Genomic DNA, 45,108 nt, shown 5'->3' with positions numbered 1-45,108 from the left:
GGGAGTTAAGTTTAATAGAAAATTCGTTTTTATATTCAAACAACATTTTATCATAATTCTTTTGTAATCTGTTTTTTTCTTTTTCGGCGCGTTGGAGTTGTTCAGTTAAGGATTTTATTTTTATTTTATCAAATCCATCTTGGGGATTAAGTTCACTTATTTGTTTATTATAACCGTCGCATTCTTTTTGATATTCTAATATTATTTTTTGTCTATCTTTTTGTAATTCTAAACATAATTTCCAACTATTTTTTATTTTGTCAATTTCTTTTTTTTCTTCTTGAGAAAGATCATTTATTGTTAAAACTTCGTTTTCATTTTCTGATAAAATATAATTTTTTATTATATCAAATTTTTCTTTAGTTATTTTAATTTTAGATTTTGGTGTTTCTATTTCGCGTTTGGTTCTTGGTGGATTATTTATTTTTGGATTGTTATCTAATTCTTCATGATAATTTGATAAGGATTTTGGTTCTTGTTTGGTTTCGTAAAGACCTTCAAAAATTCCAATAATAAAAGAAATAACTAAAACGGTTATAATTAAAATAACGATCCAATGTTTTTTAAAAAAATTCATTATTTCATAGCCTTTCCGATAATAGTAGTAATTGATATTATCTTTGAAAATAATTAATTACTACTATTATACAACTTTATTTGATTAATATTAAAGAAAAAGTTTTTTTTATACTGGGATAGAAATTAATTCTGGGATTTTGTTTTGATTAGTTTGTTTGATTCTTTTTTGGACTTTTGCGTAGTTAGGGTTTTGAAGTTTTAGTTCTTCTTTGATGGTATTTATTTCTTCGTTTATGGGTTCTAATTTTATTTCTAGTTGTTCTTGTTGTATTATTTTTGGTTGTTCGTTTTTGATTTCGTCAGTTATTTGTTGTCTTTTGAGTTCTAATTCTTCGGTTATTTTTTCGTATTCGTTGATGACAGAATTTCTATCTTTATTAATATTTTCAATAATGTTTTCTGACTTTCTATGTTCTTGTGTTAAATTATCTTCACTATTACGAGCGTTATATTCTTCTAATTTCTTTTCTTGGTCTTTGTAGTCAGCGTCGAGTTTGGCTAGGTCGCGATCGATGTCTTTGGTATACATTTCTAAGGCTTCTTTGGTAATCATTGGGAGTGATTCTTTGTTTTCGTTCGATACTTCGTTGTACATATGCCATAAACGGTGTCCTTCGTGAAGAACTAAAGTAGTTTTAGTCATACCTTGTGAGAATTTACGTGTGAAAGTAAGTGATTTGCCTATGATTTTCATACCGTATTTGGCAGGGATTAAATCAGTTACTTTATCGAAGGCTTTGAACCCCATTTTACATGCATTACCAAAGGAAAAGGAGTTTTCTTTTTCGTAGGTTTCCATACGAACATGCATGGCTTTATATTTTTCTTTTAAAGATTGATATAATTCTCGTTCGGCCTCTATTTTTTCGATTTTTTTGTTGACTTGTTCGATGTTGTTTCGGATTTCATCACGGCGTTGTTCGACGGATTTTATTTGGTTGAATAAATATTTTTCATTATCATTAAACGTATCATAATTTTTTTGTAATCTATTTTTTTCTTTTTCGGCGCGCTGGAGTATTTCGTTTAGATGTTTTATTTTAATTTCTAATAATCCTATTTGACTTTTTATTTCAGTGATTTGTTTAACTAATGCTATCTTTTCATCATAAAGGATATCTAATTTAGTGCGTAATTTTTGTTTTTCAGTTAAATCAGTGGATTCCGCGATTTGTTTTTCTGTTAGTTTTATTTCTTTTTCTTTATTGGCTAATTCTACTTCTTTTTGTTGAAGTTGGCCTTTTAAGATAGTAATATTACCTGATGTATTTTTGATTTGTTCTTTGATTGCTTTAATTTTATCTTCGTTTTTATTTATTACTTCTTCTATTTTAGCTTTTTGTTCTTTAGTTAGTTCTTGAATTTTATAAAGTTCTTTTAATTCGGCCTCCACTTTGGTTAATTCTTGTTCCCAATTATCTTTTAATCCTTGGTAATTATTAATGACTTTATCGTACTTATCAATAGCTTTATCAATTTCTTGGACTAATTGACCTGCGTATTTACTGGATGGTTCTTTTGGTTTATGAAAGAAACATAAGCAAATGAAACCTAAAATACCGATAATAATTAAAAAATAAGTTAAATAACCTTTCCATGTTGTGGTGTGTTGTGTTGTTTGGTTGGTAGCAAGTTTGCTTTTTAAGAAAAGGAAAATGCCAAAGATAATGGTAGCCATTAAAATCCAAGTGAAATAAGATTTAAAGGTTAGATAAGTTTTAATTAAGTCTAAAGGTGTTTTCATAATTATTTACCTCCTTTCGCTTTAATTTCTTGTTCGATAGTGTTTAAAATGGTGTCATCTTGTGAGATTATCATTTTGTAAGCTTGTTTTAAATCTTCTTGATTGATTTCGTTTCTTCGTGTTTCTCCTTGGCCTCGGTTTTTGGCGAAGGTTGCTACTGTTGTTTTTAACAGGTTTTCTAGAGTACGATTGGCTTTTTTGAATTCTTGGTTAACTGGTAATCTTTCTAAAGCTTCGTTAATTACTTCATATAAATATTGTTTTGCTTCTTCACTGTAAGGGTTTTTACGTTTGTTGATTAAGAATTCTAAAAAGGCTTTTCTTTCTTCTTTATTGCCTGGTTTAACTTCGATGTTATAAGTGAATCTTGATTTGATAGCTTCATCGATTTGGGCGATATGGTTTGTAGCGCCAATGATGAAAATTGGTTTGTCTTTGTTGTTTTCGAATGATGTCATTTCGGTTTTGAATTGGTTAACGATATTTGCATCTTCAGATCCAGGTTTTAAAGTGTTTATAGCTGTAAAGATAGTTTCACACTCGTCTAAGAAGATAATAGCTCCTTTTCCTTTTTGAGCTTCTTCACGTGCTTTGGTGAATAATTCTGTTACCATTCTAGGGCCTATTCCGCAATATGTTTGTGAAAAAATAGCACTACTTACTTCAAAAAAAGGGAGATTAGTTTCTTTGGCTAAAGCTCTGGCTAAGGTTGTTTTCCCAGTACCAGGAACTCCATACATTAAAATGCCTAAGGGCGAATCAACCTCACCAATATTGGTATAGTTTTCTTTATTGTTAAGGTAATCAATAAAACCTTCGACTGCTTTTAATTCTTCTTTGAAACCGATTAATTGGTTAAAAGAGGGAAATTTTTGGTTGTTAGAAGGATGAAAGTTTGATTCTTCTTGATTATTTAATTGTTGTAAATTAGTGTTTGTTTCTTCTTGTGATTCTTTATTTGTATTGGTAATTTGGTTTTGAATTATATCTTTGTTTTGTTGTAGTTTGTCTTTCATTTCTTGGAGATTTTTATTTTGGATTTCTAATTTATGTTGTTGGGTTTTGAGGTTTCTTTCGATTTCTGTTAAAGTTTGATGATGAATCCAAACATAAGTACTTAAAAATAAGACCATAGATGTTATGATGATTATTATTAAATTAGTTGAATTTTTATTTGATTTGTTTTTGATAGTCATCTTAGTTCCTTTCTAACAAAAAAAAGACCAATTAATGATTGGTCTTTTGATGTTTTATTATGCTAAATTAGAGATTTTATTTTCGATTGTTTGACTTCCTCCGTCGAAGGCTTTTCCTTGGGAATCGACTAATTCGTAATCACAAATTAACTCTAATTGAGGGTTTTTATTAGTAATGATTTCTTTTTGTTCGATGCTAATTTGGATCTTAAGTGAACTGATGCCCTTATCATTTAATCTTATTTGTGGGCGTTTAGTATCATCGTAATCATTGTTATCCACTTTTAAACCAACATTTAAATATTTTTCAGGATTGGTAAAAGTTTGAAGTGTGTTATATTTAGTTGATATTTTCAAATATAAAGGAACATTAATATCCATTCCGTTGGAGTTTAGTGTCGCTTCGTGTTCGATCGTAATTAAGTGATTATATTTTTGTTCGTTTAAGTTTGGAATGGGAATTGGTAAAAGGGTTTTATCTTCATTATTGCCACCTGTTCGTTCAATAGTGAAAAAAGGAAGATTGTTCATTAATTGAATTTTTTCTTTTCTTTGTTTAGAAAAGTAATTAGTTAAAGCCAAAATGGATGCGGTAGTGAAAAAGATAGCGATAATAATTGTGATAATAGTTAATATTTTATTTTTGTTTTTTATGTTTTTATTCATATTATTTAGTTCCTCCTGGGATGAGAGATTTAATCAATTCAAGAGAATTATTAATTCCTGTTGTTAACCAGGGAATTTTATTATCGTAGTAAATAATAATGACTTGTAAAATAAAATGTAAAATGATCGTTATGTAAGCTATTTTTTTTAATAAATTGCGTTTTTTTATTGGGATAATAGTTATATTTTCTTGTTTGGGGTTAGTCATTGTTTTTATTTCTTGGTTTTGGTTTGTTTCGTGAGTATTGGGTTTTGTTTTTTTCTTAATGATTTTATTCATATTTAATTTCTCCTTTGTTGGTTGATATTGGTTTATTCTAATGTTAAATCTTTTACTTTATCTTTAATGGTTTTAGATAATTTGAAAGAGACAACGGTTTTCGCAGGGATTTTGAGTTTTTTGCCTGTTTGGGGATTTCTACCAGTGTAGGCTTTACGAGTTTTTAAAATTAATTTACCTATTTTAGAGGATAAAATTACTTCTTCGTTGGAAGTAATGGATTCTATTAGGGTATGTTCGAATGAATTATAAAATTCTTCTGTTTTTGAAATTGAGGTTTTATTAGCCTCAGCTATTTTTTTAATTAATTCTTTTTTAGTCATTTTTAAGTTTCTCCTTTTTGTTTGGTTTATTATTTTTTTTAGTTTGAGATTTTAATTTGCAGCGGTCTTTGAAGTAAGTCCCGCGGGCGATTTCAGTCATGGCGTCGCTCATATTATTTTTTATTCTCCTTTCTGGTTTTCTTTTGAAAAGTTAAGATGTTTAATATCAATGTTCTTTTATTTTAAAATGGTAAATTATCAGTTTGAGATTTATTATCTAAAAAGATGACTTTATGTACGATCACTTTGGTATTTGTTTTCTTTTGACCTTCGTTGTTGGTATATTTTTGGATAGATAATGTTCCTTTGAGATAAATTTTCGATCCTTTATGTAAGTATTTATGAAAATTTTCAGCTTGGGTTCTAAAAACTACACAAGGAATATATTGAACTTTGTCTTTGGTTTGGTTAACTGCTAATTGAAAATCTATTTTTGGAATTTGTTCGTTATTACTGTTAATGTATTGTTTTTCGAGGTCATGTGTAATTCGACCGATTAATTGAACGTTGTTTAACATAATGATATGCTCCTTTTTGAAGTTTTTCTAATTGGTTAAATTTTTGATTTTGACGAATTCTAAAACTAATTTAATTTTCTATTTTTTGGAATTTTACGTTTCGTTTATATCAAAAATTAATCTTTGAAACAGTTTAAAGACTTGTTGAGGTCAAAAATTTAAATTGATTTTTTAATAATTGGTGATAATAATTTCGTGTTTATTGTTTTTATTTGTCAAATTATGGGTAGTACTAGATTTGATACTTTGGAAGTAATAATTTTTAAATAATGCTCTAATTTTGGGAGTATCATAATTGGTGTATAACCATTTAGTTCCTCTTTTATCGGCTTTTTCGAGACAGTTGAATAATTTCACTTGTTCAGTAAAACCAAAAACTCCTTTGTAAAAAGATGATATAGTAATGTTTTTGCCGTTGTAATAAGGTGGATCGATAAACAAAAAATCAGCTTTCTTGGTGGTGGCAATTATTTTTTTGATAATCGACACATAATAAAACATGTTTATTTTTTTGAAAATGTTTTTGTAAGGTGATTAAATTATTTAAATTTAATAGGCTAGTTTTATATTTAGGCTTATAACCAAAAGTTGTATATAAGGATGTATTATCTTTGTATCTTAAAATGCCAAGAAAACAATATTTACTTAAAATAAAGAAAAGTGATGCTTTAGTTAATCTTTTTTTATTTTTTGTTAATGAAAGGTTATATTGGTTTAATAATGTTTTAAAAGCTTCTTTTTGTTGTTTTTGTTGCGATTCAGGGTATTGATAAATAAAGTTTTCAAAAGCTAATGTTTTATTATAAAAATCTTGAGGATTATATAAAATACTTTTCCATATTTGGATGAGTTGTGTGTCATTATCGTTTAAAATGGCTTTTTTAGGCATTAAGGATAAATATAAAGCGCCGCTTCCTAAAAAGGGTTCGTAATAAGTTTTAAATTTTTTAGGAATTAAAGGTAAAAGATGTGGTAATAATTTCTTTTTACAACCAACCCAATTAATGAATTTTTGCATTTTTGTTCTCTTTAAGCCATAAATAAAATAAAAAAAAGATATCCGATATAAGACTGATAAATGTATTAGCTTTAACACCTAATTGAAAATTAAAAGATAAAGTCATAATATTAGTGATAATAAAACCAATATAGGTGAAACTTAAGATAGTTAAAATAATTTTAGGATTCAATTTCATTTATATTCCCTTTCTTAATAAAAAAAAAGACCTGATTCGGGTCTTTTTATTTTTTTAATTTATTGATGGCGATGTTTTTAATATTTTCTACTTGTCTTAAGGTTAAATTTAGTATTTGGGTGATTTCTTGATTGGAATAACTCGGTTGATAAGTTTCATTAATATTTTCTAAAGGAACTCCAAAATTTAATCTAATGACGTTAAACTCCTTTTTATTTAGTTTAGTTTTTATTTTTTTTAAAAATAGTTCATGATTTACTTGTTTTAACCATAATTGATGAGGGTTAAGGATTTTATAATGCCATGTGTGTTTTTCTTCTTGAAAAGAAGTGTTATTGGTTTTATGAGTTTTTTGAGGAATGGAAGGTGAATGACTTTTTCTTATTAATTCGTTGATTTCTGATTTAATAGTTGGTGTCGCATAAGCGATAAAGTCATAACCTAAATCTACATAATTATCTAAAGCTTTGATCAATCCTAAAACCCCTTCTTGATATAAATCTTGTTTTTGAAGTACGCATGGATAATATTTAAATTTAGAAACTAGTTTTTTTACTAAGGGCAAATGTAAATCGATTAATTGATTACGAATTTCTAAATTCTTTTTCTTTTTTAAAAAATCTTTAAATAATTTTTCTCTTAACATTTAATTCCTTTCTAAAAATATTTTTAGAACAGATATGAAATTATTTTTTAGTCTTTGAAAAGAAAAAAAACTAACTTAATAGTTAGTCTTAAAGAATTTTTAAAAAATAAAAAGTGTCTAAACTTTTGGAACACTTCAATCCCCCCTGACAATTGGTGCGGATATAGATGATATTTATTGTCTGCCTCATCAATACCCATTTCTTTCATCAATTGAATTGTTTGTTTTTTAAATTCAGTTTTAGAATAATTTTTCTTGTCTCTTTTAGCTTTAATTTTGAAAACCTCTTCAATTTGTTTGCCAACCTTCATTAACGGATTTAAACTAGTCATAGGGTTTTGAAAAATCATAGTAATTTTTCGCCCTCTAATCTGATTGAAATCTTTATCCGTTATCTTGGTTAAATCCTGATTTTCATACAGGATTTCACCTTTTTTAACAATAGCGTTAGAAGGCAAAAGACCTGCGATAGCTTTAGAGGTGATAGATTTTCCGCTGCCTGATTCGCCACAAATGGCAAAAATTTCCCCTTTTTGAAGGGTAAAATTAACCCCTCTCAAAGCGTAAATCGTACCTTGAGAAGTTTTAAAATTAATTTGTAAATCGATTATTTTTAAAATATCGCTCAAATCGCAACTCCTAATTAATTTCTTTTTTATTAAACACAATTATCAAATGCGTCTCTCAAACTATTTCCTAATAAATTAAAAGCTATCATAATATATATTAAAAAAATAGTCGGATACACGGACAAATGAGGATTCAATTCGATATCGCGAAAACCACGATCTAATAATTCTCCGATACTAAGTCCATTAGGATATTTGATAATGCCTAAAAAACTATATGTTGCTTCGCTTAAAATAAAACTAGGAATAGCTAAAGCAAAAACAGTTATTAAAAGGCCAATAGTATTAGGGAAAATTTGTTGAAACATAATTTTTAAATCATTAGTGCCCAACATGCGAGAAGCTAAAACATATTCTTTATTTTTGTACCTTAAAAACTGAGTACGAGAAATATTATAAAACGGAATCCAGCCTTTTACTAAAAAAGTTATCATGATGGTAGTAAAAGAAACGCCCATTTTTAAAGTTAAAACGATAACTAAAGCTATAAAAGGGATTAAATTTAAAAAATCCACTATTCTGCCGATAAAAAGGTCTGTTTTTCCGCCATAATAACCGGAAAAAGAGCCGATTGAAATACCTATGATCAAATTAACCACAGAAAAGGCAAAAGCTAAAGCTAAAGAAGTTCTAGCTCCTTGACTAATTGCGCTAAATAAGTCTTCTCCTCGGTCCGTAGTTCCAAACCAAAAATACACATTTTGAGGTTTTTTATTGAAAAAACGTTCAAAAATTTTTAATTTAGATTTATATAAACCGTTAGAAGTTTTTTGAAAAGAAATAATACTGTTATTTGTTTCCGCTTGATGGAATTCTGTTTCTGTCAATAATTGGTCTTTTTGAGAAGATAAATATTGTTTATATAAATAAGCATCTACTTTGACAGCTTTTTTGCCTTTTTCGCGAGAATCTTTGGTTTTTTTAACAATGTTTTTATCAAAAGTTTCAATATTGGTTATTTCTTCCTCATAAACTTGAATAGTTTTTGTTCCATCCAAAATGCTTAATTTTTCAATTAATGGTATTTTGGGCGGTAATTTTTCAAAAAAAATTCTATGTTTAGATTGAATATCTTTCGGCATAGGGTCGGCTAAACCGCCAAATAAAGAAAATAAGAAAAGAAAGAAAAACATGGCTAAAGCAACTTTAGTGCTTTTTATCTTAAATAATTGTTTTAAAGAAGTGCGATAATAACCTTTTTTAGGTTCTTTATTTGTTTGGCTAACTTGTTTGCCAGATGAAGTATCAACAGAATCATTTTTAGCCCATTGGAACCCTTTTGGATCTAACTTCATATTTTTCCACCGCCTAATTGAATTCTTGGATCGAATAATGTATAAGAAATATCAGCCAAAATAACAGCTAAAACGCTAATTAAATTATAAAAAACTAAAGAAGCCATAATTAACGGCTGATCGTTTTCTTGGTAGGCTTCGATTAAAAGCCTACCACTACCATTAATGGAAAAAATCCTTTCAATGATAACACTACCAGTAATAATGCTGATTAATTCATAAAATAAAAACGGTGCAAAAGGGACTAAAGCGTTTTTCAAAGAATGCTTGTAAGTTGCTTCTGCAAAAGAAATTCCTTTAGTTCTAGCTAATAAAAAATAATTTTGATTAACTTGTTCGCTTAGTTCAGCTCTTATTTTTCTAATCCACATTGCCATGGTCGTTAAAGTAATAATTAAGATAGGTAAGAAATAAGACATTGCACCAAAGATGAACCCTTTAGTCGACCATTCTGAAGGCGTTGCCACTTGATAAGAAAAAAAATGCCAACGATAAACAAATAAATATTGTAATATAAAAGCGATAATTAAGGTAGGAAGAACGATGAATATAATAGTAAATAAATTAATTCCGTGATCAATCCAAGTATCTTTTTTCATAACAGCCAATATCGCCAACATGACGCCCAAAGGAACCGAAATTAAAGTAGGAATTAAATTCATTTTCAAAGTTGTAGGAATTTTTTCCTGAATAATTTCATTCACAGAACGATTCCTTTTGACAGAAAAACCAAAATCTCCTTTTAAAGCGTTTTTAGCCCAAAGATAAAAGGATTCTAATAACGGTTTATCGTAACCCTCTTGTTCGCAAATAGCTTTCCACGTTAAATCATCCATTTTGGGGGGTCTTATTGGTTTGACAACAGACATTTTAATCAATATAAAGCTTGAAAAAGTTACACTTAAAAAAGTGATGATCGCTAAGGCGAATCTTTTTAATAAATATTTTGTCATGAATTCCTTACCTTTTACAAATCTTGATAATCAGAATCAGAAGTTAAAAATTCATAAGAACTATCGCCCCAACCCCATAAAACATCATAATTAGGCCATAAGTTTTTTAAATTTTTACTTACATAAGCTCCTTTAGCTACGCTAATAGGAATCGCTGGAAGATTTTCTAAAAAGACTCTTTCTAGCGTTTGAACGATGTTGAAGATAGTTTCTTCTTTAGAAGAGGCATACTTGCCTGGATTCATTAAAGTTTTATTCCAATAATGCATAAATTCAGTAATAGTACCTTTCCACAGGTGTTTGCCATTTTCTTTTGTTAAACCTGGGATAGGAATATTATTAGTTGGCTTGCCTTCTTCTTTTTCTTCCTGGTTGAAACCGTTTACAAAATCGTTATACCAAACTGGTTTGTCTTGTTCTAATTCTTGTGTCATTTTAGTTAAATCAATAGAAATTTTGTGTTCAGAAAGACTTTCTATTCCCATGGTTTCGTGACACCATTTTTTATCAGCACCTAAAGAATTGAAATAATAACCAGTAATATTGCAACCTTGAACAGGACTAAATACTAATTCATAATCATACTTATCTGCCTGTAATTTACGGAGATAAGTTTCTCTTGTAATAGAACTTAGTTTAATATTTATTTTATCGCTACCGAAAGTGTTTTCAAAAACATTTTTCAAATAACGCGCTTTTTTGTCGGTTTCTTCACTAGTGTTACTATATATAAATTCCATTTCTAATTTAGGATCCTTTTGGTTATTGACTTTCCATTTGTCATAAGCACGATCAAAAGAAGTTTTTGCTTTTGCAGGATCAAAACCATAAGTATCCATTTGATCAGTTAATATTTTTTGGTTTTCTTTATGATTTGCGCTGGAATTATAAGGAATTTCGAACGGTTCATCGAAATAAACACAAGCTACATCGGGGACAAAAGAAAAGGAAGGATTGCTTAAAATATCTACTTGATTGACAAAATCTTGTCTATCTATAGCATAAAATAAAGCTTTTCTAAAATCTAAATCTTTTAAAATAGATGAAGCTGCTGTTGTTTTGGCATTTTTAAATTCATCTTTTCTATCTAAAACATTAATAGATAAAGATGTTTTATTATCTACAGGGAATTCTTTATAAGTCGGATCTTTGCTGTAACTAGAATAATAATTAGAATCAAGACCGAAAGTGTTTACTTTTCCGTCTTTAAACATAGAGTGTTGAATATCTTTTTTATCAACTATTGTCCAAGAAATCGCTTTATTATGATGTTTATTTTTGTTCCAATAATTGTAATTTTTATTGAAAACATATTTTTGATTTGGCGACCATTCTTTGATTACATAAGGCCCATAAGATTGAATTGGTTTTTTTGGCGTTCCATAAACATTATTTTTTCTTTCGGCTTTATTTTCAAAAGATTCTTCATAATATCTAGGAGGTACTAAAGTAATGGAATCCAAAGCACCCATAGCGTTATATAAAGCTTTTTCACTATTGTAAGTTAAAGTGAAGGAATAAGGATCATTTTCTACTTTTTTAAAACCAGTTACTTGGTTAAAATTAGTGATTTGCCCTTCGTAGTATCCTTTAGCATCTTTTAAATCCATTCCTTCGGCTTTAAAGACGTTTTCTGCGCGAGCATTTTTTTGCTTAGGATCAATATATTGTTTAAGTGTGTATTCTACTGTGCTAGCATCAATTGGTTCGCCGTTTTCAAAAGTTAAACCTTCTTTTAAAGTGAAAGTATAGGAATTTTCAAACACTTTTTTAGATCTTTCGGAATATTCGTTGCCTTCTAGATTTCGGTTATTAGCATCTTTTAATTGAGCGTGTTCTGGAAGTTTTTTGATTATTCCAGGAAGAGTCATCGGTTTTAAAACTTTAGTAGAAATTTTGTTTTCATCTCCAGGAACACATTCGCCTGGTTTATGTTTTTCTTTTCTGTGTTGCGAAAAATCTCCCGGATATGTAGCATATCCTTCTTTGATGGCTTTGTTCCAATCTATATCAGTTACAAAAAAGGAAGATTTCAAATAACATCCTAAATCGTTTACTGTGCCATCTAGAGAATTCATCATATTAATATGCGGAACATCTTGACGAAGAATGATTTTTTTTTGTCTGATCTTCACTATAGTTCACGTTTTTAGAATTTTTAGGTTCTAAATAAGCATGAAGAAGTGCGTCTTCTTCTAATTGGTTTTGACCTTTGTTATCTAATTTTCTTTGTTCTTGTTCTTCCGGAGTGCCATATTCATAAGGTTCTAAATGAGATTCGCCACCATAAGAATAGCGATACCAACCTTTAAAAACCCAATCATTATAAGTTGGTTTAGGCATTTGGTCTAATTGTTTTTTCACTTCTTTAGCGTCCAACCCTTTAGAAACCACCATAGGCAACAAACGTACACCTTTTTTGTCGTGGAAAACTAACATTTTACTGTTGGCGTCTAATTTAACCGGATATAAATTGGTTTTTTCTTCAACAACGTCTAAATAAGGGTTAAAATTTTTAACTCTTTTATCTTCTACTTGTTGAGAAACGTCTTTTTCTTTACTCCAGCGGTATTTATTACCTAAAGATTCATAAAGTTTTTTATTACTTTCATCATCAACAATTTTTTTACCTTTTTTGAACTTTTAAAATTTTAGCAACACTGCCATTTTCGTTATAAAAACTAACATTGACGTTCGTACTAGGTTTGAGGTATAAATACCAAAATAACAAACTTGTTAATAAAAAAGCCGCAACAGCTGAAGTGATTAAGACTGCTTTTTTATGCAATTTAAACCAATTTTTAAATTTTCCCATACTTACTCTTTCCTTTTTTCTCACGCTTTGTTGAATTTTTTTATTAATTATTTGATTTAAATAAAATAATTAATTATATTAATTTTACAACAAAAAAAAAAAACCAAGGCCATTTGAAATTTTTTTGACATAAGAGAGTAAAAATGCTTGAAAAAAACATAATTATCAGCCTGAAATATAATGAAAAAGAAAAAAACTCAAAATAGCTACTAAATTATTTAATACAGCCAATTATTGGTGTTTATGGTCTAAAATCTTATCTCCTAATGCCCTTTTTAAAAATCCAGTACTCTTTTTAAAAGTTTTTCCGAAAAGGGACAACATTCAAACTAATTCCGGCAACATTACCCACTAATTGTGATATGTTCGCGCATTCTTGATAAGTTCGGCAGGAAATTATTTTCATTCCAAGCACATCATAAAAAACTCTTGCATCATCATCGAAAGTGTGGTCGCCTTTATGTTTCTAAGTGTGAATATTATGTTTTCTATTATAATCTATTTCGTAATCTTCCGGGTTAAAAGTATGAACGTGTTTTCCAGTAAATAAAGTCAAAAAAGTGATAAAAAACATTAAAGTAGTTACAATTTTTTCTAAATTCGCTTATATTTTTATCATTAAAAAACCTTCTTTCATATTTATATTTTTTCTATATCAAAATATTGGAAATATTTTTTTATATTAAATAAAATATGATAGTCCATTTCATTCATCCCCCCCCTTAACCATACCCAAAGTATCCTGACAAAATCTTTCGTTGAATCGATATGATTATTTATATTATACTCCTTCTTTTTTCAAAAGCCAATGAATAAAAGGTTATTTTCTTTTAAAAAAAGATAATTCTGCAAGTTTCAACCGAACCTTTATTAACTATTTTTAACAAAAGACACCTTTTGATTTAAAATTTTGTTTATTTTAGTATAATAATAAGGTATAATAAAGTGAAATAATTATTTTCTTCGAAATATAAATATTATTTGACGAAGTAAGAACGTGATAATAGAGAATTAAATTTATTTTATATTAATTTTTTCATAAAATAAATATACTTATGTTTATATATATTTGTTTCTTTTGGATTTTGATTCTGATGCTTGTGTATTTTATTGAAATATATCATTTTAAAGCTGGTTTATTTAAGAATTAAAATTTTTAAATTTATTTAATTTTAATCAATGAAACAATATTTTTTATTATGAGTATTTTTTGTATAAATAAAAATTAATAGTAACATTGACTTTATTATTTAAATCTTAAATAGATAAATATTCTTACTTACATATTAATAAAGATAAATAAATTGATTATATATTTTTTGTTCAGTATAACATTAAAACCACCAGACATAAAGCAACATTAAGATTAATGGATATTTTATCAAAATTTTATCTTTTTTAATTAAAAAATATTTTTTTAATATAATGAAAGATAATTCTATACTCAACTAAAGTAGAGTATATTATATTTCTTAGGAAAATAAAATTTTTTTATTAAATAAAAAAATTATTATTAATAGAAATAGAGGAAAAAATAAATGAGTATATTATTCACAGATTTAAATTTATTGCCACAAACGGAAAAAGCTTTAGAAGAGTTAAATTTTTCAATTCCTACATCAGTTCAAGCTATGGCAATACCAGAAATGATACAAGGGCATGACATTATTGTTCAATCTCAAACCGGAACAGGGAAAACTTTCGCTTTCGGCATCCCTACCATTGAAAAAATAGATCCAAAATTAGCCAAAACACAATCTTTAATATTGTGCCCTACAAGAGAGTTAGCTTTACAAGTTTCTCAAGAAATTAAAAAATTATTAAAATTTCACAGAGAAATTAGAACAGCAGTAGTTTACGGTGGAGAATCTTACATTAAACAATTCCATCAACTTGATTTAAAGCCGCAAATCATTATCGCTACTCCAGGTAGAATGATCGATCTTTTAGATAGAAAAAAAGTTGATTTATCAGCAGTTAAAATTTTAACTCTTGATGAAGCTGATGAAATGTTAAAAATGGGTTTTCAAGATGCTTTAGAAACTATTTTAAGCCAAATTCCTAAAGAAAAACAAACAGCTTTATTTTCAGCTACTTTGCCTTTTTCCATTAAGAAAATAGCTTCTAAATACCAAAATAACCCTAAAGTATTAAAAGTTTTACAACAAAATATCGCTGTTAAATCGATTGAACAATTTTATTATATTGTTAAACATTTTGACAAAAGCAAACTTTTAGTTCGCCTTTTAGATCAAAAAAATCCTGAATCAGTAATTATTTTTGCTAATACAAAAAAAGATGTTGATAATATCCTATCTTACTTACAAGAAAGAGATTTTTTAGCTGACGCTATTCACGGCGATTTAAAACAAAACCAAAGACAACACGTAATGAATAATTTCCGTAAAAAAAATATTAAAATCTTGGTCGCTACCGATGTGGCAGCTAGAGGATTAGATATTGATGACATTAAAATGGTTATTAACTTTGATTTACCGCATGAAGACGAAGTATACGTACACAGAATCGGTAGAACTGGTAGAGCCGGTAAAAAAGGTGTTGCTTACAGTTTAATCAGCGTTCAACAAGTTTCTCAATTGAAAAAATTAGAAAATTATTTAAAAGAAAAAATAACTGCTGTTACTATCCCTTCAATAGAAGAAATTAAACAAGAACAAAATAAATTATTTGAAACTAAAATTGTTGAATTAATCGAACAAAATCCAGAAGAAAACAATAAAACAACAACCTTAACAGAAGCTTTATTAGAAAAATTCGATGACAAAACAATTATTAACAATTTATTAAGTCACTTAATGCCTAAGAGTAAAAAATATGAAGAAATAGCTGAACCAAAATCATTCGGCGGCTCTTCACGTTACCAAAACACTCGTAACAATTACAGAAATAACAACTTTAGCAGATTCAACAATTCTAACAGTTATGGTTCCGACAACAGAAGAGAAAATTACGGCAGAAGAAGCAATTCTAACTTCTCCAATAATAATAACAAATTTGGTAGATTTGGTGGTAGAGACCAAATGACTGAATTAACTATTAATTTAGGCAGAGAAGACGGAATTAATCCGCCAGTATTTTTAAAAATTTTAAGCGATAAATTTAACGTTTATGGCAAAAATATCGGAAACATCAAACATCTTTCTAATAAAACTGTTTTTGAAATTGCTGATCGTTTTGTTAAACAAGTTCAATCTAAAGACAATGTTTATTACGAAAAAAAACTTTTACAAATTCAATCTATATAATAATAAAATCTTTTCTAATTTACTAAAAGATTTGATTTTATCGCAACATTTAAACCAATTTGTTTTTTTATAACAAATTGGTTTTTTTATTTCATTAAGGGAGGATTTTTTTCGCTCTTTTGATTTATTTATCAAAAGAAGGTTAAAAAAAGATTTTTATCTAAAACAAAAAAAGACAAAACTTGGAATTGATCAAAAGTTTTGTCTTTTTATTATAGTGATTTTGTTTAGTTTTAATGTATTTTTTATTGTTGATATTTTTTGACTATTTTTTATTGACTAATAAATCATTCATATCTTTTTCGTAAATTTTTCTCTCTTTGTAAAGTTTGTTTACGACATTTAACAATTTATCGTTTGAAGTTAAAGTTTTTCTAATTATTTGTTCAGTTAAGTCTTGCCCCTTACCTTTTGTTTCGGAAGACGATATAGAACTTTCAAACAATTTTAAAGCTTCGTCATAAGAATGATTCACTATTTGTTGAATCAATTTGTGCGTTTCAGGCTCCATTTTAGAATTAAAAACCATTAAAGGTATTTTATTGCTAGAACTTAAAACATTAGAATCAGGTAACATTCCGTATTTCGTCACCATTTGAGATGCTAATGAATAAGCTTTTTTATAATCATCGCTAGCTCCTACGCTAAACTGTCCGTCTCCGTAAAAAAATTCTTCTGCAATTCTTCCTCCTAATGAGATTTGAATGCTTTTTTCTAAATCTTTTTTAGTAGGTAAATTACTCGCTTTATTAGGCAAAAACAAAGTATAACCACCAGCTTGTCCTCTAGGTTCAATCGTTACACGAACAACTTTATGGTCTAATTTATGAGCTAATATAGCATGCCCCATTTCATGGATGGCAACTCTTACTTTATCTTCGTCGTTTAATTCATTTGTAGAAATAGGACCTAAAAGAACTTCGTCCATTAAATTATATATTTCTTCATTAGTAACTTTTGAAGATGTAGTTTTTTTCTTTTCAAGTTCTTTAGCTTTTTTAGCTAGTGAATAAATTTGAGCCGCACTGAAACCGAATTGATGAATTGTTTTGGCAATTTCTTGAATTCTTTGATCTAGACTTTCTTTGTTTTCTTGGGAAAACATTTTCAAACCAGATCTTTTCAAACTACCTTCTAATAATTTTTCAGTAGTTTTTAAATTCGGCAAACCCATATATATGTGTTTGCCTAAGCGACCTTGTCTGGTTAAAGCATCGTCTAAAAGGTCAAATCTATTAGTCGCTCCAATAATAATGGCTTGTGGTTCATTTTTATTTTGATTAAAACCGTCTAAATTGGCTAATAAAGCGTTTAAAGTAGATTCATGTTCTGAATGGTTATTATCATCGCTTTTACTTCTTGCTCTACCGATGGTTTCTATTTCATCAATAAAAATAAAATAAGCATTCTTATTGTCTTTGATCGCTTTTTCTTTCGCCGTTTTAAAAAGATTTCTGATTCGAGAAGCTCCTACGCCAACGTATTTTTCGACAAAATCTGAACCAGTTGCGGAATAAACAGGACTTATACCTTTCAGCTCTCCTGCTAAAGTTTTTGCCAAAAAAGTCTTACCTGTCCCTGGCGGTCCATAAAGTATAACTCCTCTTTCTACTTCGCCTTTTTTAGGATTTTGAACATATTCCACTAATTTTTTTAATTCGTTTTTTTCGTTTGCATAACCATAAAAATCTTCAAATGTTTTATCATAAGTTTTGATCAATTTATCTTTAGCCCATGAATTTTCTTCTTTATTCGCCGCAGCATCATCGCCTGACATTGCTTTTGTTATTAAGTAAAAAACACCGATAATTAACAAAACATTCAATAAGATGCTAGTAATATTTTTGATAATGTTGAGCCAATCTTTCTTTTTATGAGGATTTTTGTTAGAATTGTTTTGATCAAAATGCAAAAACTCATCAAAATTGTTAAAATTTTGTGTCATAAATGTAATAAATTCCTTTTAAATTTTATTGTTTAACAAAAAAATTGTGTTACTGTTTTAATTTTTCTAAATATTAATTTCTTTTTGGAAACATTTTTTTTAATAAAGTCTAAAATATTTTAACAAAAAAATTTAATAATTTATGAATTAATAACAATATAATAACATATTTTAACCGATTATCAAACAATATCATTGAAGAAATTTATTTATTTTTATTTAAAAAAAGAGCCGTTATCTCTCAAAGAGAAACGGCCAGGAAAAATATTTTTTTACAATTAATAGCGACGTTTTTGATTTTTATTCGCAGAATTAATTAAAACATATAACATCATTAAAGTTAAAAGGATAATATAAAAATTATGTTTAATCCAAACATAAATTTCATAAGAATGAGTATTTTTAATACGATAATTTTTGATAAAATCATATATTTCTTGTTGAATTTTCTTTTCGGTAACATCTGGTTGTTGCGATTCTTTTTGCGCTACTAAAAAAGCCCCTTTAGAAATTAATTCGATAGTTTCGGTGTTAGGTTGTTCTTCTAAAATATGATCGATTAAAATGTATTTATGCACCGTTGCGGATACTTTTTCTTTTAACCTTTCTTCAAAATTATTTTCATATGTATTTATTTCTTGTTGCAAAAGATCCACTATTTCTTCTAAAGAAAAATTGGTAAAAAATAAATTTTTCTTAACTTTATTTTGCAAAAGCGTTATTAAAGAGTTTTTTTCATACTCCACTATCTCAATATGCAATTTAGGGTATATTGTTTGCCATATTTGATAAAAAAGTCTATCTATTAATAAAGCGGAATTGTCTTGAATATTTGCTTTGACTTCGTCTAAAGAAATATGGTTTTTTCTTTTCATTAAATTCACTAATTTGTCATAAACTTCTTTTTTTAAATCTATTTGGAAATGCTTGATCTGTTGAGAAGTGAAAAGCATATTATTTAATTTTAGTTCTTCAATAATGCGGTCTACTTGTTGTTCTAATATTTGTTTTTTGTTAACTTCTAAATAAGTTTTAGTTTCTGACAAGAGTGCGAATTGCAGTTTCTCTAAAGTCAAAATATGAGGAGACAATATTAAAAAATCCAATTTATCAGCAATTATTTTTTTAATTTCTAATTTATCTTTTTCTTCGATTAAAAGATTTTGAGCTACTATTTGACTAAAAACATTATTTATTAAAGGTTGTTTTATGTTTTCATCTAAAAATTTCAAAATAAATTGTTCTATTTCTGCTTCGTTATTATCGATTTCTCTAGCTTTTTGTAAGATGTGCGTTTGAAAAAAAGCATCACCTCTTAAAAAAGGATATTTATAGCAAAATTTATCTATTAACATGTGTGCTGTTTGTTGATTGATTTTTAATTTTTCATAGTCCCAAATTAAATAAATCTGATGAACTTTTTTCATGCCCATTTTTAAAATTTCTTCTAAACTATCAATTTTTTGAATTTCTGAACGTCTTTTGGTGGAGTCTGTATTTTCTTTATCTTCGAAATAAACGCCTAATAAACCTTCTGGCAAAGGGTTTTTATCATTATATGTTTTTTTGATTTTGTCTTTATCATCTGAAAAGGAAATACTGTCTATTTCGTCGCTTAGATATTTATTATAACCGGCTTTTTGATGTTTTTGATAATGATTATTGATTAAATCAAAATATTTCTTTTCAGAAAAGGAGAAAGAACTATCTTTGAAAAGGTGTTTCAAAGGAACGTTTTTATATTCTTTCATTGTCGATAAAAAAGCCATATCAGGTTTGTCATGGGTATGTTTCTCCCAATCTACTAAAGTTTCTGATTGTGAAATTCTATCGAAAGCTAATTGTAAATCAATAGGCAAAATGTTTAAATGGTGATGCATTTCAATAGCTATCCCTGCTGCTTGATCTAAAATTTCAATAATTTTTCTTGGTGATTTTAAAAAATGATTATCGAATTTACAAATCTGTTCTATAATTTTGTCTAAATATTTATAAGCACGAACATCTAATTTATAATTTTTAGAAATCATTTTAACAAAAGTTTTCAACTCTTCTTCTTTCCAATAATTTATTTCAATCAGTTTGTTAAAACGACTTAAAACGGCGATATCTATTTCATCTTTAAAGTTAGTGGCCGCTATAATAAAAACAGTTTTATCAGGATCTGTATAAATACCCTCGATTTGGGATAAAAAAGAGGAAATCATATTCCCATGGTCTGAAGTTAAACCATTAGCATTGCGTTTTCTAAAAATACTTTCACACTCATCGATAAAAATGATACATGGAGAATGTTTGCGTGCTTCTTCAAAAAGATTTTCTATAATTCTCGGTCCTTCTCCTACATAACTTCGGGAAAAATCTGCAGAAGTAACAGCGTAAAAAGGTAAGCCTGATTCTTTGGCAAAAGCTTCGGCTAAATATGTTTTACCTGTGCCTGGCGGTCCGTACAACAAAACTCCTCTAGGTTGTTTTTTAACGCCCATTTTTTTATATTCTTCAGGATTCTTTAAATAAGATAAACTTTCTAAAAGTTGCTCTTTTTCTTTTTCCATTCCGATAACATCTTTAAAACTGTGTAAACGAGTAGTATCTTTTAAAAATCTAGCAGCTGCTGTTTCTGTTTGTGTTAATTTAATTCTTTCTTTGGCTTCATCTTTTAATTCTTTTTTTGTTAATTCAAGCATTTCTTGATATTTGCCCAAAATAAATTGGTCGCTTTTTTCTTTTTGTTTTTGTGAATTTTCAATGATGGTTTCTAATTTATCTAAAGTATTATCATAAAATTCATTCAAATATTTAAATTCTTGATCGTTTTTTTTTAACTTTTGTTCTTGTTCTTGAATGTTAAAATAAGCAGTTCTTAATTGTTCTTGTGTTTTGTCTAGTTGTGATTGATTATCTTTTAAAATATTTTTTTGATGATTAATGATTATTTGCAAAGATTGTTTCTCTTTTTTACTTAAAGTTTGAAGAGTTTGAATTTCTGTTTCTTTTAGTAATAATTCTTCTTCTAAGTTATTTTTATCTTTTTGCAATTTTTGGATGAATTGTCCTTGTTGTTTTAAGTCGTTTTTTTGAGCTGCAATATCGCTCATTAAAGTTTGTATTTCTGCATTTAATTTATTTTTATCTCTTTCTAAAAGATTATTTTGTTTTTCTCCATCTCTTAATTGGGTTTGCTTTCGTTCTAATTCAATATTTTTGTTTTGAATTTCTTCTGATTTTTGATTTATTTTAGCAATTTGTTCTGTAATTTGTTTTTTTAATGCATCAATATCAGTTTGCCTTTGGTCTAATTGTTGTTGATAATCTTGGATGGTTTTTTTAAGTTTTTCTATCTCTTTTTGAGATGAATCTAATTTATCTTTAGTTTGGCTTAATTGATTTTGATTTTCTTGTAAAAGAATTTTTTGATGATTAATTGACTCTTGTAAAGTTTGTTTTTCTTGTTGGCTTAAAATTTGCAGAGTTTTAATTTCTTGTTCTTTGGAAGATAAAAGGTTTTCCAAAGTATTTTTATCTGTTTGTAGTTCTTCTATGGATGCTTCTTGTTGAGATAACTTATTTTTAAAAGAATCAATATCACTAATTAAATCCTTGATTTCGTTTTTTAAGCGGTTTTTGTCTCGTTCTAAAAGATTATTTTCTTTTTCTCCTTGGGCTAATCGTTCTTGTTTGTTTTCTAACTCTTGGACTTTTTGTTTAATTATTTCATTATTTACACTGATTTCTTTGTTTTTAGCCTTTATTGTATTTTGTAAGGTTATAATGTTTTCTTGTTGTTGTTCTAATTGTTGTTGATAATCTTGGATGGTTTTTTTAAGCTTGTCTATTTCTTTTTGAGAAGTCACTAATCGGTCTTGAATGTCGTTTAATTGGTTTTGATCTTCTACTAAAAGATTTTTTTGTTGATCAATAACAATTAATAAAGATTGTTTTTCGTTTTGACTTAAATTTTGATGATGTTTAATTTCTTCTTCTTTAGATAACAATTGTCCCTCTAAAACCGTTTTATCTGTTTGCAACTCTTGAATAGAATTTTTTTGTTGCGATAGCGTTTCTCTTTGAGAATTGATATCACGGATTAAATCATTTATTTCATTAGTTAAACGGGTTTTTTCTTCTTCTAAAAGAGTGTTTTTTTGTTCTTTTTGGGCTAATTCAGCTTGTTTATCCTCTAACTCTTGGACTTTTTGTTTAATTGTTGTATTATTGCGTTTAATTTCTTCGCTTTTATCTTTTATTTGGTTTTTTAAGGCAACAATAGCTTCTTCTTTTTGTGCAATTTGTTTTTTATATTCTTTAATTATTGCATTAAGTTTTTCAATCTGTTTTTGGGCAGAACTTAATTGTTCTTGCATTTCGTCTAATTGTCTTTGATTGTCCACTAAAATACTTTTTTGATAATCAATGGTTCTTATTAGCGTTTGTTTTTCGTATTGGCTTAAAGTTTGATGGGATTCGATTTCTTTTTTTTTGGATAACAATTGATTTTCTAAAGCTGTCTTATCTTTTTGCAGTTGTTGCACGGTCAATGCTTGTTGTGATAACACCTCCCTTTGAACATCAATATTACGGTTCAAATCTTTTATTTCATTATTTAAGCGATTTTTATCCTCTTCTAAAAGATTATTTTCTTTTTCTCTTTGGTTTAATTCCGTTTTTTTAGCTTCTAATTCGTGTATTTTTTGTTGGATTAATTTATCTTTGGCTGTAATATCGTTTTTTTGATTAAAAATTTGCGTTCTTAAAGACAAGATGTCTTCTTTATGTTTATCCAACTTATTTTGTTGTTCTTGCATTAACAAATTAAGCCTTTCGACGGTTGTTTGAGTTAAGCTCAATTGTTCTTGCGTTTCATCTAATTTTTTTTGTTTGTCTTTTAAAAGGTTTTGTTGGGTTTCGATAAAGGACACTAAACTTTGTTTTTCTTCGTTTTGCAATTTTTGTTGAGATTGGATTGCACTAATTTCTTCCGTTAACCTTTGTTCTATGCCTGTTTTTTCTCTTTGAAGAGAAACGATCTCTTGTTGTTGAGAAAATAAAATATTTTCTTGTCCTCTGATATTTTGAATTAATTGATCAATTCTTTTTATTAATTGATTTTTTTCTTGCTCATTGGAAAGATTGTTTTGATTTGCCAGGAAAAATTGTTCTTTAACCGCCTTTAGTTCTCTTATTTTGTCGTCCATATCTTTTGATTGTCGTTTAATAAGGGCGTTTTGTTGGTGTATTTTAGTTTCTAAACGATCTATTTCATGGCGTTGTTGATTGATGATTACTTGTTTTTGTGTATATAAATCTTGATATTTCTTATCGGGATAGAATTGATGCGTTTTACCGTTTAAAATGGGTTTATTACACTAAGCCCCCCACACCACCGTACAAGCAAGTTTCCAAGCATACGGCGGTTAAAATAGTGTGTTAATATTGATTTCTCTTAAAAAAATAGGAGTCATTTATAAGTTTAAATGTTTTTTAAAAAAAATTAATATAGCCTTACTATTTTTTCATCTTTCGCCTTGTAAGGGTCGTTATCCCTCTCCTTGGTGAGTCAGTATATTGATGCATTTCAGCATTAATTGTCAATTTCTCACGACTACTATGATTCTGCTTCTCCCTTGACAACAACCTTAACAACTATCAAGTTGAAAAAGGGTTCTGTTTTAGGGAAATAGAAGTTACTCTAAATATCTACGTAATCAATTTAGGCGAGCTGACCTGAGCAATTATATCTTATCTGGCATAAAATATTTTCTGACAGGTAGGTTTGAGGCGGGAATTAACTCCATCATCTAGAACGATGAAAATGATTTTAACATACGAATTAAAATACGTTAAAAGACCTCAAAATTGTTGATATAAACGAAAATAAAGCTATTTTTATCTAACAAGTTATGATTTGTAACCCTTTTGGTTGCTCTTAGCTCCTTTTCAGAAGTTATCCGTGTTGATCGTTTGCTCTTGCGTCTTCTTGTTGGATTAAAGGATAACCCTCATTTGCGCTTTTATTTTCTGCTGTAATTTATAATTCTTTCGTTTTATAGACCGAAAATATGAGTTAGACCATCATTGCAGGTCCAGCATTTCGTTATTTATGCTGATATTTAGGCATCTTTCTCGCCCTAATTCTTCTTTTAAACTCTTTATTTCTTGTTGAATAAATTGTATTTGTGGTTGTAAATTTTTTTTATAACTTTCGCTATTTTGAAAGAGAAGATTTGAATTTATGATTTTCATTTCTTCTTCCAAAAGCATCGCTTGAAGTAATTTGTCAATTAAAAATTGAATATGTTTTTTAGAAACAAAGATCATATTAGCTGGTTGCCAATTGCGCCAAAAAGAACCTTTGTCGCCTTGAAAATTGTTTTTTTTATGTTGTAAATATATTTGATAATTTTTTAAATCATTGGCGTTTCCGACAAATACAAAAAGGTATTCGTTAGGGTCAAAAACGGTCGTAGCGATTGTATCACTAAACTCTTCTACAATATTATATTTTTCTAAGGTTTGATACAGAAAATCAATGTTTTCCTTGTCTTTTTCCTGAAAATTATAATATTCCTTGTCTATTTCTGCGAAAATCATTTTAACAACATGTTCTAATAAACGTTGGCAAAAAGCTGCGTCTTTTATGGTCGGCAACATTGTTTTGATTTTTTCTATAGAAGGGTAAAGAATAGGGGAAACTATTTTTTTCGTTTCTGGTTGTTTATTACGATAAGGAGTGACTCCGTATATAGGACTTATTAATGAAAAGGTTAGAAAGATGACAAAATATTTCCAAACCTTTTTTCCTTGAATTGACATATTTTTTTGTGAATGCTTTCTAATTAAAATTAATATCCTCTAAAAATGAAAATATTATTTTTGTAATTGTCTCTTTAATGGGTTGTATAAAACAATAGATATGTAGTAAAAAACCATAAAAATACATTTTATTGATTTTGCGAGAAAGTTGTTTCATTTATAGAATAAAAAAAGTTTCTGGATTACAAAAAATTAATTTGCCCCTCTTTGGGGGGATAATATTTTAATTCAGTTAGGACAAATTTGATATATATTTTCATACCTTTCTAATAAAAATATTTACATAGCATTATAATTATATCATTAAATAATATAAAAATATCTGATATGATTTATAAAAAAAAGACCTTATTAAAAGGTCTTTTTTTAATGATAAAATGTTTATTATTGCGTTTTTTCTTGCTGTATTGTCATTTCTTCTTGAATTTTATCTTCTACTTCGGATAAGTCGGAATTTTTTTCTATAATGTCGGTTTGTTTATCTTTTTTATCATTTTTTTCGGATTTCTTTCCGAAGATACTACTCCATTTTTTATTTTTTTAGTTTTTTCTTTAGATTCTGTGATTTGTTTTACTTCTTCATCAAAATTTAACGTTGTATCTTTTGTATTTAAATTTTCATTTTGAATTTCTTCAATGATAAATGTTTCTTGTTTCTCTTCTTCTTTTGTTAAGTTATTTTCATCTAATGTTTCTTGAAATTTATTGTCTAAAACATTGTTAAAATCTTTTGATTCGGCATACTCGTCTAAATGGGGTTGTTCATAAGAAACCAATTTGTCTGTCGGAAGAGCGATTTTTTGCTCTTTATTGTAAAAAAAACTAAAATAAATAATGAAAAATAATAAAAGAACGAGCAAAGGGACAATTAAAAATATTTTTAAAATGTTGTTCGAATCGTTTGTGTTTCTAATAATCTTTCCTCTTGTTTACATTTAATTGTTTAATTGTTTGAATTTTAATTTAATTTTTGAATTTGAATTTTTATTTTAATTATTAGGATAAAAGGTAGAAAAACATATTTATTAATATTATTGTAATGATTTTTAAAACCATTACAATAATATTATAATTATTTTAATTCTAATATTAACAAAGAAAATGATAATATTACTCTTTTTATAAATATCAAATTATATAAAGCAATTTAGCAAAAAAACCGTTATAAAAAGAACGGTTTTAGTTTTATAAAAAGGAATTATAAATTGATTTTTTTATGAATTCCACCACGACGAACCAAACAACGACATTATTTTGCCAACTGAAGAGTTGGAGGTGACGGCTGGTGAAGCAGGATTGTTTTCATTGGCGTCAACATTGGAGTTTTTGTTGTCTGGAGTTGTACCCCCTAACCATGTCGGCAAACTCTCCTTTATCAAATCTTTTATTTTGTGACTTAATTGAGGCGGCAATTGATTAATACTTATTTTTAAACTTTCCACAATTCCTTTCACATGAATATTATCTTCAATATTTTCCATTTTATCCTTAGCTGTTTTAGTAGCTTGTTCTAAATTATCTAATGCTGTAGAAATTTTTTCAATAATTTGTTTTTTATCTTTTTCAAGGTCTTTATTCCATGAGTCGATTTTGCCTGCAATATTATCCATTAATGATTTTTTATCTTTTTCAATACTTTGACCTAAATTGTCAATCGCTGTTTGTAGTGTTTTAGTGAAATCATCCGCTAAAGCTTTTACTTTTTGGTCTAAAATAACCAATATTTTTTGAGTGATTTCTTGAGTATTGAAAGATTCTATTTTGCTTTCCGCTTTTTTGGTTAATTGCTCTAAATATTTAGGAATTAATTCTTTAGTAAGGGAGTTTTCTAAATTATCCATTTTTTCCAATAATTTATTGAACACTTCATCTCTTTTTTGCGATGTTTGTTTTGATTGTTGATCTAATACTTCATTTATTTTTTTATTAGTTTTTTCCTTAATTTCATTAGTTTTTTCCTTAATTTCATCCGCAATTTCATCTTTTGCTTTGTCGAAAGCGAAAGCAGTAGAAATAATTAATAAAAAAATCACCGCTGTTAAAATTAAAATCGAAATAATATAAAAGTTTTTTTTATTAGGTTTAAAAATATTCATTTTCATAACTTTTTATTATTCTCCTATAATATTTGCATAGAATAGCTAAAATCAAAATAAAATTTTTTTCAATTTTAATTCTTGTTTCTTATGGAAGAAAAAATTTATTCTATTAATAATATGTTTATGTCAAAAAAACATATTCTTTAAAACAATTTTATTATATAGTATTTTTAGCGTTATGAAACAATTTTTTTCGACCGAGTTCATAAAATAACGACTTTTAAGGAAAAAATTAATGAAAAAAATAATCTTTTCAGTAAGGTAAAATACCGTTTCCAAAGAAAGAAAAGATCTATTTTACTGCCAAATAATAAAAAGATGTTTTTTCGGTGTTTTTAATAAAAAAAGATATTTTAAAGAAAAAATTATTTTACATAAGACCTCATAAAGGCTTAAAAAAACTTTTTCATCTTTCTTATTAAAATATTTTGATTTTTAAACAAAATAATGTAAAATATTATTTTAATGAATACATTTCAATATCTCAAAAGAATTATTTTATTTTGGTATATTTGAAAATGTTATTTTTTAAACAAATATAAACAAGTTTATTTAAATAGTAGGGTAATATTTTATAAGATTTTAAGATAATGAAGTTCTTTGAATTGCTTTTAAGCGTTTAAATAAGATATTTATATAGTCGATTTTACTATTAATCTAAATAATTATATTTTAATGTTGACAAATTACAAATTTTAATATACAATTAAATAAATCTTAATATTTCAAATTTAATCATTTAAGATATATTTGATATTTTTATAAAAAAACTTTACAATTTTAATAATTTTTTAAAAAAAGTTATAATGATTGTAAAAAAATAGTTATTTTTTTGGTTTTGCATAAATGATGACAAAGAATTGATATAGTTCATAAAATATTAATCTTTTTTCTTTTTATCTAACCAAGACCTTTAGCTAAATAACTTTTTCCAAAATATGTATTTTTAATAAAAAAAACATTTTGATGTTTAAACGGTCGTTCTTACTAGAAAAAAATGCTTTCATAAAGTAATTCGAAATATATGAAATTTAGATAAAAAAACAAAGGAGAAAAAAAGATATGAAAAACAACATGATAGAAATTAAAAATGTAAATAAATCATTTGACGGAAAACACATTTTAAAAAATATTAATTTAAATATTCGCAACCAAGAAATACTTACTATTATAGGCCATTCTGGTTCCGGTAAATCCACTTTATTAAGAACTTTAAATTTATTAGAAGTGCCTGATTCTGGGGAAATTTTGATTAATTCGCAAAACATCTTAGATAAGAATGTTAATTTATCTGAGTTACGCACACAAGTAGGAATGGTTTTTCAAAATTTTAACTTATTCGAAGAAAAGACTGTTTTAGAGAATTGTTGTTTAGCACCGATTAAAGTTTTAAAAATGAGTAAAGAACAAGCTAAAGCTAATGCTTTACAAAAACTAAAAGAAGTAGGTTTAGAAAAATTTGCTGATGTAGATGTGAAACAACTTTCTGGAGGACAAAAACAAAGAGTCGCAATCGCTAGAACTTTATGTATGCAACCAAAAGTTATTTTATTGGACGAACCAACTTCCGCTCTTGATCCCGAATCTTCTCAAGAAGTAATGCAAATATTAAAAAAATTAGCTGAACAAAACGAAATTACTCTAGTTATCGTTACGCATGAAATGAAATTCGCTAAAAAAGTTTCTCATAATATTTGTTTTATGGAAAACGGCGTTATTATGGAAAAAGGTTCTTCTAAAGAAATTTTTGAAACTAATCAATACCCTAAAATAAGATCTTTTTTTGAAGAATTTTGATCTCATTTAATTAAAAACTACTTTTTTTAATGCTATAACTATGTACTTTGAAATAAAAACGCATTATGAACAAAAAATAAAGCGTTATGAATATTTAAAATAAGAAAAAAAGGAATGATAGATTTTATGGATTTAAACATAAAAACATATTGGAAAAAAAATGGAACAAAAATATTTTTTTTGACTATTTTTTTGTTATTTTTGATTTGGTTACATTATTCTGTTTTATCTTTTTCGGATGTTAAAAATAATTCTGACTTGTCCACGAAAGGTCCTTCTTTTTGGTCTAACTTATATCAATCCTTGCCAGCTTATAAACAAGGTTTTTTGACTACTTTATTATTAGCGATAGACGGTCTTTTTTTAGGTTTTTTATTGGCTATATTATTAACAATGTGGAAAAATTCTTCTGAAGTGATAAAAAGGCAAAAAACTTGTTTAATTTATCTGCAAAAAATATTAACAGTTATTTTTAACTTTTTAATGAATTTTTTTAAAGCTATACCCATAGTAATTCAAGCTTTATTGTTTTATAGTTTTTTAGTGAATATACCATCTTTTAAAGGTTCTTTAGGACCAGTGATAGTCGGTTTGATCATTATTATGTTAAATACAGCTTTTAATCTAACAGAAATTATGTTAAACCATATTAAATTTTTTGATCCTGGACAAATAGAAGCCGCTCATTCTTTAGGAATGAACCAAAAACAAGTTTTTCGTTATATCACTTTAGGACAAACTTTTAAAAGAACAATTCACTCTATTTGGAACCAGTTTATTATTAATTTGAAAGAAACCGCTTTATTTCAAATAATCGGAGTAGTAAGTCTTATTTTCGCAGCCCAAAGGCAAGTTTCGATTACTTTTGACACTATTACCCCTTATCTTTTAATCAGTTTGTTTTATTTAATGTTAGTTGGTATGACGGATTTAATCAATCAAAAAACTAAACATTAATTATTTGGGAACAAATAATTATGACAACAGAATAATCTTAAAAACAAAGTAATCAATCGAAATATAATAATCCATCTTATTGAAAAATAAGATGAAGAACAAATGGTTGATTTAACAGTTCGCATTCGAAACAAATATTTAATTTAAGTGACAAATTTATTAATGAATATCTTGTTTTCAACTTTTATTAGTTTAAGTTAATTTTTTTATTTTTAACAAAAGAAACTAAATAATAAAGACGAAATTGATCGGAAGGAATAATTGTAACTTTATGGACGCTTTTATATTAAAAAAATATCTTATGAAAAATTGGAAAAAAATTTCCATCGGCACGATAATAGCGATTCTTTTGGTTTGGCTTAATTTTTATATCTTAATACCTAATGGTGTTAAAAAAGATGGAAAAGAAACTTTAACTTTAGGAATCGTGAATAACGCTCCACCTTTCGCTTTTGACGGAAACAATAAAGATAATGGTCACGAAACTATTAATGGCGATTTTATCAGTGGTTCTGATATCGAATTTTTTAAAGAAATAGCCGACAAAATGAATAGGAATTTGATTATTAGAACTTTCTCTTTTCCTGGGATATTAAATGCTGTTAAACAGGGTACAGTAGACGTTATTATTGGAATGTTAAATGTTACAGCTGAAAGAAAAGAACAAATGTTATCTATTGAGTATCATACGTCTGATTTAGGTATTCTTGTTAGAAAAGATGATCCTTTGTTTAAAGAGAAAAAGGATGCAATAAAATTAAATGACTTAAAAGAAGTGAAAAGGATAACCACTATTATCGGTTCAATATATGATATTCAATTTTTCGATACTTTGAAAAAGCAACATTATTTGCCAAAAGCTAAAAAAACAGCTTTAAAAGAGGACGCAGTGAATTGTGCTGAGTCAGTTTCTAACGGAACAGCAGACGTTCTTTTATTAGAATATCCGGTAATAGATTTAATCGCCAATCAACAACGTGATAAATTCAAAGCTTTCAAATTAACAGATTTGCCTGATGACATAAAAGTCCCTCCTTTAGGCATGTTCTTGCAAAAAGGTACAAAAGGAGAAAATTTAAAAAAGGAATTAGAAGGCATTTTAAAAGAAGTTTTAAATACCAAGGCAACATATCAAGGCAAATACCATCCGACAGCAATTGACAAACATAAAAAGGTTATTGATTCAACCAAATCCAAAACAAGTTTTTTCAAAACATATTATAAAAGTTTTTTGATTTCTTTATTATTGGCTGTTGATGGCTTGCTTTTAGGTTTTATATTATCTTTATTATTTTTCAAAATTAAGTTGTTATCAGTCAACACTGCTGTAGAATCACCTGCCAAAAAATCTTTTAAAATAAAAAACATCTTTTCTGTTTTAATAGATAGTTTGATTTATGTTCTTAAAGCGGTTCCTATTTCTATTCAAGTTATTTTAGTTTATAATTTATTAGTTCTTAATTTTGATTTTTTCAAAGTAGATTCTTTAGGTTCTTTTTATACCGCTTTAATTATCATTTTAATCAATAATGCTACTATTTTAACTAGCGTTTTCGTTAATAATATGAAACTTTTAGATAAAGGGCAATTTGAAGCTGCCTATTCTTTAGGGATGAAAAAAAAACAAGTTTTCAATTATATTATTTTAAGACAAACTTTAAAAAGATCGATGCCTTTTGTTTGGAATCAACTAATTATTAATTTTAAAGAAACAGCTTTATTTTCTATTATTGGGTTATCTAGTTTATTATGGAATGCTCAACGTAATATTGTTCTTACTAATGATACAATTACTCCTTTCGTGATCGTTAGTGTTATTTATTTAACTTTAATCACTCTTACCAACTGTATTTGTAAAAAAATTAATAAAAATTAAATTATTAAACATAACTTTTTTGTTTTAAACAACTTATAAAAAACAAGTTCTTTTTCGTCGGGACTTGTTTTTTTTTTTTAGTGTGTGTATAATAGTTTTTAATAATTTGATTTTTTAAATTATTAAAAAATTAATTCCAAAATGAAAAAAGGTTAAAAAAGAAATGAATTATAAAGAATTTATTCGGAAACATAAGAAAATAATAATGCGAGTAGCGATAGGGTTATTAGGGATTTTGCTGATAGTTGGCGTTTTTTTTTGGAATTAAAAGTTTAAACGATAATAAGGATGAAAGTTCTTCCACAAGTGTGAGCTCAAACGTAACACCAGAAACACCTAAAGAAGATAAAATACCTAAGGATATTTATGTTAAAACCATTAATAAGCAAAACGAAGACCCTGTAGTGGATTTATTTGATTCAAATCCGTTGAGTAACGAGATGCTTTTATTATTAAAATGTAATTTTATTACATTAGAAACTGATTGGGAAAAAGCCATTCAAAAAAAGCATGTTTCAATATCAGACGATTACTCCTCAGTTTTGCAAAACAATGAATTAAAACATGATATTTTAAAACCCACTTATGCTCTTGGATTGTTAAAAAACTTTCCCAAAGATGAAAGAGGAATTGAGCAAGAAATAAAAGGATATGATAAATTTCATTATGATGTTTCTTCAAATAAATGGACATTTAATTTAAAAGATAACTTAAAATTTGAAAATGATAAAAAAATCAATAATGAAACTGTAAAATATTCTTTTGATACAAATAAAAAAATTTTAGAATTTTTGCATTCAGATAAGGATGAAAAAGTATATCCAGATAATTTAAAAAAATTATTAGCAACAACATTTATTAAAGATGAACATGATGAATTAACTTTTAGTTTTTATTATGATAAACCGCAAAAATTATCTTATGTTGTTTCATTCTTAAATCTTTTAACATTATTTCCCAAAGAAGAATTTGAAAAAAGTTATGAAGGAAAATCAATAGATAAAGCGGAATATGGGGCAAAAGAATATCCTTTTATTTCTTATGGGCCTTATCAAGTATCCCAAGGATATGATCATGAAAAAGATTGGATATTTAAAAAAAATTCTAAATACTTTGAAAACGATAAATATCCTAATTCTTTTATTCATTATAAACTTATTGAAAATGATCAAGAAGGAGTTCAACTTTTTAATGATGGGAAATTAAATGAATTAATTATTAATGATAATAATTTATTAGAATATATATCTAATAAACAATATATTGCCAAAGATACTAGAGGTGTTGGTTATTTATATTTTAACAACTTTTTAGAAGAACAAGAAGATGATTTAGAAATTCAAAACATGAAAACAAAAACAAATTATTTTGTTCAAGACCCACGTTTTCGACAGGCTTTATTTTTTGCTATTGATAGACAAAAATTAAAACAAGAAAATTTATTTAAGTTTAATCCTACTTTTTCTTTTATTTCTAATATTACTTTAATAACAGATTATGAAAAGTTCAATAAGACAAATTTTCATGAAGAAAATTTAAGAAAATTCTTAAATATTCAAGAAAATAATGTTTCAGAAACTAATTTAATTCAAAATAGTTTTAATCCAAGAAAAGCATTAGAGTTGTTTAAATCTGTAGAAAATGATTTTTCGAAAACGCAACTTGGAAAAAAATATTTTTCACCATTAAAAATAATTTTTAGATCTGATGGGAGCGATTTTCAAGAAAAATTAATAACTTCTTTAAAATCTATGTTTGAAGAGTGCTTTTCTACATCGGAAATTGATATTGAAGTCGAAACAGAAGGAGATTTTAATTTAGTAATCTCTGAGAAAGGTCTTATAAACAGAGACAGAGCTCATACTATATTGGTTTATATAGCTGATTTGATAAAAAAAGCAAATGGACAAGATCGAACATATGAAATCCCATATTTAAATAAACAATTAAGCCAAAATGAATTATTAGAAGAATTAACAGCATTACAAAATAAGAGCGATAGCGACAATAAACAAGATGCATCAGAAGCAAAAACACAATTTTTTAATATTATAAAACAATTAGAAGAAGAAGTGTTTCAAAAATTCCCAATTATGCCTTTATATCAAATTAAAAAGCATAAATTCTACAAAGATCTAATTAATGATTTTACTGATTCTTTTTTGATTTGGAGGTTAAATGATAGATGTTAGTATACATCAAAAAAATAAAAAAGGTTTTTAATTTATTTAAAAAACCTTTTTTAATCAGTTTTATGTTTTTACTTTTTATTTTCCCTTTTGTCTATAATTTTTATCAAAATTATTATAATTTACCACAACAAGAGAAAAATTATCATCAACTCAAATCTGATATTCAAAAAAAAATTATTCAAAAAATTTACTATACTAAAAAATTTGATATCATAACTGGAGAATATTTATATGTTGAAGCAATTCAAAAAAATAATAATCAAAAGTATTTTTGTAAAATAGACAGCATTTTTTATGGTCTATTATGTGAATTAATAGATCAACAAAATAATAAAAATAATATTAGTGTAGTAAAAACAAACATAAATAAAAATTATATAAACATTTATATGTATTTGTTTCACATTTTAAGTAGTTTTGGTTCTATTATTTTTATATTTTATATTTTAAACAATATGAAAGAAACATCTGGCCGATTAAATAAGAATTCTCAAATATCTTCTTTTCAAAAATCTTTATTCACTTTCAAAGATATAGCTGGAAACGAAGAAGAAAAAGAAGAAATGCAAGAATTAATTGATTTTTTAAAAAATCCTAAAAAATACCAAGATATAGGGGCTTCTATTCCGAAAGGAGTTTTATTAGAAGGACCACCAGGAACTGGTAAAACTTTATTAGCGAAAGCGGTTGCTGGAGAAGCTGGAGTTCCTTTTTATTCAGTATCTGGTTCTGAGTTTGTAGAAAAATATGTTGGAGTTGGGGCTTCACGTATTAGAAATCTTTTTAAAGAGGCAAACATTAATGCTCCTTGCATTTTGTTTATTGATGAAATAGATGTTTTAGGCGGTAAAAGAGGTGGAGGGAATAGTGATGATCCTCGGGAAAAAGACCAAACTCTTAACCAATTATTAACCGAAATGGATGGTTTTACTACTTCTAAAGGAATTATTATTATTGGCGCTACTAATAGAGCTGATATGTTGGATCCTGCTTTATTAAGACCAGGAAGATTTGACCGTAAATTTACTGTTGGTTTGCCTGATGTAAAAGCGAGAAAAGCGATCTTAGAAGTGCACGCTAAAAATAAAAAACTAGATCCATCGGTTGATTTAGAACAAATCGCTAAACAAACTCCAGGCATGAGTGGGGCCCAATTGGACGCTGTTTTAAATGAAGCTTCTATTTTAACAGTTAGAAATGATAAAGAAACAATAACAAATGAAGAATTATATGAAGCTATTGATCGAGTTTTAATGGGGCCTGCTAAAAAATCTAAAAAATATGATGAAGAAGAAAGAAAAATGGTAGCTTATCATAAAGCGGGACACGCTGTTATTGGTTTAAAGTTAAAGCATGCTCCTAAAGTACATAAAGTAACTATTATCCCAAGAGGCAATGCTGGTGGTTATAATTTAATGTTGCCAGAAAAAGAGACCTTCTTTTCATCTAAGAAAAGAATGTTGGCAAATATTATTTCATTTTTAGGCGGAAGAGCTGCCGAAGAACTAATGTTTGATGATATTTCTAATGGGGCTTTTGGTGATTTTCAACAAGCTACTCAAATAGCTACTCAAATGGTGACAAAATTAGGAATGTCTGATTTAGGACCGATGCAGAATGAAAACAATTATTTGGTAAATAATCCTTTGGTTGATAATGAAGTGAAAAAAATAATTGATAAATCTATGATTGAAGCACGAAACATTATAAAAGAAAATTGTCTTTTATTGGATGCTATCGCTGATTCTTTATTGGCAAAAGAAACCATAACAGAAACTGATTTAAACAATATTATGACAAATTTAAATCCATCTGCTGAGAAAATATCTATTAATCAAATGCAAAAATAACTTTATAAAATTTAAACAAATATTCCATTTGCATTCAAAAAGAAAGACCTTTTTATTAGTTTTCTGTAAGATGATATATATTTCTACATCTTTATTGAATTTTTTATTATTTTCCCATTCGAGAACATTTCCTCAATAAAGTCCTATTTGTTGAGAAACAGAAACGTATTTTTTATGAACAAAAGATTGAGACATCTTTTCAAATCCCCAAGAAACATACTCGTTAAGTTTAGGTTCGATGAATTTAGAATAAAACAATTCTTCTTCTGTGGAAGAAATAGTAGTTATATTGGACTCAATAAAGGCGAAATAAAAACGAAAGAATTGGACTTTCATATAATAAAGAGTTTTTTTAGCATTTTTTCTTTCTCCAAAAGAAAAATCTTGGCCTACTATTCCCATCTTTTCCAATGTACTAATATAATTAGAGGTAGAACTAGAGGATTTGATATGGCTTTTTTTGCTAATATCGTTTAATTTAGTCGCTCCATAAGCGATACTTTGAAGAATGGCTATATATTTTTGCGGCTTTGGAATTTCATGTTTTAAAATAAAATCCATTTCAACTTCATTATTTAAAAACGGTTTTAATATGATATTGATGATATTTTTTTGAACGCTTAATTGGGGATTTATTTGATTAAGATAAAAAGGGATTCTGCCGAAAATACTATAAAAAATTATTTTATCTTCTAAACTTATTTGAGGATAAACAAACTAGCCTCCTCATAATCAAAAGGTTTTATTTTTAAAGAACAAGTTTTACGACTGTATAAAGGTTTTTGGAAAGATAATTCGTTTTCCATAACGCCGACATGACTACCTGAAACAATTAATTTAATAATAAAATCAGGTAAAATATGATCGATTATTATCTTACAAATCAGAAGAAAAACCGCCATTATCTTTTAATAAATAAGTAAATTCGTCTATCATTAAAATTATTTTTTGGTTTTTTGATCAACTAAATATTTAAACAATTGTTGATAACTATCAAAAGACAAAGGTTGTTTAAAAAACACCTATCGTTTGAGTTAATTCGCGTAAATTTATTTCAACTCTTTTTTCTTTAGCCATAAAATAAATAGCTTGCTTATTTTTTTCCATGATCTTCTGCAGAATAGCTGTTTTCCCGATTCTTCTACGACCATAAAGAAGGATAAATTCAAACTTATTAGAATCAATTTTTTATTGTAAATTGGTTAATTCTTTTTTCTACCATGAAATATAATAAATCCCTTTTTAAAAGCTTTATTGAAATAAACATTATATCATGTATCTTGGTTGTTTGTTGATATAATGATTTAGGATACATATCTTTTTAGTAAAAAAAACATTCTCAATTAACCTTTTTCGCTTAATTAATATATAAAAAAACTTTCAGATAAAAGAAAAATGACTTTTTACAATATAAATATTAAAAAAAACATATAATTTTCTTTATAATATTACTTGTAATAAATATAAATAAAAAAATATCTAAAAAGTTTTTTTATATGAAAAATTTAAATATAATAAACAATAAAACTTATTATATAATAATATTATTATTTATTATATTTAAGTTGTTGACAGATATGGTTTTTTGTTTTATAATTAATGAGATAGAGTATTTTTAAAGAAAGTAGGTTTGGAATAAAAATGTCAGTTAAAATTCGTTTACAACGTTTTGGTGCTCATAAAAAACCTTTTTATCGTGTAGTTGCTATAACTTCCAAAAATAAAAGAGATGGTAAATTTTTAGAGATTTTAGGAACTTATGAACCATTCAAAAATTTAATTAATTTAGATGTTGAGAAAATTGATAAATGGCGTTCAGTCGGCGGAGAACCTACAAAAACTGTTCACAATTTATTAAAAAAATACAAAAACAATAATAAACAAGCGTAAAATCAATATTTTTCCTAACCTAAAATATAATATTTTAGGTTAATTGTTGGTGTAAGTTGGTGAAAAGGCTTTTATAAAAATGAAATTTGATATTATTACTATTTTTCCTTTTTTTTTGATAGTTTTTTAAACAATTCTATTATTAAAAGGGCTCAAATTAACAAACAAATTGAGTTTGAAATTCACGATTTAAGAAAATATAGCAATAATAAACACAATCAAATAGATGATATTCCTTACGGTGGAGATGTAGGAATGTTGTTGAAATTTCCTCCTTTTTACGACGCTCTTCAACAGATAAAAACTTATTCTAAAAGTAGAGTAATTTTATTATCTCCTCAAGGTAATGTATTGACCCAACAAAAAGCTGTTGAATATGCCCAAAATTTTTCTCATTTAGTTATTTTATGTGGTAATTATGAAGGTGTAGATGCTAGAGTTTTAGATTATGTGGATGAAGAAATTTCCATTGGCGATTACGTCTTAACTGGCGGCGAAATAGCGGCTACAGTTTTTATAGACGTTATTGCAAGATTAGTTCCTGATGTCATTAAAAAGGAATCTTATTTAAACGACTCTCATCAAAATGGTTTATTGAAATATCCTCAATACACTAAACCGCAAACTTATCAAAACAAATCAGTTCCTGATATACTTTTATCAGGTCATCATGAAAACATTACTCAATGGCGTGAAAAAGAAAGTTTAAGAAACACTTTTTTAAAAAGACCGGATTTATTAGAAAAAACCACTTTAAACGAGAAACAACATCAATTATTAGAAGAAATTAAAAAAGAAACTAAAAATCAAAAAATCAATAAAAAAGATTGAGAAGATGATTATTTTCATAAAGGAAATTAGAAAATCATGAATTTAAAAGGACAAGAATTACTCAATTCAATTAACGAAAACAATTTAAAAAGTGTTCCTGATTTCAAACCAGGCGATACTGTAAAAGTTTACATTAAAATTGAAGAAGGTAACAAAAAAAGAATTCAAACATTTGAAGGATTAGTTATTAGACGTCAAGGTAGCAACATTTCTGAAAACATTACTGTAAGAAAAGTTTATTCTGGCGTAGGAGTAGAAAGAATTTTTCCAATTCATTCGCCTTTATATGAAAAAATAGAAGTAATTCGTCGCGGAATCGTAAGACGTTCTAAACTTTATTACATCAGAAAACTTTCAGCTAAAGCCGCTAGAATTAAAGAAAAAAATAATTTTTTTAATTTTAAGAAATAATTTAATAAAAAAGATTTTGAATCATGAAAAAACGAGATTATTTTAATCTCGTTTTTTAAATTATATAAGAAATTTATTTTTTTCAAAAAATCATTTAAAGGAGTTAATAATGCTGTTATTTCAAGAATTAAAATGGCGTAATTTAATAAAAGATTGTAGCGATGAAAAAAGATTAGAAGAGATGTTAAATAACGAATCTATTAATTTTTATTGCGGTTTCGATCCTACTGGGAATTCTTTAACTGTAGGTCATTTAGTGCAAATTACAACTATTTTATTATTACAACAAAAAGGTCATATTCCGTTTATTTTGATCGGGCAAGCGACTGGTTTAATCGGTGATCCTAAAGAAACTGAAGAAAGAAATTTACTTTCTAAAGAAACGATTTATCATAATGTAGAGCAAATTCAAAAACAACTAACTAACATTTTATCCCCTCATAAAGTGGAATTTTTTAATAATTATGATTGGATTTCTCAAATAGATCTTATTACCTTTTTTAGGACTTACGGAAAATTATTCAACGTTAATTATATGATCGCTAAAGACACAGTAGCCAAAAGGTTAAAAACAGGGATTTCTTATTCGGAATTTTCTTATATGATTTTACAAGCTTTAGATTTTCATCAATTATACAAAAATAAACAAATTAAACTACAAATGGGTGGTTCTGATCAATGGGGCAATATTACCAGCGGTTTAGAATTAATTCGTAAATTAGAAAAAACCCCCCTAGAGGAAAAACCAGTCGGTATGAGCATCCCTTTATTGTTAAATAGTCAAGGGGTTAAATTTGGCAAAAGTGAAAAAAATACTTTATGGTTAGACCAAAAATTAACGAGTCCTTATCAAATTTACCAATATTTCTTAAATACGGCTGATAATGATGTAGTTAATTATTTAAAAACTTTAACTTTGTTAAAACCAACTTTTATTATGGCATTAGAAGAAGAGGTTCAACAAAATCCACAACAAAGAAAAGCTCAAAAAGAATTAGCTAAAAGTATTGTTACTTTTTTATACGGAGAAGAGGCTTTTAAAGAATGTTTTCAAGTTAACGAGATTTTATTCTCTAAAAAACATGTTTTTCAAAAAGAAGATTTTGTGTTATTGCAAAAACACTTAGTAACTGTGCAAACTAATACTGATCTGCCTTTAGTGGACGTTTTGGCGCAAACCCAACTAACTGCTTCTAAAAACGAAGCTAAAAAAATCATTTCTTCAGGATCAGTGAAAATTTTTAAAAATCCTGTTAAACAAATAGATTATCTTTTAAGCTCTAAAGACGCTTTATATGATAAATACGTTTTATTAACTAAAAAAAATAAATTTAAAGCTTTAATCGTTTTTAATTAAAAAATAGTCTTTTAATTTATTGGAAAAGAAAGAGTTCTTTTGGTGATGTCTAAACAAGAATTGTATCGTCAATTAATCTTAAAACATTATAAAAATCCTGTTAATATAGGGTTAGAAAAAAATAATCCTCATTCCTACCTATCTCAACAGAAAAACTTTTCTTGTGGTGATGAAATAACTCTTCAAGTGACTTTGGAAAAGAATAAGATTGTTAATATTAGATACGAATTACAAGGTTGTTCTATTTTAGTAGCTTCCGCTTCGCTCATGTCTATTCATTTGAAAAATAACACTTTAGAAGAAAGTATCGAAAAAATAAATCATTTTCTTAATTTATTAGAAAATAAACCTTTTGATAAAAAAGTTTTAAAAGAAGAATTGCATATTTTAGAAAATGTGATCCATTTTCCTGGCAAATTTAAATGCGCCAGTATGCCTTGGACTTTATTGTTAAAAATGATTCAAGAAAGGCAAAATACTCTTCTCGCTACGAAGTAATTTGATTGATTAAAAATATATCTAAGAAAGAAAATAACCATGATTTTATCTAAAAAAAATCCTAAATTTAAAAAATTAAAAAAATTAGCTTTAAAAAAATATCGCGATTTATACCAAGAATTTTTAGTTTTTGGAGAGCATTTAGTTGAAGAAGCTTTAAAAAGCGGGGTTGTTTTAGAACTTTATACTAATAATACCGACCAACACGAAGGTATTCTGATGGAAGATTACTTAATGAGAGAATTAAATAAAAATAAAGTTTTATATTCTCAAGTAGCAGTTTGTCAAATGAAAAAAAACGTTTTACAAAGTGATAAAATTTTAGTCTTAGATGATGTTCAAGACCCTGGTAATACTGGTACATTATTAAGAAGCGCTAGCGCTTTCGGTTTTAAACATGTTTTTTTCAGCGATAAAAGTGTTGACTTTTATAATGAAAAAGTGATCGCCGCTACCCAAGGAGCTTTTTTTAATTTATTTTTAGAAAGAGGCGATACCGTCTCTTTTTTAAACAATTTAAAAACAGATAACACTTATATTTTCAGTTCTTCTGTTAATGAAAAAACTATTGATTTAAAAGAATTAAACCAAGAATTTTTACAAAATAAAAAAAGAGCTTTAGTGGTAGGGAATGAAGGGTCTGGTATTTCTCAAGAAGTCAAAGGTCTTTCGTCTTATTTTATTAATATCGACACTTCTTCGGTAGAAAGTTTAAATGTTAATGTTGCTGGTAGTATTTTAATGTATTTATTAAAATAAAACTTCTATTACTTCTTTATACTAAAAATAATCTTTATCTGATAAAAATTTTATCAATATAAAAAGAACCCTTAAAAGGGTTCTTTTTTGTTTTATGTTTGTATTATATGTTTCAATTGTTCTGATTAACTATTTGTTCTAATTGTTCTTTGACGATAGTTTCTTGTTCTAACAATGTGTTAGCTATTTTATCTAATAAATCTTTATTTTCTTTAATTATTTTTCTTGTTTCTTCCATACATTCATCGATGATTTTTTTAATTTCTTTTTCTACTATTTCGTTACGCATAAAAGAATTATTATCATTCTGCATCGGTCCTAAATCAGACATCCCTAATTTAGTTACCATTTGGGTCGCTATTTGAGTGGCAGATTTAAAATCTCCATAAGCTCCGTTAGAAATATCATCAAACATTAATTCTTCGGCCGCTCTGCCGCCTAAATAAGAGATAATATTAGCTAACATTCTTTTTTTAGAAGAAAAGAAAGTTTCTTTTTCTGGCAACATTAAATTATAACCACCAGCATTGCCTCTTGGGATAATAGTTACTTTATGTACTTTAGGAGCATGTTTTAACTTTAAACCAATAACAGCGTGCCCCGCTTCATGATAAGCTACCATTTTTCTTTCTTCTTCATCGTATTTTCTTGATTTTTTCGCTGGACCCATTAAAACACGATCAATAGCTTCATATAATTCTTCATTTGTTATTGTTTCTTTATCATTTCTAACTGTTAAAATAGAAGCTTCATTTAAAACAGCAGCTAATTGGGCCCCACTCATAGAAGGTGTTTGTTTAGCGATTTGTTCTAAATCAACTGATGGATCTAGTTTTTTATTTTTAGCGTGCACTTCTAAAATCGCTTTTCTCGCTTTCGCATTCGGCAATCCTACTTTAAAAATACGATCAAATCGTCCGGGACGAAGTAAAGCTGGATCTAATATATCAGCTCTATTAGTGGCGCCGATAATTAAAATCCCTGAAGAAGTATTAAAACCATCTATTTCTGTCAGTAATTGGTTTAAAGTTTGTTCATGTTTATTTTCAGATTGACCACGTTTTTTACCTAAAGCATCTATTTCATCAATAAATAAAACACAAGTAGTTAAATGTCTTAATTGTTGAAATAATTCCCTAATTTTTTTAGATCCTAACCCAACTAAAATACCATCAAATTGAGAACCAGATACTGAATAAAAAGGAACATTTGCTTCTCCAGCAACCGCTTTCGCTAATAAAGTTTTACCAGTTCCTGGCGGTCCTTCTAATAAAACTCCTTTCGGAATAGAAGCCCCTATATCTTGGTATTTTTTAGGATTTTTTAAAAAATCAATTAATTCTTGCATTTCTTCTTTTTCTTCTTCGTTGCCAGCCACATCTTTAAAAGTAAATTGAGATTTTTGTTTAGAGGAAGAATGAGGTGTAGAATTTATTTCATTCGAACTGTATAATATGATACTATTCATAATATAATAACTAAATATAATAGGATAAATTTTCATTATAATACGCAAAAATAATTTATTCGCATCGAATATATTATATACACATTTATAAAAAAGATTTTTATTTCTATTTAAAATTACTGTATTATTAAAATAATATTCCATAATGCTAAAAAAAGATAACCAAATTAATAAAATCATAAATATATTATTTTTTTTAAAATATTTTTTATATTTTCCATTTCTAACTATATTAAGCATACATAAGTCCTATTCTTGATTATTTTTTTCTTGTAATATAAAAAAGTCAAATTGTTGACTTTGCGGTTTATCAATGTTTTTTTTATATATTATATGTTCTAATTGCTGTGCATCGCTATAATGAAATACATATTCTTCTTTGTTTGTTATATTGCCAAGAGAAACTTTTACTTTATCTAAATAATTATTTTTATAAGATATATCGAAAATTTTTGGTGTTTTTGAATTTTTAATAATTCGTGTTAATCTATTTTCTGAATCATACTTTATATCATATGTTAATTCTAGCGACAAGTCGCCTCCTCTATTATTATTTTGAAAATATTCTATTTTAATGATTTGGTTTTTTTCATTATAAAGTGGAAAAATAATTTTTTCTTTCTGCGATTTTTTATTAAGTTGCTCCATTTTTTCAATTTTTGTTTTATTATTATCTATAACAGCATAATTTATTTTTATAGTTTTGTGTTTTATTAATTCTTGTTGTCCCCTTTCTCTTTTCCAGTCCTCAATTTTTTGGAATTGGTTAGAAATAGTATCCTTTTTGTATTTAAATACTTGTTTTGCTTGGTTGCGATCTAAATTATCGTATATATATTTGTTATCATTATTTTTTTCTATTAACCAAACAAAAAAAGAATAATATTCGCTAGAAAAACATATTCCTATATTATTCATATAATCTATTTTTTGTTTATCATGTTCTGTTAATTTTTCTAATTTAGAGCGATCAATTTTGTTTGAAACACTGCTAAAACGTTTAATTCCGAAAAAAACGCCAACTATCAGCAAAATCCCTAATAACCCTATCGCTACTAACATTATTATTTTCTTATGTTTCCGAATAAATTCTTTATAATTCATTTCTTTTTTTAACCTTTCTTCATTTTGGAATTAATTTTTAATAATTTAGAAAATTAAATTATTAAAAATTATTATACACAAAAAAAAAAAACAAGTCCCGACGAAAAAGAACTTGTTTTAGGTGTGAAAAATAATCTTTATTTTGTTTTTCAAAATCTTTAGACAAAGACAAAAATTAAGATATTTATTCGGAATGAGACATCTTGTTTTGAAGATAAAATTTTTTAATATTCGTTAAAATAGAAACAGTAAAGATCAGAGAAGATATAATTAAAATCATTTTTAAGTAAAAACTCAATAAATTAAAAGTTTTTGCTTCTTTAAAATAAAAATCTTTAATTTTATGATTATGAATTTTATTCAACATTTGCGCATGTAAAGTTGGTTTTATTTCGTTTTCAAATAAATGGCTTATTTTATCTTCTGTTAAAACTTGATAATGCAGTCCATCCAACAAACTGTTTTCAGTTATAACTACAATATTTTTTATTTGATGTTTTTCGATTTTATCGAATAATTCAACAGTGGATAAAGGTTTGACAACTTCTGATCTTTTGATATTACGGTAGTGGTAAAAACAAAGAGAAAAAGACCATAAAAGGAGGACAATAAACATTATTGCTGTTTTGATATTGCAACAATTTTTCCATTGTTGAGGTTTAAAGGATAATTTTTGTTTTTTATTAATCCATAAATAAACCAAAAAACCTATTTCCATCAAAGTAAACAGAAAAATCAACAAAACCATCATTTCTTTTTCTTGGTAAAAATCAACATTTATTTTAGATGTTGAATCGTTATTTAAATTTTTTAACTCTTGATTGGAAAGAAGAGAAGTTATCGTTTTTTTGTGGATAGAAGGGTTATTTTGTAATTCATGAGTTAATCGGTCGAATAAAGTTCGGTTAGAAGTAATAATCGCTTTGGCGTCGAAAAAACATTTAGTTAAAATTTCTTTCTTAATTTCTTCTTTATCTTTGGCAGAAACTAAGTCATAACTTAATATCGCCAATATTTCATCCACCTTATCATGAGCTTCTTCTAAATCTTCTTGAGTTTTATCGATCCAATCATCATCCATATTTTCGCCGGCTTTACATGCTAAAAGATCAGTTAGTTCTTTGAGCAATGATTAATTGTTGTTACTCTTTTTCC

The 45,108-nt window shown here is 26.9% G+C and carries 38 protein-coding genes and 1 pseudogene; 12 read left to right on the top strand and 27 right to left on the bottom strand.

Annotation, left to right across the window (positions count from 1 at the left end; all coding sequences use genetic code 11):
• The 17 genes from CPX_RS00915 to CPX_RS00835 all read right to left on the bottom strand — a co-directional run.
• Window positions 1–577, bottom strand: a 577-nt coding sequence (locus tag CPX_RS00915; RefSeq protein ID WP_200902621.1) for an Hsp70 family protein, incomplete at its 3' end; no start/stop codon positions are given.
• A 108-nt stretch (window positions 578–685) separates the two neighbouring features.
• The gene (locus CPX_RS03080) at window positions 686–2,323 is read right to left on the bottom strand and encodes a hypothetical protein (RefSeq protein ID WP_053521375.1); all 1,638 of its coding nucleotides are present in this window, start codon (window positions 2,321–2,323) and stop codon (window positions 686–688) included.
• Between the two features lie 2 nt (window positions 2,324–2,325).
• Window positions 2,326–3,519, bottom strand: coding sequence for an AAA family ATPase (locus tag CPX_RS00905; RefSeq protein ID WP_053521374.1), 1,194 nt, complete (start codon window positions 3,517–3,519; stop codon window positions 2,326–2,328).
• Window positions 3,520–3,576: 57 nt separating this feature from the next.
• Window positions 3,577–4,185 (bottom strand): hypothetical protein, encoded by a 609-nt coding sequence (locus CPX_RS00900; RefSeq protein WP_053521373.1) that lies wholly within the window; start codon window positions 4,183–4,185, stop codon window positions 3,577–3,579.
• A gap of 1 nt (window position 4,186) precedes the next feature.
• Window positions 4,187–4,465 carry a hypothetical protein gene (locus CPX_RS00895; RefSeq protein ID WP_017193034.1) on the bottom strand — a complete coding sequence of 93 codons (279 nt, stop codon included), beginning with the start codon at window positions 4,463–4,465 and terminating at the stop codon, window positions 4,187–4,189.
• A 32-nt stretch (window positions 4,466–4,497) separates the two neighbouring features.
• Complete coding sequence (locus CPX_RS00890; protein WP_053521372.1) at window positions 4,498–4,788, bottom strand: HU family DNA-binding protein; 291 nt, start codon at window positions 4,786–4,788, stop codon at window positions 4,498–4,500.
• A 182-nt stretch (window positions 4,789–4,970) separates the two neighbouring features.
• On the bottom strand, window positions 4,971–5,306 hold the full coding sequence (locus tag CPX_RS00885) for a single-stranded DNA-binding protein (RefSeq protein ID WP_053521371.1): 336 nt from the start codon (window positions 5,304–5,306) through the stop codon (window positions 4,971–4,973).
• Window positions 5,307–5,477: 171 nt separating this feature from the next.
• Window positions 5,478–5,747 (bottom strand): DNA adenine methylase, encoded by a 270-nt coding sequence (locus tag CPX_RS03460; protein WP_268760247.1) that lies wholly within the window; start codon window positions 5,745–5,747, stop codon window positions 5,478–5,480.
• Between the two features lie 4 nt (window positions 5,748–5,751).
• Window positions 5,752–6,324, bottom strand: coding sequence for a DNA adenine methylase (locus CPX_RS03075; RefSeq protein WP_268760246.1), 573 nt, complete (start codon window positions 6,322–6,324; stop codon window positions 5,752–5,754).
• Window positions 6,308–6,502, bottom strand: a complete 195-nt coding sequence (locus tag CPX_RS00870) for a hypothetical protein (protein ID WP_053521370.1) — start codon at window positions 6,500–6,502, stop codon at window positions 6,308–6,310. The genes CPX_RS03075 and CPX_RS00870 overlap by 17 nt, the downstream gene beginning before the upstream one ends.
• 46 nt (window positions 6,503–6,548) lie before the next feature.
• Complete coding sequence (locus CPX_RS00865; protein ID WP_053521369.1) at window positions 6,549–7,148, bottom strand: sigma-70 family RNA polymerase sigma factor; 600 nt, start codon at window positions 7,146–7,148, stop codon at window positions 6,549–6,551.
• Between the two features lie 47 nt (window positions 7,149–7,195).
• Window positions 7,196–7,777 carry an ATP-binding cassette domain-containing protein gene (locus CPX_RS00860; protein ID WP_235443184.1) on the bottom strand — a complete coding sequence of 194 codons (582 nt, stop codon included), beginning with the start codon at window positions 7,775–7,777 and terminating at the stop codon, window positions 7,196–7,198.
• A gap of 29 nt (window positions 7,778–7,806) precedes the next feature.
• Window positions 7,807–9,072: an ABC transporter permease gene (locus CPX_RS03200; RefSeq protein ID WP_235443183.1), complete on the bottom strand. Its 1,266-nt coding sequence runs from the start codon at window positions 9,070–9,072 to the stop codon at window positions 7,807–7,809.
• On the bottom strand, window positions 9,069–10,025 hold the full coding sequence (locus tag CPX_RS00850) for an ABC transporter permease (RefSeq protein ID WP_053521368.1): 957 nt from the start codon (window positions 10,023–10,025) through the stop codon (window positions 9,069–9,071). Before CPX_RS00850 ends, CPX_RS03200 begins: the two co-directional genes overlap by 4 nt.
• Window positions 10,026–10,039: 14 nt before the next feature.
• On the bottom strand, window positions 10,040–12,160 hold the full coding sequence (locus CPX_RS00845; RefSeq protein WP_235443182.1) for an ABC transporter substrate-binding protein: 2,121 nt from the start codon (window positions 12,158–12,160) through the stop codon (window positions 10,040–10,042).
• Entirely contained in the window at window positions 12,108–12,464 is a 357-nt protein-coding gene (locus CPX_RS00840; protein ID WP_053521367.1) for a hypothetical protein, read from the bottom strand. Before CPX_RS00840 ends, CPX_RS00845 begins: the two co-directional genes overlap by 53 nt.
• Window positions 12,465–12,651: 187 nt before the next feature.
• Window positions 12,652–12,840 carry a hypothetical protein gene (locus CPX_RS00835; RefSeq protein ID WP_053521366.1) on the bottom strand — a complete coding sequence of 63 codons (189 nt, stop codon included), beginning with the start codon at window positions 12,838–12,840 and terminating at the stop codon, window positions 12,652–12,654.
• 1,538 nt (window positions 12,841–14,378) lie between these two features.
• Here CPX_RS00835 and CPX_RS00830 point away from each other — a divergent pair.
• Complete coding sequence (locus CPX_RS00830; protein WP_053521365.1) at window positions 14,379–16,106, top strand: DEAD/DEAH box helicase; 1,728 nt, start codon at window positions 14,379–14,381, stop codon at window positions 16,104–16,106.
• Window positions 16,107–16,371: 265 nt separating this feature from the next.
• Here the strand turns inward: CPX_RS00830 and CPX_RS00825 are convergent, their stop codons facing one another.
• From CPX_RS00825 to CPX_RS00805, 5 genes are all read right to left on the bottom strand, one after another.
• Window positions 16,372–18,051: an AAA family ATPase gene (locus CPX_RS00825; protein ID WP_053521364.1), complete on the bottom strand. Its 1,680-nt coding sequence runs from the start codon at window positions 18,049–18,051 to the stop codon at window positions 16,372–16,374.
• A 278-nt stretch (window positions 18,052–18,329) separates the two neighbouring features.
• Complete coding sequence (locus CPX_RS00820; protein ID WP_053521363.1) at window positions 18,330–23,246, bottom strand: AAA family ATPase; 4,917 nt, start codon at window positions 23,244–23,246, stop codon at window positions 18,330–18,332.
• Between the two features lie 877 nt (window positions 23,247–24,123).
• Window positions 24,124–24,864, bottom strand: coding sequence for a hypothetical protein (locus CPX_RS00815; protein WP_053521362.1), 741 nt, complete (start codon window positions 24,862–24,864; stop codon window positions 24,124–24,126).
• Window positions 24,865–25,325: 461 nt separating this feature from the next.
• On the bottom strand, window positions 25,326–25,724 hold the full coding sequence (locus CPX_RS00810) for a hypothetical protein (protein WP_235443181.1): 399 nt from the start codon (window positions 25,722–25,724) through the stop codon (window positions 25,326–25,328).
• 354 nt (window positions 25,725–26,078) lie between these two features.
• Window positions 26,079–26,966 (bottom strand): coiled-coil domain-containing protein, encoded by an 888-nt coding sequence (locus tag CPX_RS00805; RefSeq protein WP_053521361.1) that lies wholly within the window; start codon window positions 26,964–26,966, stop codon window positions 26,079–26,081.
• 1,059 nt (window positions 26,967–28,025) lie between these two features.
• Here CPX_RS00805 and CPX_RS00800 point away from each other — a divergent pair.
• The 5 genes from CPX_RS00800 to ftsH all read left to right on the top strand — a co-directional run bounded on the left by CPX_RS00800 (window position 28,026) and on the right by ftsH (window position 35,635).
• On the top strand, window positions 28,026–28,760 hold the full coding sequence (locus tag CPX_RS00800) for an amino acid ABC transporter ATP-binding protein (RefSeq protein ID WP_053521360.1): 735 nt from the start codon (window positions 28,026–28,028) through the stop codon (window positions 28,758–28,760).
• Window positions 28,761–28,886: 126 nt separating this feature from the next.
• Window positions 28,887–29,717, top strand: coding sequence for an ABC transporter permease subunit (locus CPX_RS00795; RefSeq protein ID WP_053521359.1), 831 nt, complete (start codon window positions 28,887–28,889; stop codon window positions 29,715–29,717).
• A gap of 271 nt (window positions 29,718–29,988) precedes the next feature.
• Entirely contained in the window at window positions 29,989–31,593 is a 1,605-nt protein-coding gene (locus CPX_RS00790) for an ABC transporter permease subunit (protein WP_053521358.1), read from the top strand.
• A gap of 245 nt (window positions 31,594–31,838) precedes the next feature.
• Window positions 31,839–33,785: an ABC transporter substrate-binding protein gene (locus CPX_RS00785; RefSeq protein ID WP_053521357.1), complete on the top strand. Its 1,947-nt coding sequence runs from the start codon at window positions 31,839–31,841 to the stop codon at window positions 33,783–33,785.
• Window positions 33,779–35,635 carry an ATP-dependent zinc metalloprotease FtsH gene (ftsH, locus tag CPX_RS00780; protein ID WP_053521356.1) on the top strand — a complete coding sequence of 619 codons (1,857 nt, stop codon included), beginning with the start codon at window positions 33,779–33,781 and terminating at the stop codon, window positions 35,633–35,635. Before CPX_RS00785 ends, ftsH begins: the two co-directional genes overlap by 7 nt.
• A gap of 132 nt (window positions 35,636–35,767) precedes the next feature.
• Here ftsH and CPX_RS00775 read toward each other — a convergent pair whose 3' ends face one another.
• On the bottom strand, window positions 35,768–36,196 hold the full coding sequence (locus tag CPX_RS00775; protein ID WP_053521355.1) for a DUF234 domain-containing protein: 429 nt from the start codon (window positions 36,194–36,196) through the stop codon (window positions 35,768–35,770).
• A 137-nt stretch (window positions 36,197–36,333) separates the two neighbouring features.
• On the bottom strand, window positions 36,334–36,537 hold the full coding sequence (locus CPX_RS00770; RefSeq protein WP_053521354.1) for a hypothetical protein: 204 nt from the start codon (window positions 36,535–36,537) through the stop codon (window positions 36,334–36,336).
• A gap of 739 nt (window positions 36,538–37,276) precedes the next feature.
• Here CPX_RS00770 and rpsP point away from each other — a divergent pair.
• From rpsP to CPX_RS00740, 6 genes and pseudogenes are all read left to right on the top strand, one after another.
• Entirely contained in the window at window positions 37,277–37,525 is a 249-nt protein-coding gene (rpsP, locus tag CPX_RS00765) for a 30S ribosomal protein S16 (protein WP_017191874.1), read from the top strand.
• A gap of 79 nt (window positions 37,526–37,604) precedes the next feature.
• A pseudogene (gene trmD / locus CPX_RS00760) lies at window positions 37,605–38,356 on the top strand (tRNA (guanosine(37)-N1)-methyltransferase TrmD).
• Between the two features lie 33 nt (window positions 38,357–38,389).
• Window positions 38,390–38,767 (top strand): 50S ribosomal protein L19, encoded by a 378-nt coding sequence (rplS, locus tag CPX_RS00755; protein ID WP_420885267.1) that lies wholly within the window; start codon window positions 38,390–38,392, stop codon window positions 38,765–38,767.
• A gap of 109 nt (window positions 38,768–38,876) precedes the next feature.
• The gene (gene tyrS, locus CPX_RS00750; RefSeq protein WP_053521352.1) at window positions 38,877–40,124 is read left to right on the top strand and encodes a tyrosine--tRNA ligase; all 1,248 of its coding nucleotides are present in this window, start codon (window positions 38,877–38,879) and stop codon (window positions 40,122–40,124) included.
• Between the two features lie 45 nt (window positions 40,125–40,169).
• Complete coding sequence (gene sufU / locus CPX_RS00745; RefSeq protein WP_053521351.1) at window positions 40,170–40,622, top strand: Fe-S cluster assembly sulfur transfer protein SufU; 453 nt, start codon at window positions 40,170–40,172, stop codon at window positions 40,620–40,622.
• Window positions 40,623–40,661: 39 nt separating this feature from the next.
• Window positions 40,662–41,381: an RNA methyltransferase gene (locus CPX_RS00740; protein WP_053521350.1), complete on the top strand. Its 720-nt coding sequence runs from the start codon at window positions 40,662–40,664 to the stop codon at window positions 41,379–41,381.
• 112 nt (window positions 41,382–41,493) lie between these two features.
• Here the strand turns inward: CPX_RS00740 and CPX_RS00735 are convergent, their stop codons facing one another.
• From CPX_RS00735 to CPX_RS00725, 3 genes are all read right to left on the bottom strand, one after another.
• Window positions 41,494–42,885: an ATP-dependent metallopeptidase FtsH/Yme1/Tma family protein gene (locus tag CPX_RS00735; RefSeq protein ID WP_053521376.1), complete on the bottom strand. Its 1,392-nt coding sequence runs from the start codon at window positions 42,883–42,885 to the stop codon at window positions 41,494–41,496.
• Between the two features lie 213 nt (window positions 42,886–43,098).
• A complete protein-coding gene (locus tag CPX_RS00730) occupies window positions 43,099–43,953 on the bottom strand; it encodes a hypothetical protein (RefSeq protein ID WP_053521349.1) in 855 nt (284 codons plus the stop codon).
• A 184-nt stretch (window positions 43,954–44,137) separates the two neighbouring features.
• The gene (locus CPX_RS00725) at window positions 44,138–45,082 is read right to left on the bottom strand and encodes a hypothetical protein (protein WP_053521348.1); all 945 of its coding nucleotides are present in this window, start codon (window positions 45,080–45,082) and stop codon (window positions 44,138–44,140) included.
• Window positions 45,083–45,108 lie beyond the last annotated feature (26 nt).

This window comes from Candidatus Phytoplasma pruni (assembly GCF_001277135.1).
GTDB lineage: Bacteria > Bacillota_I > Bacilli_A > Acholeplasmatales > Acholeplasmataceae > Phytoplasma > Phytoplasma pruni.
This window is presented reverse-complemented; position numbering and strand designations above follow the sequence as displayed.

What these genes read in the sequence shown, in the direction of transcription:
- CPX_RS00840 (WP_053521367.1), bottom strand. Translation starts at nt 12,464, where the DNA reads ATGTTAGTTTTCCACGACAAAAAAGGTGTACGTTTGTTGCCTATGGTG.
- CPX_RS03080 (WP_053521375.1), bottom strand. Translation starts at nt 2,323, where the DNA reads ATGAAAACACCTTTAGACTTAATTAAAACTTATCTAACCTTTAAATCT.
- CPX_RS00735 (WP_053521376.1), bottom strand. Translation starts at nt 42,885, where the DNA reads ATGAAAATTTATCCTATTATATTTAGTTATTATATTATGAATAGTATC.
- CPX_RS00825 (WP_053521364.1), bottom strand. Translation starts at nt 18,051, where the DNA reads ATGACACAAAATTTTAACAATTTTGATGAGTTTTTGCATTTTGATCAA.
- CPX_RS00830 (WP_053521365.1), top strand. Translation starts at nt 14,379, where the DNA reads ATGAGTATATTATTCACAGATTTAAATTTATTGCCACAAACGGAAAAA.
- CPX_RS00870 (WP_053521370.1), bottom strand. Translation starts at nt 6,502, where the DNA reads ATGAAATTGAATCCTAAAATTATTTTAACTATCTTAAGTTTCACCTAT.
- CPX_RS03075 (WP_268760246.1), bottom strand. Translation starts at nt 6,324, where the DNA reads ATGCAAAAATTCATTAATTGGGTTGGTTGTAAAAAGAAATTATTACCA.
- CPX_RS00770 (WP_053521354.1), bottom strand. Translation starts at nt 36,537, where the DNA reads ATGGCGGTTTTTCTTCTGATTTGTAAGATAATAATCGATCATATTTTA.
- CPX_RS00885 (WP_053521371.1), bottom strand. Translation starts at nt 5,306, where the DNA reads ATGTTAAACAACGTTCAATTAATCGGTCGAATTACACATGACCTCGAA.
- ftsH (WP_053521356.1), top strand. Translation starts at nt 33,779, where the DNA reads ATGTTAGTATACATCAAAAAAATAAAAAAGGTTTTTAATTTATTTAAA.
- tyrS (WP_053521352.1), top strand. Translation starts at nt 38,877, where the DNA reads ATGCTGTTATTTCAAGAATTAAAATGGCGTAATTTAATAAAAGATTGT.
- CPX_RS00775 (WP_053521355.1), bottom strand. Translation starts at nt 36,196, where the DNA reads ATGGATTTTATTTTAAAACATGAAATTCCAAAGCCGCAAAAATATATA.
- CPX_RS00795 (WP_053521359.1), top strand. Translation starts at nt 28,887, where the DNA reads ATGGATTTAAACATAAAAACATATTGGAAAAAAAATGGAACAAAAATA.
- CPX_RS00905 (WP_053521374.1), bottom strand. Translation starts at nt 3,519, where the DNA reads ATGACTATCAAAAACAAATCAAATAAAAATTCAACTAATTTAATAATA.
- CPX_RS00865 (WP_053521369.1), bottom strand. Translation starts at nt 7,148, where the DNA reads ATGTTAAGAGAAAAATTATTTAAAGATTTTTTAAAAAAGAAAAAGAAT.
- CPX_RS00890 (WP_053521372.1), bottom strand. Translation starts at nt 4,788, where the DNA reads ATGACTAAAAAAGAATTAATTAAAAAAATAGCTGAGGCTAATAAAACC.
- CPX_RS00740 (WP_053521350.1), top strand. Translation starts at nt 40,662, where the DNA reads ATGATTTTATCTAAAAAAAATCCTAAATTTAAAAAATTAAAAAAATTA.
- CPX_RS00730 (WP_053521349.1), bottom strand. Translation starts at nt 43,953, where the DNA reads ATGAATTATAAAGAATTTATTCGGAAACATAAGAAAATAATAATGTTA.
- CPX_RS00790 (WP_053521358.1), top strand. Translation starts at nt 29,989, where the DNA reads ATGGACGCTTTTATATTAAAAAAATATCTTATGAAAAATTGGAAAAAA.
- sufU (WP_053521351.1), top strand. Translation starts at nt 40,170, where the DNA reads ATGTCTAAACAAGAATTGTATCGTCAATTAATCTTAAAACATTATAAA.
- rpsP (WP_017191874.1), top strand. Translation starts at nt 37,277, where the DNA reads ATGTCAGTTAAAATTCGTTTACAACGTTTTGGTGCTCATAAAAAACCT.
- CPX_RS00850 (WP_053521368.1), bottom strand. Translation starts at nt 10,025, where the DNA reads ATGACAAAATATTTATTAAAAAGATTCGCCTTAGCGATCATCACTTTT.
- CPX_RS00820 (WP_053521363.1), bottom strand. Translation starts at nt 23,246, where the DNA reads ATGGACGACAAAATAAGAGAACTAAAGGCGGTTAAAGAACAATTTTTC.
- CPX_RS00805 (WP_053521361.1), bottom strand. Translation starts at nt 26,966, where the DNA reads ATGAAAATGAATATTTTTAAACCTAATAAAAAAAACTTTTATATTATT.
- CPX_RS00815 (WP_053521362.1), bottom strand. Translation starts at nt 24,864, where the DNA reads ATGTCAATTCAAGGAAAAAAGGTTTGGAAATATTTTGTCATCTTTCTA.
- CPX_RS00800 (WP_053521360.1), top strand. Translation starts at nt 28,026, where the DNA reads ATGAAAAACAACATGATAGAAATTAAAAATGTAAATAAATCATTTGAC.
- CPX_RS00835 (WP_053521366.1), bottom strand. Translation starts at nt 12,840, where the DNA reads ATGGGAAAATTTAAAAATTGGTTTAAATTGCATAAAAAAGCAGTCTTA.
- CPX_RS00895 (WP_017193034.1), bottom strand. Translation starts at nt 4,465, where the DNA reads ATGAATAAAATCATTAAGAAAAAAACAAAACCCAATACTCACGAAACA.
- CPX_RS00900 (WP_053521373.1), bottom strand. Translation starts at nt 4,185, where the DNA reads ATGAATAAAAACATAAAAAACAAAAATAAAATATTAACTATTATCACA.
- CPX_RS03200 (WP_235443183.1), bottom strand. Translation starts at nt 9,072, where the DNA reads ATGAAGTTAGATCCAAAAGGGTTCCAATGGGCTAAAAATGATTCTGTT.